Annotated in this window: 24 protein-coding genes; 8 read left to right on the top strand and 16 right to left on the bottom strand. The window is 63.9% G+C overall.

Annotated elements, in window-relative coordinates; all coding sequences use genetic code 11:
- Positions 1–426: 426 nt before the first annotated feature.
- On the bottom strand, positions 427–2,904 hold the full coding sequence (locus IB249_RS29400) for a TonB-dependent siderophore receptor (RefSeq protein WP_192309892.1): 2,478 nt from the start codon (positions 2,902–2,904) through the stop codon (positions 427–429).
- A gap of 669 nt (positions 2,905–3,573) precedes the next feature.
- Between IB249_RS29400 and IB249_RS29405 the strand changes: the two genes are divergently transcribed.
- Positions 3,574–3,879, top strand: coding sequence for a DUF3077 domain-containing protein (locus tag IB249_RS29405; protein WP_192309894.1), 306 nt, complete (start codon positions 3,574–3,576; stop codon positions 3,877–3,879).
- Between the two features lie 477 nt (positions 3,880–4,356).
- Here the strand turns inward: IB249_RS29405 and IB249_RS29410 are convergent, their stop codons facing one another.
- The 4 genes from IB249_RS29410 to IB249_RS29425 all read right to left on the bottom strand — a co-directional run bounded on the left by IB249_RS29410 (position 4,357) and on the right by IB249_RS29425 (position 34,396).
- Positions 4,357–7,581, bottom strand: coding sequence for a non-ribosomal peptide synthetase (locus IB249_RS29410; protein WP_192309896.1), 3,225 nt, complete (start codon positions 7,579–7,581; stop codon positions 4,357–4,359).
- A complete protein-coding gene (locus IB249_RS29415) occupies positions 7,578–21,065 on the bottom strand; it encodes a non-ribosomal peptide synthase/polyketide synthase (protein ID WP_192309899.1) in 13,488 nt (4,495 codons plus the stop codon). The genes IB249_RS29410 and IB249_RS29415 overlap by 4 nt, the downstream gene beginning before the upstream one ends.
- Positions 21,065–33,430, bottom strand: coding sequence for a non-ribosomal peptide synthetase (locus IB249_RS29420; protein ID WP_192309902.1), 12,366 nt, complete (start codon positions 33,428–33,430; stop codon positions 21,065–21,067). Before IB249_RS29420 ends, IB249_RS29415 begins: the two co-directional genes overlap by 1 nt.
- Positions 33,431–33,661: 231 nt before the next feature.
- Entirely contained in the window at positions 33,662–34,396 is a 735-nt protein-coding gene (locus IB249_RS29425; protein WP_192309904.1) for a thioesterase II family protein, read from the bottom strand.
- A 134-nt stretch (positions 34,397–34,530) separates the two neighbouring features.
- Here IB249_RS29425 and IB249_RS29430 point away from each other — a divergent pair, with 134 nt between their 5' ends.
- The 3 genes from IB249_RS29430 (at position 34,531) to IB249_RS29440 (ending at position 38,478) form a co-directional block, all read left to right on the top strand.
- Positions 34,531–35,664: a cupin-like domain-containing protein gene (locus IB249_RS29430; protein ID WP_192309906.1), complete on the top strand. Its 1,134-nt coding sequence runs from the start codon at positions 34,531–34,533 to the stop codon at positions 35,662–35,664.
- Positions 35,665–35,870: 206 nt separating this feature from the next.
- On the top strand, positions 35,871–36,659 hold the full coding sequence (locus IB249_RS29435; protein ID WP_192309908.1) for an SDR family oxidoreductase: 789 nt from the start codon (positions 35,871–35,873) through the stop codon (positions 36,657–36,659).
- On the top strand, positions 36,652–38,478 hold the full coding sequence (locus IB249_RS29440; RefSeq protein ID WP_192309909.1) for a glycoside hydrolase family 15 protein: 1,827 nt from the start codon (positions 36,652–36,654) through the stop codon (positions 38,476–38,478). Before IB249_RS29435 ends, IB249_RS29440 begins: the two co-directional genes overlap by 8 nt.
- 75 nt (positions 38,479–38,553) lie before the next feature.
- Here the strand turns inward: IB249_RS29440 and IB249_RS29445 are convergent, their stop codons facing one another.
- Complete coding sequence (locus IB249_RS29445) at positions 38,554–39,513, bottom strand: GlxA family transcriptional regulator (protein ID WP_192309910.1); 960 nt, start codon at positions 39,511–39,513, stop codon at positions 38,554–38,556.
- A 90-nt stretch (positions 39,514–39,603) separates the two neighbouring features.
- Between IB249_RS29445 and inhA the strand changes: the two genes are divergently transcribed.
- Positions 39,604–40,287 (top strand): isonitrile hydratase, encoded by a 684-nt coding sequence (gene inhA / locus IB249_RS29450; RefSeq protein WP_192309911.1) that lies wholly within the window; start codon positions 39,604–39,606, stop codon positions 40,285–40,287.
- Positions 40,288–40,619: 332 nt separating this feature from the next.
- Here inhA and IB249_RS29455 read toward each other — a convergent pair whose 3' ends face one another.
- Positions 40,620–41,108 (bottom strand): SRPBCC family protein, encoded by a 489-nt coding sequence (locus IB249_RS29455; protein ID WP_192309912.1) that lies wholly within the window; start codon positions 41,106–41,108, stop codon positions 40,620–40,622.
- Positions 41,109–41,302: 194 nt separating this feature from the next.
- Here IB249_RS29455 and IB249_RS29460 point away from each other — a divergent pair, with 194 nt between their 5' ends.
- Entirely contained in the window at positions 41,303–41,704 is a 402-nt protein-coding gene (locus tag IB249_RS29460) for a lysozyme inhibitor LprI family protein (protein WP_192309915.1), read from the top strand.
- Between the two features lie 96 nt (positions 41,705–41,800).
- Here IB249_RS29460 and peaD read toward each other — a convergent pair whose 3' ends face one another.
- The 4 genes from peaD to peaA form a co-directional block, all read right to left on the bottom strand.
- Positions 41,801–42,919, bottom strand: a complete 1,119-nt coding sequence (gene peaD, locus IB249_RS29465; RefSeq protein WP_192309918.1) for a quinohemoprotein amine dehydrogenase subunit beta — start codon at positions 42,917–42,919, stop codon at positions 41,801–41,803.
- A gap of 25 nt (positions 42,920–42,944) precedes the next feature.
- Positions 42,945–43,268, bottom strand: coding sequence for a quinohemoprotein amine dehydrogenase subunit gamma (gene qhpC / locus IB249_RS29470; protein ID WP_008016081.1), 324 nt, complete (start codon positions 43,266–43,268; stop codon positions 42,945–42,947).
- 1 nt (position 43,269) lies between these two features.
- Positions 43,270–44,700, bottom strand: coding sequence for a quinohemoprotein amine dehydrogenase maturation protein (gene peaB, locus IB249_RS29475; protein ID WP_192309920.1), 1,431 nt, complete (start codon positions 44,698–44,700; stop codon positions 43,270–43,272).
- A 78-nt stretch (positions 44,701–44,778) separates the two neighbouring features.
- The gene (peaA, locus tag IB249_RS29480; RefSeq protein ID WP_192309922.1) at positions 44,779–46,359 is read right to left on the bottom strand and encodes a quinohemoprotein amine dehydrogenase subunit alpha; all 1,581 of its coding nucleotides are present in this window, start codon (positions 46,357–46,359) and stop codon (positions 44,779–44,781) included.
- Positions 46,360–46,817: 458 nt separating this feature from the next.
- Here peaA and IB249_RS29485 point away from each other — a divergent pair, with 458 nt between their 5' ends.
- On the top strand, positions 46,818–48,308 hold the full coding sequence (locus tag IB249_RS29485; RefSeq protein WP_192309923.1) for an aldehyde dehydrogenase family protein: 1,491 nt from the start codon (positions 46,818–46,820) through the stop codon (positions 48,306–48,308).
- A 98-nt stretch (positions 48,309–48,406) separates the two neighbouring features.
- Here the strand turns inward: IB249_RS29485 and IB249_RS29490 are convergent, their stop codons facing one another.
- The 5 genes from IB249_RS29490 to mrdA form a co-directional block, all read right to left on the bottom strand.
- Entirely contained in the window at positions 48,407–49,696 is a 1,290-nt protein-coding gene (locus tag IB249_RS29490; RefSeq protein WP_192309924.1) for an NAD(P)/FAD-dependent oxidoreductase, read from the bottom strand.
- Positions 49,693–50,370: a S8 family serine peptidase gene (locus tag IB249_RS29495; protein ID WP_192309925.1), complete on the bottom strand. Its 678-nt coding sequence runs from the start codon at positions 50,368–50,370 to the stop codon at positions 49,693–49,695. The genes IB249_RS29490 and IB249_RS29495 overlap by 4 nt, the downstream gene beginning before the upstream one ends.
- Complete coding sequence (locus tag IB249_RS29500; protein WP_192309926.1) at positions 50,360–52,078, bottom strand: ABC transporter ATP-binding protein; 1,719 nt, start codon at positions 52,076–52,078, stop codon at positions 50,360–50,362. Before IB249_RS29500 ends, IB249_RS29495 begins: the two co-directional genes overlap by 11 nt.
- The gene (locus IB249_RS29505) at positions 52,078–53,982 is read right to left on the bottom strand and encodes a sigma-54-dependent Fis family transcriptional regulator (protein WP_192309927.1); all 1,905 of its coding nucleotides are present in this window, start codon (positions 53,980–53,982) and stop codon (positions 52,078–52,080) included. The genes IB249_RS29500 and IB249_RS29505 overlap by 1 nt, the downstream gene beginning before the upstream one ends.
- A gap of 146 nt (positions 53,983–54,128) precedes the next feature.
- Positions 54,129–56,021: a penicillin-binding protein 2 gene (gene mrdA, locus IB249_RS29510; protein ID WP_192309929.1), complete on the bottom strand. Its 1,893-nt coding sequence runs from the start codon at positions 56,019–56,021 to the stop codon at positions 54,129–54,131.
- Between the two features lie 272 nt (positions 56,022–56,293).
- On the opposite strand from mrdA, the gene IB249_RS29515 reads away from it, so the two are divergent.
- Positions 56,294–57,217, top strand: coding sequence for a TIGR03571 family LLM class oxidoreductase (locus tag IB249_RS29515; protein WP_192309931.1), 924 nt, complete (start codon positions 56,294–56,296; stop codon positions 57,215–57,217).
- Positions 57,218–57,408: the final 191 nt, after the last annotated feature.

Genomic DNA, 57,408 nt, shown 5'->3' on the forward strand with positions numbered 1-57,408 from the left:
CTTGCTCGCGTGGGTCGCCAACGATAACGCGGGCGGCCTGACACCCTGCAGGGGTCTCATGTCCATCGCGAGCAGGCTCGCTCCCACAGAAAAAACACACTCCCCTGTAGGAGCGAGCTTGCTCGCGAGGGTCGCCAACGATGACGCGGGCGGCCTGACACCCTGCAGCGGTCTCATGTCCATCGCGAGCAGGCTCGCTCCCACAGAAAAACACGATCCCCTGTAGGAGCGAGCTTGCTCGCGAGGGTCGCCAACGATGACGCGGGCGGCCTGACACCCTGCAGCGGTCTCATGTCCATCGCGAGCAGGCTCGCTCCCACAGAAAAACACGCTCCTACAGAAAAGCGATCTTCCCTATGGGGTCCACAAAAAAAAACGCAGAAGCCTGGGCTTCTGCGTTTTTGTTTTCAGCGGCGTGTCAGTGAATCAAAACTCCGGGGTGTATTTCACGCTGAACATCACGTTGCGTGGATCGCCGTAGTTGTTGTTGCCGTCAAACTGGTTGTAGCCGGCAGTGAAGTACGTCTTGTCGAACAGGTTGTTGGCGTTCATCGCCAGCTCGACTTCCGGCGTCAGCTGGTAACCGACACGGGCGTTCCATACGGTGTAACCCGGTACGTTGACGTCGTGATCGAAGCCCACGGTGTGGGTCTGAGCGGTGAAGCCCAGGCCGGTGCTCACGCGGTTCCAGTCGCCGCCCCACTGGTAGTTACCCCAAACGCGAACCATGTGCTTGGGCGTCCACCAGCTGAAGATCTTGCCTTCGTTGGTTGGGTCGTCCAGGTACTTGGTGGTGTTGTAGGTGTAACCGGCAAACAATTGCAGACCGTCCAGCACTTCGCCGCTGATTTCGGCGTCGATGCCCTGGCTGCGCACTTTGCCCGATGCCTTCGAGCAGTACCAGCCGTCACAGATTTGCGGACCGTCCGTATCGAGCGTGGCGCGGTTTTCCTGGTCGTAACGGAATACGGCCAGGGACGTGTTGACCCTACCATCCATCAGTTCGCCCTTGAGGCCGATCTCATAGTTGGTGCCGATGATCGGCTTGATCACCGAGCCCCCCGTGTCGCGTTCGGTCTGCGGCGTGAACACGTCGGTGTAGCTGGCATAAACCGCCCACTCGCGGCTCAAGTCGTAGACGACACCGGCGTACGGCGTGACCTCGCCGGTTTCGTTGGAGGTGCTGTCAGGGTTGGCCGTCAGGCTGGTTGCATCCTGGCTCCAGGATTTGTAGCTGTAGTCATACCAGCTGACCCGCGAACCGACGACAAAGGTCAGATCATCGACCGGCTTGATGCGCCAGCTGCCATACAGGCCTTTCTGGCGAATGTCATATTTGCTTGGTGTGCCGAAACCGCCGGACTCGAGCAGGCCCTCGTAGCTGATTTCCGGACGGTTGTGATCGATATCAAAAATGTTGCCGGTACCGCCATCGAACGTACGGGCGTATTTATCGTTGGAGGTGTACTTGGAGTAGTTGCCCCCGAGCATGACTTCCTGCTGCATGGAAAAGGCTTCGAATTTGCCGGTGATGTTCGTATCGATGCCGAGCTTGGTGGAGTCGGTGTCCGTCACGAAGTCCGCATACTGCAAACCACCGCCATCGGGATCAAGACCGTTACCGAAGGCTTGCGCCCGCTGGTTTTTCGCCTTGTTGGTTTCGCTCATGCGCACGGCGCCGATCTTGAACGCCCAGTCTTCGTTGAAGCGGTGTTCCAGATCGGTGTAGAGCGTGGTGACGTCGATGTCCGTGTGGTTCCACTTCGCGCCCGTGTAAGTCTTGCGCGGCAGGTCGACCGGCTTGCCGTCCGCATAGCGCGGGAAACCACGAACGTTGCTGCGCGAGGTGCCATCGGAATTACTGACGGCAAAGCCCAGGGTGGTGTCTTCGCTCAGGTCGAAGTCCAATGCGCCATACAGCGAAGTGGTCTTGTACCACTCGGAATCGATGAACGAATGACTGTTGTCCTGATCGGCCACGAATCGACCGCGAATGGTACCGGTCTGGTTCAGCGGACCGCCCGCATCCAGCTGCAGACCGTAGTGATCCCAAGAACCGGCCTTGGCGGTAATCGCCACGGTCGGCGCAATCTGGCCACGCTTGCGCACCATGTTCACCGCACCGCCGGGGCTGCCCGTACCTTGCAACAAACCGGAGGCGCCGCGCAGAATTTCCATGCGATCGAAGAAGATCAGGTCTTGCGTGGCCCAGTTGCCCAGCGCATAGGTGTTGCGCGGGATCGGCACACCGTCGTACTGCCAGTCATCGATCTGAAAACCCCGCGAGCTGAGGATCATGCCCCGGCCCACACCCTGGGCGCCGACCAGACCGGTAGTCTTGTTGGCTGCGTCCTTGAGGTCGACGATGTCCTGATCGTCCAGCTGCTTGCGGGTCATCACCGTGACCGACTGCGGAATTTCCTTCAGTGTGTGGGTCCCTTTGCCGATGGTCACAGCATTGGAGGTGTAAGAGTTGGAACCTTCGGTAGTGGCCTCGACCCGTTGCCCATTGATGGTGGTGGCGCCCAGTTCCAGACTTTCGCCCGTGGCGCCGCGCACCAGCATCAGCGTGTTGCCTTCGAAGCTGTAGCGCACGCCGGTGCCCTTGAGCAACTCGGCGATCGCCGCTTCCGGGCTGAGCTTGCCGCTGACGCGATTGCTGCGCAGGTCCGCCATCTCGCTGGCGTCGTACACCACCTGCCGGTTGGTCTGGTTGCCAAAAGCCTTCAAGGCCTGCGGCAAGGACTGCGCCGGAATGTTGATCGCGAACTCTTCAGCCATCACCTGCGCACTCAATGGCAACAGGCAAGCCATGCCCAACCCGGCCAGCGCGTGACGTGGACGAAAGCTTCGGGAAATGACCAAAGCCTTGAACAGAGGTTTCAACTCGAAAATTGCTGACATCGTGCTCTCTATTATTGGTAGAAGGATTAGACGGCCAACCGCTGCCAAGACCTCGTCACCACTGCCAATGCGCGCTTCAGCGGCACATCAGCCAACGGCCTGACCGGACCCCTCCCCGGGTAGCGGTCGTCTGGACAACGGAAAAATTCTTGTAGCGCCGCACAAATCGGACACCTGAGGGCAACCTCGCCCCTCCGGATTTGCGTGCTCACAGAAGTGAGACGCAGCACCGGGGAAAAACCGGAATGAGTTTATTTATCATTTGTAGAAAATTATTAAAAAGAAACCCAGAGGGGCGTGGGACTCTGTTTAATTTCGTTGACTTGAGAGGACGAAATATCGGATGACGCCTACAACCCTTTGTAGGCAAACTCCGAATCTTGCGGTTGGGCATTTTGATGTCTTGTTGCGCGTTTCTTCGGCGGGATAGTCTCCGGTCGTCGCTGACCATTCAGCGATCGGGTGTGGTAACCCGCCGAAACGAGCGCAACAGTGCACTAGTCATGAACACAGGCAGTTTTTATTGCCTGTGTTTTTGATATGGCGGCTGTGCGTGGGACGCCCTCGGGCGTGCCGGTTTCCTCGGTTCCCGGTTTACCACCCTGCGTACAGCTGCCACCCTTTCGTGTGGTAACGAAAAGGCAGCTCCTCGAACCCAGGAGTTAACCCATGAAGAATCCATCCGCCCCACCAGAACTGAAGACCATCGGCCTCACGCCCCTCATCTATTGCTCGAACCAACCCCTGTTCCACGTCACCCGCGATGTGCCCCTCAGCGATGCGCTGGCCATGGCTTCCGATTTCCTGTTTCTCGCCAAGGGGCTGACCCAGGATGCGGCCTACGCCCGCGACTCCGACCGGCATGCCTGGGCGGCGCACTACCTGACGCAGATGGGCAAGGCGTTGGTTGATGATGTGGTGAAAGTGCTGGAGCCTTCGCCCGCCCGGACCAAGGCCGATTCCAAAAAAGCTTGAGCCCCCTTGTGGGAGCGAGCCTGCTCGCGAAAAACCGGAGACCGCCGCTGGGTGTCAGACAACCCGCGTCATCGTTCACGGCCATCGCGAGCAGGCTCGCTCCCACAGGTTGCTGCCTGTTTCATTTCGTTGACTTGAGAGGCGCCCGCCCGGACCAAGGCCGATTGCAAAAAAGCTTGAGCCCCCGTTGTGGGAGCGAGCCTGCTCGCGAAAAACCAGAGACCGCCGCTGGGTGTCAGACAACCCGCGTCATCGTTCACGGCCATCGCGAGCAGGCTCGCTCCCACAGGTTGCTGCCTGTTTCATTTCGTTGACTTGAGAGGCGCCCGCCCGGACCAGGGCCGATTGCAAAAAAGCTTGAGCCCCCCTTGTGGGAGCGAGCCTGCTCGCGAAAAACCGGAGACCGCCGCTGGGTGTCAGACAACCCGCGGCGCCTTCCAGTCCATCGCGAGCAAGGACTAGGTGTCCCTCTCGCGCCTACAGGGTTTGTGCGGCTTTGGCTTGTTGCAGCTGCCGGGCTTTCTCGGTCAGCAACGCTTTCTCTTCCGGGCTCATGGTGTCCAGGCGCAAGCGGGCCTGGGCGATTTTTTCCAGTTGACCGGGGCTGCTTTCGCCGGCGCGTAGCGCCTGGGCCAGTCCGGCCACGGTCGGGTGATCGAACACCAGGCCTGGCTGGATCTCGCACTGCAGCAACTTGCGAATGCCGGCCACCAGTTTGATCACCAGCAACGAATGGCCACCGGCGGCGAAGAAGTCGCGGTCGATGCCCAGGCGTGGCAAGTCGAGCAGTTGTGCCATGCGCGCGGCGAGCAGTTGCTCGAGGGCATCGCGGGGAGCCAGACCAACGTCCGCGGCGGAGGTTGCACCGAGCTGCTGCAACGCCTTGCGGTCGATCTTGCCGTTGGCCAGGCGCGGGAAGCTGTCAACCGCCTGGATCTGCTGCGGCAGCATCACGCTGGGCAGGCGCAGGGCCAGTTCTTCGCGCAGGTGCTCAAGCCAGTCGGCCGCAGGCGTCTGCCGGGGCACGACGAAGGCCAGCAGGCCCTCTTGCGCCGTAGAGCCCGGCAGTACCAGGGCTTGCGCGACCTGTGGCAGGCGCAGCAATTGGGCTTCAATCTCGGCCAGCTCGATGCGGAAACCCCGCACCTTGACCTGCTGATCGCGCCGCCCCTGCAACTGGATCGACAGGTCCGGACGGTAGCGCGCCAGATCCCCGGTGCGATACAGCCGCTGCGAGGCGTCGAAGGGGCTCTGGATAAACGCCTGCGCATCCGCGTCGGCGTTGAGGTAGCCCCGACACAGCTGCGCGCCGCCCAGGTACAACTCGCCCGGCACACCGACCGGCGCCAGTTGCAGCGCTTCATCGAGCACGTACACCTGATTGTTGCCCAGCACCTGACTGAGCGCGGCCGTGTCCGGGGTATTTAGCGCCAGCGGATGGACCAGCACCCCCACCGTCGCTTCGGTCGGACCGTAGTGATTGAACACCCGGCAATCGCTGCGCAGGTCAGCGATACGCGTGATCAAGGCTGGAGCAATCGGTTCGCCGCCGAGAATCAGCGTGTGCGGCAGTTGCGCGTGCTCACTGTCGAGCAGCGCAGCGAGATGCGACGGCACGATCTTCAGGCAATCGATGGCCTGCTGTTGCAGGAACGCGCCGAACAGCGCGCCGTCCTGCATCTGCTCGTCCGTGGCCACGTGCAGCGTGGCGCCGTTGAACAGCGCACCGAACAATGCGGTGTTGCCCAGGTCCGCCGCCACGGTGGAGGTGAAGCCCACGTGCCGGCACTGGTCCAGCCCCAGCGCCACGCTGACCTGCGCGGTGTAGTTGAGCAATTGGCGATGTTCGATGACCACGCCTTTGGGGATACCGGTGGAGCCCGAGGTGAACAGCACGTAGGCGGCCTCCTCACCCTGTGTCGCGGGCTCGCTTGTACGAGTGACCACCGGTGTCGCGTTCAGCAACTGCGTCAATGTACTCACGCGTAACCCGGCGCCCTGCCACTGCTCGAGCTGCGCGGCATCGACCAGCAACAGGTTGGCGGCGGCCTGCTCCAGCATCAGGGCCTGACGCGCCTGTGGCCATTGCGGGTCCAGCGGCAGATACGCCGCCCCCACCTGCCAGGCCGCCAGCATCGCCACCACCAGATCAGCCGAACGGGGCAGCGCCAGCGCGACGATCGCGCCACGCCCCACCCCTTGGGCATGCAGGGCATCCGCCAGGGTCGTCACCTGAGCCTGCAATTGCCCGTAGCTCAGGCGTTGCGTGGCGTCGGTCAGGGCAATCGCCTGCGGCGTGGCGCGGGCGTGTTCGGCAATGCGTTGCGGCAGGTAGCGAGCCTCCACGGCGTGCGGCGCCGGGTTGATTGCCAACAGGCGCCGCTGTTCGTCAGGGCCCAGCAACGACAAGCGGCCAAGTTCGGCCTCGGGCGTGGCGACGATGGCGGCAAGCAACACCTTGAACTGGGCGATCAAGCCATCCATCGCCTGTACGCTGTAGCGCGACGCGGCGAATTGCAGGTGCAACGCCAACGGGTTTTCGCCCTCGTCCAACTCGGTTTGCAGCAGCAATTCCACATTGGCTTGCGGCAGTGGACGCTGCACCGGCAGCCAGTGCAATGCGCTGGTCCCGGCACGCGGCGCACGCCACAGGGCGAAACCATACGCCGGCAGCGCCGCTGCCGGCGCCAGTTCGGGCGACCAGTATTCCTGCCAGGTGCGATGTTCATCCAGGCGGGTCGCCAGGTCTTTCAGCCAGCGGTCGAATGGCGTCGTCGCCGGCAGCGACAGGTTCAGCGGCAGGCTGCGCTCGAAAACGCCCACGGCGTCGGCGAAATACTCGTAATCCTCGCGGCTGTCATGGCACAGCCCCACCAGCATCTGCTCATGCCCGCTCAAACGGCCGAGCAATAACCACCAGGCCGCTTGCAGCAACAGGGCAGGCGGTTGTTGCAGCGCATCGGAGACCCGGCGCAAACCACTTTGCAATGAAGACCCCAGAGCGCTGCTCAGTAATGACGTGCCCGCCGCTGCTTCACCACTCGAATCGCGATAGGCCAGCCACGGGCTGGACAGCTCGACGTCTGCGCCTTGCAGGTGTTGCTGCCAATAGTGGCGCGCTCCGGCGGCGTCCTCGTCGAGCACCACTTCGCTGCGCCATTCCAGGTACTGGGTGAACTCGCCTGGCGCGTCGTCGTCCCCTGGCAACCCCTGTTCATAGGCCAGACGCAGCTGCTGATCAAGCCGCTGCAAGCCGTTTTCATCGGTGCTGTGCCGGGCAATACCGATCACCAGTTTCCACTGATCGTCCGCCAGACGGTAAAGCACCGCCTGAGCATTCTCCGACTCGCCCACCACAAACGAGCGCGCCGCCCACTCCGCGATTTGCGCCTGGATGCCAGCCTCGGTGTCGATGCGAGCCTGGACCGTCAACGGGAAGCGCCCGGGCGCCGCCGCGAACTGCCGAAGGCCATGCAGCCCCGCCACCCTGCCCAGGTGAGCGAGCAGCATCGGCTGTTGCGCCAGCACTGCATCCAGGGCGGTTTGCAGGCGCTGCGGGTCGAGTGCGCCATTGATCGCGATTTCCAGGAAATGCAGCGCATCGGCGCAGCGCGTCACCTTCGGCAATTGCTCCAGCACCCGTTGCTGCTCGGGTGTCAGGGCGTAACCCAGATCCTGCGGGTCCATCGATAGTGGGTTCATGCGCCGGTTTCCTCGGTGTTCGTTGCGCCCTGGGCGATTGTCGCCGAGGGCTGCGCATCCAGGGCGCTGTGGTCGTACATGTCGCCCATGGCGACAACGATTTTGCGGGGGCCTTCGTACGGATCACGGGCATGGGCCACCAGCATGTTGTCCAGCAGGATCGCGTCGCCCTTCTGCCAGTCGAAACGCACCGCGCATTCCTCGTACAGATCGCCGATGCGCTGCATGACGTCGTCTTCAATCGGCGTGCCGTCGCCGTAGAACACGTGGCGGGGCATGCGGTCCAGGCCGAACATCGACAGCAGGTCCTCGCGCACCTGCGGCTCCAGCCAGTAGATGTGATGCAACTGAACCTGGTTGAAGAACGACTTGGCGCCGGTCACCGGGTGACGAATGATCGCCGGGCCCGGCGTGCGGGTTTGCAGTTCATCGTTGTCGAGCCAGCGCCACTCGATGCCACCGGCGCGGCAACGGGCTTCGACTTCGGCGCGGTCTTCGGTCTTGAAGAAGTGCTGCCAGGACACGTCGAGTTTGTCGGTGAAGGTGCGCACGTACAGCAGGCCCTTGTCCTCGAACTTGTCGCGCAGATCCGCCGGCAGCTTTTCGTACATCAACCGGCAATCGACCACCGGGGTTGCGCCGCCGGACAGCGACGGCTGCTCGCAATAGAACATCTGCTTGCGCGGCCAGCGGTCCTGATGGGAGCTCTCGTTGTGGAACAGGATCATCTTGCGCTCCGGGTACGGCGTGGAGCGGTAGGTGTTCTTGCCACCCTCCTTCTTCGGCAGGTCACCGTACTGCCCGTAGAGGCCCGGCTGGATCGCCTCGGCGAAGGCTTCGAAACCCTGGATGCCGTCCAGCGCAAAACCACGGAACAGAATGCCGGCGTGCTCGGCGAGTTTCTGTTCGATCAACGGCCGGTTCTGCCTGATCCACTCGATCAGGTCCAGCTGCGGTTCGTTCGGCTCCATCAACAGCGGAAACGGCTGCGGCGCGGCCAGCAGCGATTCACGCACGGGCGCGGGGCGGATTTTGGCGACGGTGGTCGCCGAACGTTTGAGGAATTTGCCGAGTTTGTCGGCTTTCGGTCCCGGCGCAGCGGGCCTGGCGGCCACGGCTGAATGTTCGACTGGCATGCTGATAGCTCCCAATTGAATGTCCTGATCAGCGACGATCTGTTCCAACAGGGCTATCCAGGCCTTGACCAGGGACTGAATGCGCTCGTGTCCGAACAAGGTTGTGGCGAATTGCCAATTACCCAGCAATTGCCCTTCTTCATCGTCAACGAACAACGCCATGTCGAATTTAGAATGGGACTCCAGCACCGGCAGCGTTTCCACGCTCAAACCGCCGAGGGTCTGCACGCTGCCGGGCAGGTTGTTCATCACGAACAACACCTGCACCAGCGGGTTCATGCCTTTGTGTCGCGGCACCCCCGACGTGTCGACGATCATGTCGAAGGGCAGGTCCTGATGCTCCAGGGCGCCGAGCAGGGTTTGCTGGGTGCGGGCCAGGAAGCTGGAGAACGTGGAACCGGCGTCGAACCGCGAACGCAGGGGCAGGACGTTGACGAAGAAGCCGATCAGGCGTTCCAGTTCCGGCTGCCCGCGACCGGCGACATCGGCGCCGACCAGCACGTCCGCCGCGCCGCTGACCTGGTGCAACAGCACCTGGAAGGACGCCAGCAGCGTGCTGTACAAGGTCACGCCGGCCTGGGTGGAATGCTGGCGCAGGGCGCGGGTCAACCCGGCCTCCAGGCGGAACTGCACCGAGTCGCCCTCGAACGAGGGCACCAGGCCGCGAGGGTTGTCCGTCGGCAACGACAATTGGCCGCTGCAACCGGCCAGTTGCCCTTTCCAGTACGCCGCCTGCTGGCCGAGCACACCTCGCTGTTCCAGCGCCTGTTGCCACAGGGCGAAATCGGAATACTGCACGTCCAGCGCCGGCAATGGCGTGCGGTCGAGGCCCTCGCTCTGGTGGTAGATCCGCACCAGTTCGTTGACCAGCACCCCCATCGACCAACCGTCGGAAATGATGTGGTGCATGCCATACAGCATCACATGCTCGGTCGGTCCCAGGTGCAGGATTCGCCCACGCCACAGCGGCGCCTGCTCCAGGTCGATCGGCGTGCGCACGTTGTCCAGCGCCGCCTGGGCCACCTGTTCCTCCTGGGCACTGCGTGACAATCCGGACAAATCGGTCACCGGGAAGTCGACCGCCACCTGTTCGCTGATCAGCGCAATCGGGTCGCCCTCATCGTCCTGGACATACGCCGTGCGCAGCACTTCATGACGACGCACCACTTCGGCAAAACTGCTCACCAGGCGCTCGATGGACAACTCGCCGCGCAGGCGCAGGGCCATCGGCATGCCATAGGCCGAGGTGCCACCGGACAGCTGTTCGGCGATCCACAGGCGCCGTTGCACCAGCGACAGCGGCGCGACGGTTTTACGGCCGTGCGCCAGCAGCGGCGGCACCTCGACCAACGGCCTGTCCTGCGCCTGCATCCACATCGCCAGGTCCTGCAGCTGTGGATGGTTGAACAGGTCGCGCAGGCTCAACGGACAATCGGTGAGTTTGCGCAAGCGTGAGACCACCTGGGTCGCCAGCAGCGAATGCCCGCCCAGCTCGAAGAAGTGATCGGTGCGCCCGACCTGTTCCAGCTCCAGCACGTCCTGCCAGACCGTGGCGATCTGCTGTTCCAGCGGGCCGACGGGGGCGACAAAATCACCGCTGGCTGCGCTGGCATCGACCCCCGGCAAGGCTTTGCGGTCGATCTTGCCGTTGGGGCTCATCGGCAGGGTTTCGAGCAGCAGCACATGCGCCGGCACCATGTAATCCGGCAGGCTGGCGCGCAACCTCGCCTTGAGGTCCTCACGCAATTGCGCCTGCGCCGAGGCGTCGCCCCGTGCCAATGCCGGGTCATCGAACGCCACGTAGGCCACCAGTTGCTGACCGATGGCCGCCGGTTGCGCCACCACCAGCGCCTGACGCACCGAGGGCGCCTGGAGCAGGTGGGTCTCGATTTCACCCAGCTCGATGCGGAAGCCGCGAATCTTCACCTGATGGTCGAGACGCCCAGCGTAGTCGATCAACCCGTCGGGACGATAACGCGCCAGGTCGCCGGTGCGGTACAGGCGCCCGCCGCCCAGCGGGTCGAACGGGTCGGGAATGAACCGCTCGGCCGTCAGGTCCGGCCGGTTGAAGTAACCACGGGCCAGCAGATCGCCGCCGATCACCAGCTCGCCGACCACGCCGACCGGTGCCGGTTGGCCGTGGATGTCCAGCACATGCAGGCCGCGTCCCTGCAACGCATGGCCGATCGGCATGGTGGCCGGCAACGGCTTGAGGCCCGACGCATACTCGCTGCAATCAAGTTCGGTGGCACTGACCGTGGCTTCGGTCGGGCCGTAGGTGTTGAGCAACTGCACGTGGCCCAGGCCTGCCTTGGCCCAGGTGGCCACGCCTTCGGGCGGCATCGCTTCGCCGCCGACGCTGACCAGTCGCAGCACGCCATAGTCGCGGGGAGCGCTGGCTGCGAAATCCTTGACCAGCATGTTCCAGTAGGCCGTGGTCAGGTCGCTGACGGTGATCCGTTTGTCCAGCACCTCGCGGTGCCAGGTTTCGCTGTCCCAGATGTCCGGGCCGCGCAGGATCACCGTGGCCCCGCAGATCAGCGGTGGATAAAGCTGCTCGACGAAGGCATCGAAGTTGAAGGTAGCGAATTGCAGGCAGCGATCGGCGGCGCTGAGGCCATGGAAACCCACGGTCGTCTGGGCATGCCGCGACAACGCCGAATGGTCGATGGCCACGCCTTTGGGGCGCCCGGTGGAACCGGAGGTGAACATCACATAGGCGAGGTTCTGCGCGCCGCATCGCACCGGCAGGTTGTCGTTCTGCGCTGGCAACTCGAGTTGATCGAGGCTGAGCACGCTGACGTTTTGCACCGCCGGCAGTGCACCCAGCAAATGACGCTGGGTCAGCAACACGCGCAGGCCGCTGTCTTCGATCATTGCCCCGAGGCGTTCGGCCGGGTATTCCGGGTCCAGCGGCACGTAGGCGCCACCGGCCTTGAGCACCGCCAGCAGGCTGACAATCATCTGCACCGAACGCTCGACCGCGATCCCCACCAGCACATCCGGGCCGACGCCCTGCTGCACCAGCACATGCGCCAGCTGGTTGGCCTGGGCGTTGAGCGCGGTGTAGCTCAGGCGCTGCTCGTTGTAGATCAACGCGATTGCCTCCGGGGTCCTGGCCACCTGCTGCTCGAACATCTGCTGCACGCGGTGCTCATCGCCCGGTTGCACCAGGACTTCGCGCAGCGCCACCGGCACCAGGGTCAGCTCACCCAGGCAACGCTCGGCCGGGGCCTGGACCATCTGCTGCAAGAGCTGGTCGAGGCAGGCTGCCAGTTGCTCGATCACCGCGCCATCGAACTGTTGACGGTTGTAGCTGAACTGCATCGACAACTGCTCGCCGAGCATGACCGACAGCGTCAGCGGGTAGTTGGTCTGTTCGAAGTTCGCCACCTCGCCAAAGCGCAGGTCCTGCGACCCGCCCTGTTGCAAGGCGTCGGCAATCGGGTAGTTCTCGAACACCAGGATGTTGTCGAACAGCGCTTCACCGCCCTGCCCGGCCCAACGCTGGATGTCGAACAGCGGCGTGTGTTCCTGCTCGCGCAGCAGCAGGTTCTGCCCCTGCACCTGTTGCAGCCATTGCTGCAACGGTTGCTCGGCGCGCGGGCTGGCAATGACCGGCAAGGTGTTGATGAACAGGCCGATCTGCTGTTCGACGCCGCTCAGTTGCGCCGGACGCCCGGACACCGTGGCGCCGAAACACACCGTGTCCTGACCGGTGCAGCGCTGCAACAGCAACAGCCACGCGGCCTGCACCAGGGTGTTGGCGGTGATCTTGTGCGCTCGCGAAAATTGCTGGAGGTCGGTGGTGCGCCGGGTGTCGAGGTCGAGGAAGTACTCGCCTTGGCCCGCGCCTTTGCGGCCACGGTGAATCAATGCCTTGGCCAGGCAGGTCGGCTCCTCGAATTCAGTCAGTTGTGCCTTCCAGAAGGTTTCGCTGACCTGCCCGTCCTGACGCGCCAGCCATTCGATGTAGTCGCGATAACGCCCACCACCGAGCGACGGAGCCTGCCCGTTGTAGCGCTGCAAGACGTCGCCCAGCAATTGCGAATTGCTCCAGCCGTCCATCAGGATGTGGTGGCTGGTGTAGATCAGGTGATAACGCCCGTCACCCACCTGCACCAGCACCAGACGCAACAGCGGCGCGGCATGCAGGTCGAAGCCCTGCCGCCGTTGCTCGCTCGCCAGTTCCGCCAGCGCCTGCGGCAGGTCGCTGCGCTCGCGCCAGTCCAGTACGCTGAACGGCACCGCCAGGTCCTTGTGGATCACTTGCAGCGGACGCTGCACATCGCCGTCCCAGACAAAGCTGCTGCGCAGCACATCGTGGACGTCCATCGCCGCCTGCCAGGCTTCGCGGAAGCGTTCGACGTGCAGACCGTCCACGTCCACGCACAGCTGATTGATGTAATCGCCCGCCTGTTGTTCGTAGAGGGTGTGGAACAGCATGCCTTGCTGCATCGGCGACAGCGGGTAGATGTCTTCGACCCGGCGCGGGGTGAGCGCCAGCGCGTCGAGTTGCGCCTGGGTCAACCCAGCCAGCGGGAAGTCGGACGGTGTCAGCCCCTGGTGCTGCGGCTGGCAGCAATGCTCGATCACACGCTCCAGCTCGCGGCCATAGGCCTGGGCCAGGCGCGAGAGAGTCGATTCATCGAACATCTGCCCGCTGAAGGTCCAGTCAATGTGCAATTCGCCGCCATACACCCGGCCATTCAGGGTCAGCCAGTTGTCCAGCGTGGCCAGCGGACTCTGGGGGGCGCCCGCCGACTCGGTGGCCGGGGTGAACAAGGCGCCGGCGTCTTCGGCGAAGCCGGCGTCGAACTGGCCCAGGTAGTTGAAGGTGATGCGCGGCACCGGCAGTGCCTTGAGGGCCTGCCGGGTGGCGTCGTTGCCCAGGTAGCGCAATGCGCCAAACCCCAGGCCCTTGTCGGGGATGGCACGCAGTTGTTCCTTGATGGCCTTGATCGACGCACCGGTTTCGGTGGTCGGGGTCAGGCGCACCGGGAACAGGCTGGTGAACCAGCCGACACTGCGGCTCAGGTCGAGCTCGTCGAACAACGCTTCGCGGCCATGGCCTTCAAGCTGGATCAGGGTCGATGTCTCGCCCGTCCACTCGCCGATCACCCGCGCCAGCGCGGTCAGCAGCAGATCGTTGATCTGTGTACGGTAGGCGGCTGGCGCCTGCTGCAACAGGTGGCGCGTCTGCACCGGGTCGAGCCGGGTCTGTACGTGCCGGGCATGCCGATTGTGCAACTCGCCCTGTGGCCGTTCACATGGCAGGTCTGCCCGCGCCCCTTGCAGTTGCGCGCGCCAGAAACCGAGCTGGGCCTGCATCGCCGGACTGTCGGCATGGGCCTGAAGACGACGGGCCCAGGCCTGGGTGGAATTGGTCTTGGGCGGCAGCTGGAGAACCTGGCCGGCCTGCAACTGCTCATAAGCCTGTTGCAGGTCTTCCAGCAGAATGCGCCAGGACACGCCATCCACCACCAGGTGATGAATCACCAGCAGCAAGCGCTGGCTGCCATCGGCCAGGTTCGCCAGCACCGCACGCACCAGCGGACCGTTGGCCAGGTCGAGGCTGCGCTGGGCTTGCTCGGCCCATTGCTCGAGGGCCGCTGCATCGGCCACGTCCGCTTGCCACAGCAACGACGCCGGTTGCCCGGACAGGGAACGATGGGTGGCGAGCGGTTGGGCGTGTTCGGTGCTGAACGCCAGGCGCAACGCATCGTGATGCGCGACCAGCGCCTGCAACGCCTGCTCCAGGTGCCCGGCGTGGAGCGGTCGGGCCGTCTTGAGCAGCACGGACTGGTTCCAATGGTGCGGTTCGGCGAGGTCGCGTTCGAAGAACAGGTGCTGGAACGGCAGCAGCGGCGTCGGGCCGGTGACCGGCCCCTGATCGATGCTCAACGCCCCCTCGCCCGTCGTTGCCACCATCGCCAGGCTTTGCACGGTCTGGTGCAGGAACAGGTCTTTGGGGCTGAAATGAATCCCCGCCTGACGGGCGCGACTGACCACTTGAATGGAAATGATCGAGTCACCGCCCAGCTCGAAGAAGTTGTCACCGGTACCCACGGGCGCACGCCCCAGCACGCTTTGCCAGATTTCCACCAGCGCCTGTTCGATGGCCGTGGTTGGCGCACTGTAGGCGTCGTGGCTGACCTGAGTATCGGCTTTCGGCAGCGCTTTGCGTTCAAGCTTGCCGTTCGGGCTGACCGGCATTTTTTCCAGCCACAGCCAGTGCTGCGGCACCATGTACTCCGGCAGGCTTTGGCTCAGGTGCACTTTCAACACTTGCGCCAGTGCGCGACGCGTCGCGTCATCGGCGTGCAGCAGCGCCGCATCGTGCGGCACCACGTAGGCCACCAGCAGCGTGTTGTCCTGGGCGATGACCACGGTTTCGCGGACGTCGGCGTGTTCAGCCAGGCGTGCTTCGATTTCGCCCAGCTCGATGCGCAAGCCACGGATCTTCACCTGATGGTCGATGCGCCCGGCGTATTCGATCACGCCATCGGCACGGTAGCGCGCCAGGTCGCCCGTGCGATACAGGCGAGCGCCGGCACCGAACGGGCTGGTGACGAAACGCTCGGCGGTCAGCGAGGGACGGCGGTGGTAACCACGGGCCAGGCCTTCGCCGCCCAGGTACAGCTCGCCGATCACCCCGACCGGCAGCGGTGCCAGTTCGGCGTCGAGGACGTAGGTCGACAGGTTGGCAATGGGCTGGCCGATCGGCACCACGTCGCGCCCTTCATCCACGCAGGTCCAGTGGGTGACGTCGATGGCCGCCTCGGTCGGGCCGTACAGGTTGTACAGGCCGGCGTTCGGCAACTGGGCGAATACCTGCTGCTGCGCATCCACTGGCAGGGCCTCGCCGCTGCAAACGATGCGGGTCAGGCTGGTGCAGGTGGCCACGGCCGGGTCCTGCACGAACGCCTGCAACATCGACGGCACGAAGTGCAGCGTGGTGATCCGCTGCGCGGTGATCAGCTCGATCAGTTGCGCCGGATCGCGGTGTGCGCCCGGGGCGGCGACCACCAGGGTAGAACCGGTCAGCAGCGGCCAGAAGAACTCCCAGACCGACACGTCAAAACTGAAGGGGGTCTTTTGCAGGACCTTGTCCGAGGCGTCGAGCCCGTAGGCCTGCTGCATCCAGCACAAGCGGTTCACCAACGCCGAGTGACGGTTGGCCGCGCCCTTGGGCTTGCCGGTGGAGCCGGAGGTGTAGATCACGTAGGCGAGGTTTTCGCCATTGAGCAGCGGCTGCGGGTTGGCGTCGCTGCGTCCGTCGAGCCAACCGTCATCCTGATCCAGCACCAGGCTGCGGATGCCCGCCGGAATCGGCAGTTGCTCCAGCAGGTGATGTTGCGTCAGCAGCAGTTCGATGCCGCTGTCGTCGAACATATAGGCCAGGCGTTCCGCCGGATACTCCGGGTCCAACGGCACATAGGCGCCACCGGCCTTGAGAATCGCCAGCAGACCAACGACCATTTCCACCGAGCGCTCGAGTGCGATGCCCACCAGCACATCCGGACCGACGCCCTGCTCGATCAACACCTGGGCCACCCGATTGGCTCGCGCATTGAGCGCGGCGTAGCTCAGGCGCTGCCCGGCGAATACCAGCGCGCAGGCGTGCGGCGTTCTCTGCACCTGATCCTCGATCAACCCCTGCACGGTGCGCTGCAATGGGTAGTCGGCGGCGGTGGCGTTCCAGGCAACGACATGCTGTTGCCGCTCGCGTTCATCCAGCAGCGCCAGTTGCGCCACCGGACGATTGACGTCAGCCACCAGGTCGCGCAACAGGTTCAGCCAGTGACGCCCCATGCGCTCGATGGTCGACGCCTCGAACAGGTCGGTGGCGTAGGTCAGCGCGGCGTGCAGCCCCTGGGGGTTGTCGCTGGTGTCCAGGGTCAGGTCGAATTGCGCGTTGCGGTGCTCCCAGGCGAGGGGGTCCAGCTCGATGCCCGGCAACGCGGCGGCCATGCCTGATTCGGCTTCGCTGCGATGGTTGAACATCGCCTGGAACAATGGGCTGTGGCTGAGGTTGCGCTGCACCTGCAAGGCATCGACCAGTTGCTCGAACGGCAGGTCCTGGTGCATCTGCGCCGCCATCGCCGTCTGCTTGACCTGTTGCAGCAATTGCGCCGCCGTCAGGTGTTCATCGAACGCCGCGCGCAACACCTGGGTGTTGACGAAGAAGCCGATCAGGCGCTCGGTTTCCAGGCGATTGCGGTTGGCAATCGGCACGCCGACGCGAATGTCGCTCTGGCCGCTGTAGCGGTGCAACAAGGCCTGGAACGAACCGAGCAACAGCATGAACAGGGTGACGTTTTCGCGACGGGCCAGGGCTTTCAGGTCCAGGGCCAGGGCGTCGTCGATCGGGATGGACCAGCGCGCACCGCGAAAACTCTGCTGCGCCGGGCGCGCATGATCGGTCGGCAGTTCCAGCAGCGGTTGTTCGCTGCCCAGTTGCCCGGTCCAGTACGCCAGTTGGCGCTCCCGCTCACCGGCCGCCATCCACTGGCGCTGCCACACCGCGTAATCGGCATATTGCACGGGCAATGCCGGCAGTTCGACGGCCGAATACAGGGCCAGCAAGTCATCGACCAGCACCTGCAACGACCAGGCGTCGGCGACGACATGGTGCAGCGTCAGCACCAGCACATGGTCCCGCTCGCCCACCTGCAGCAGCACGCAGCGCACCAGCGCACCGTCGAGCAGATCGAACGGGCGTTGTGTCTCGTGCTCGACAAAGGCCTTGATGCCCGCCTCGTCAGCGTCTGCCAGACGCTGCTCGGTGAAGCTGACGCGCCCCTGCGCCTGGATCACCTGCGAGGTGTGCCCATCTTGCTCGATGAACGCCGTGCGCAGGCTTTCATGGCGCTCGACCAGCGCCCGGAAGCTGCGTTGCAGGGCGTCCTTGTCCAGCGTGCCACGCAGGCGCAAGGCCGTGGGGAGGTTGTAGGCGGCACTGTGCGGGTCCATTTTCCACAGGAACCATTGGCGTTCCTGGGCGAAGGACAACGGCAGCGGCTGCTCGCGCGGCACAGGGTTGATCGCCGGGGCCCGGTTACCCTGCCCGGCGCCCAGCGACTGCACGAAATCCTCCAGTACGCTGTGCTCGAACAGGCTGCGCAACGGCACCTGAATGTCCAGCACCCGGCGTACCCGCGATACCACCTGCGTGACCAGCAGCGAGTGGCCGCCGAGCTCGAAGAAGTGGTCGCTCAAACCCACGCGATCGAGCTTGAGCACGTCCTGCCAGATAGCGGCGACCTGCTGCTCGCGCTCGCTGCGGGGCGCCCGATAGTGCGTCTGCAACTGGCTGACGTCCGCCGCCGGCAGGGCCTTGCGATTGAGTTTGCCGTTGGGCGTCAGGGGCAGACGCGCCAGGAACAGCAGGTGCGCAGGCACCATGAATTCCGGCAGGCACGCCTTGAGCGCGGCCTTGAGTTCATCGCGCAGACGCTGCTGCTCGTCGGCCGCGTCGAGATCCAGCGGCGAGGCGACCACGTAGGCCACCAGTTGCTGACTGCCCAACGCATCCTGGGCCAGCACCGCCACTTCCCGCACGCGGGGCTGTTCGAGCAGGCGCGCTTCGATTTCACCCAGTTCGATGCGGAAGCCGCGAATCTTCACCTGATGGTCGATCCGCCCCATGTATTCGAGCACGCCGTCGTGCCGGTGGCGCGCCAGGTCGCCGGTGCGGTACAGCCGCGTGCCGTTACCGAATGGATCGGGCAGGAAACGCTCGGCGGTCAGCGCCGGACGATCGTGATAACCACGGGCCAGGCCGTCGCCGCCAATCAGCAGTTCACCGATGGCGCCCGCCGGGTTCGGCGCCAGCTCGTCACCGAGGATGTACAGCGTGGTGTTGGCAATCGGTTGGCCAAGGTACGGCCGACGGTGTTCCTCGGTCAGTTGCCAGGCCGCCGACCAGATGGTGGTTTCGGTCGGGCCATAGAGGTTCCACACCTGCCCCGCCAGGCCGAGCATGCGCTGGGCCAGGTCGTCGGCCAGTGCTTCACCGCCACAGAGAAACGTGCAGCCGCGCAGGGCCGACGCCTGCTCGTGGTCGAGCAGCATGCGCCAGGTGGATGGCGTGGCCTGCACGACGCTGACCTGTTGCTCGGCGATCATGTCCAGCAGCGCTTGCGGGTCCTGGGCGGTCTGCTTGTCGACCAGCACCACACTCGCGCCGCAGAGCAAGGGGCCGTAGATCTCCAGGCCGAAAATATCGAACGAAAAGGTGGTCAGCGACAGCATGCGGTCGCGGGCGTCCAGCCCGGGCTCGCGCAGCATGCTGGTGACGAAGTTCACCAGCGCCTGATGACGGACCATCACGCCCTTGGGCTTGCCGGTGGAACCTGAGGTGTAGATCGCGTAGGCGAGGTTCTCGCCATCGAGGGTCACCTGCGGATCGGCGTCGCTGTAGCCTCGGGCGTGCTCGCCCTGCGGGTCGAGCAGCAGGGTCCGCACACCGTCGGGAATCGGCAACTGTTCGAGCAGGTGGGCCTGGGTCAGCAGCAATTGCAGGCCGCTGTCCTCGATCATGTGTGCCAGGCGGTCCGGCGGGTACTGCGGGTCGAGCGGCACGTAGGCACCGCCGGCCTTGAGAATCGCCAACAGGCCGACCAGCATTTCCAGGCTGCGATCGATCGCGATGCCGACCAGTCGATCCGGGCCGACACCGAGTTCGATCAGCCGGTGCGCCAGTTGATTGGCCTGGCGGTTGAGCTGCGCGTAATCCAGCGCCTGCCCTTCGAACACCAGGGCCGTAGCCTCTGGCGTGCGCAGGGCCTGGGCTTCGATCAATTGATGAATGCAGCGATCACGAGGGTAATCCGCGCCGCTGTGGTTCCAGTCCACCAGCACCTGGCGTTGCTCGTCCGCGTCCAGCAGCGCCAGCTCGCCGACCCGTTGCTGCGGGTCGGCGACAAGGCTGTTCAACAGGTTCTGCCAATGCCGGGCCAGACGCTCGATGGTCTCGCGCTCGAACAGATCGGTGGCGTAGGTCAACTGCGCGCCGAGCCCTTGCGCCTCGTCGAAGGTTTCCAGGGTCAGGTCGAATTGCGCGGTGCGCGCAGGCTGGTGCAGGTGGCGAATGGTCAGCGCCGATGGATCGGCGGCCTGGGCATTGCGGGTCGCGCCGCTGCTCTGGTGGTTGTACATGACCTGGAACAGCGGGCTGTAGCTCAGGCTGCGTTCCGGTTGCAGCGCCTCGACCAACTGCTCGAACGGCAGGTCCTGATGGGCCTGGGCGGCCATCACCGAGTGTTTGACCTGGGCCAGCAGCGTGCTGAAGCGCGCCTGTGGATCGAACTCACTGCGCAACACCTGGGTGTTGACGAAAAAGCCGACCAGTCGCTCGGTTTCGACGCGGTTGCGGTTGGCCGTCGGTACGCCGACGCGGATGTCGGCCTGACCGCTGTAACGGTGCAGCAAGGTCTGGAACGATGCCAGCAACATCATGAACAGCGTGACGTCCTGCGCCTTGGCCAGCGCCCTGAGCCGGTCGGTCAGCGCCGCCGGCAAGGCCAGTTCAACCCGCGCACCGCGCAGGCTCTGCACCGCCGGGCGCGGATGGTCGGCCGGCAGTTCCAGCACCGGGTGTTCGTTGCCCAACTGGGCCTGCCAGTAAGCCAACTGACGCTCGCGCTCGCCGGCCTCCATCCAGTGCCGCTGCCAGATGCCGTAATCGGCGTACTGGATCGACAGTGGCGGCAGCGTTGGCGCCTGGCCCTGACGGTAAGCGTCATACAGGTGCAGCAACTCCTCGACCATGATCCGCATCGACCCGCCATCCGAGGCGATGTGGTGCTGGGTCAAGGTCAGGACATGTTCCCGGGCGCCAAGGCGCAGCAGGCTGACGCGCAACAGCGGGCCGTTGATCAGGTCGAAGGGCCGTGCGGTCTGTTCAGCGACGAACGCGTCGATCCGCGCTTCGCTCGGTAGCGCTTGATCCGCATCCTGCACGTCGATGGTCATGGCCATGTGCGGATGGATCACCTGCACCGCCCGGTCATCCTGTTGCTGGAAGGTGGTGCGCAGGCTCTGATGGCGCTCGATCAGGGTATTGAAGGCGCGTTCGAGCGCCGCCACGTCGAGCTCGCCCTGCAACTGCAGGGCACTGGGGATGTTGTAGGCGGCGCTGTCCGGGTCCATTTGCCAGAGGAACCACTGGCGCTCCTGGGCGAAGGACAACGGCACCGGATCGAACTGCGACTGGGTTTGCGGGATCGGCAGGTTGGCCGGCGACACCCCTTCCTCGAGCATCTTCTGCAGATACACCCTGCGCTTGTCGAGCGGCAAAGTAATGAAGCGCCGCGCAATCTTCAAAGCGACATTGGTATCCATCAAGCTTCCTCCATTTCGTCAAGCAGGGCGTCCAGCTTGCTCAGTTTCAACGTGTCGACCTGCTCACCGGCAGCGGCCAGACGGCTGACGAAATCTGTCAGTACGGGGTATTGAAAAAGCAGTTGCGGGGTCAGTTTCAGCCCCAGTTCCAGTTGCAGCCGCGACACCACATTCACCGCCAGCAGCGAGTGACCGCCGAGTTCGAAGAAGTGGTCGTCGAGACCCACACGATCCAGGTCCAGCACGTGCTGCCAGATCGCCGCGACTTGCTGTTCCAGCTCGCTGCGCGGCGCCACATAGCTGGCCTGCGACTGGCTGGCGTCCACCGCCGGCAGTGCCTTGCGATCGAGCTTGCCGTTGGGGGTCAGCGGCAACCGGGCGATGAACAGCAGGTGGGCCGGCACCATGTACTCGGGCAGGCTGTCCTTGAGTCGCGCCTTGAGTGCCTCACGCAGGCTGCGTTGCGCCTCGGCATCGTCGAGCACCTGATGCCCGGCCACCACGTAGGCCACCAGTTGCTGACCACCGAGACCGTACTGCGCCAGCACCGCCACGTCGTCGACGCCGGGTTGTTGCAGCAGGCGGGCTTCGATTTCACTCAGCTCGATGCGGAAACCGCGGATCTTCACTTGATGGTCGATACGCCCGCGGTACTCGATCACACCGTCGACCTGATAACGCACCAGGTCACCGGTGCGGTACAGGCGCTCGCCATTTCGGGCGAACGGGTTCGGCACGTACTTCTCGGCGGTCATCGCCGCACGTCCCAGGTAGCCACGGGTGATGCCCGCGCCGGCCAGGTACAGCTCGGCCGAGACGCCTTGCGGCACTGGTTGCAGGTCGGCATCCAGCACGTAGCTGGCGGTGTGGTGCAGCGGCCGGCCGATGTTCGCCGCGCCCCCGGCGCTGCGGCGGGTCCAGGTGGAATAGGTGGTGTCTTCCGAGGGGCCGTACAGGTCGTAGACGTGCTCGACCGTTGACTGTTCGTAAAGCGCGTCCACCAGCGTTTGCTTCAGTGGTTCACCGGCCAGGTTGATGATGCGCACGCCCGGCGGAATCTGCCCGGCGGCGTGCAGCGCATTGATGGCCGACGGCACGGTGTTGATCAGGCGCACCTGATCCCGCGCCGGCAGTTGCGGCAATTCCAGCGCATTGCGAGCGATGATCAGCGAACCGCCGTTGGCCAGGGTGACGAACAGCTCCCACACCGACAGGTCGAAGCACACCGAGGTCGAGGCCAGCACGCCCTGGATGTCGTCGCGGCGGTACACCGACTGCGACCAGTCGATCAGCGCCGACACGTTGCGGTGGGCGATGGCCACGCCTTTCGGTTGGCCGGTGGAACCGGAGGTGTAGATCACATAGGCCAGGTTGTCCGGGGTCACGCGGCTCAGCGGCGCGTGCTGTGGATAACTCGCCCAGGCATCGGCGGCGTCCATCAGCAGCACCTGGGTGTCGCTGGCCACGTTCAGGTTCTGCGCCACCGCCGACTCGGTCAGCAGCACCCGCGCGCGGCTGTCGTCGAGCATGTAGGCCACGCGCTCGGCTGGGTAGTCCGGGTCCAGCGGCACATAGGCGCCACCGGCCTTGAGCACCGCCAGCAGTGCCACCAGCAGTTGCTCGGAACGCGGCATCGCCACGCCGACCCGCACTTCCGGGCCGACACCCCGTTCGATCAGTTGATGCGCCAAGCGGTTGGCCTGGGCATCGAGTTCGGCGTAGCTCAGGTGCCGCGTGCCGAAGGTCACCGCCAATGCCTCGGGGGTCGCCGCAACTTGTCGGGCGATCATTTCATGGATGCACAGGGGGTCGGCAAACCCCTCGCCCGGCAGGTTCCACGCGTGGACGATGCGTTGATGCTCCGCAGCGTCCAGCAGCAACAGGTCGGCGAGACAACGTTGACCGCCTCCTGTCATCTGGCTCAGCAGGTGTTGCAGCTGGTTCGCCAGTTGCGCCAGGGTCTGCTCGGCAAACGCAGTGCGCTGATAACTGAAATGCAGCGTCAGCTCGCGTTCCAGGCTCACCAGCAACGTCAGCGGATAGTGAGTCTGTTCGCGGCCGGCCACCGGACCGAAGCGCAGTCCTGACGGCGCGCCCTGCTCCAGTGCCTCGGCGATCGGGTAGTTCTCGAACACCATCAGGGTGTCGAACAGCGCTTCACCGCCCTGGCCGGCCCAGCGCTGGATGTCGAACAACGGCGTGTGCTCGAACTCGCGCAAGGCCAGGTTCTGCGCTTGCACCGCCTGCAGCCAGCTGTCGAGCGACTGCCCGGCACGCGGGGTGGCGATCACCGGCAAGGTGTTGATGAACAGGCCGATCTGCTGCTCCACCCCCGGCAAGTCCGCCGGGCGCCCGGCGACCGTGGCGCCGAATGCCACGGTGTCCTTGCCACTGTAGCGTTGCAACAGCAACAGCCACGCCGCTTGCACCAGGGTGTTGACCGTGACTTTCGAAGACCGGGCGAATTCGCCAAGGCGGGCCGTCAGTTCGGCGTCCAGCACCTGGAAATGATCGCCATATCCTTCGCCGCCCTCTGCCGCAGGCGCAACCGTCTGGGCAAGCCGCGTCGGTTCCTCCAGTTCGTGCAATGCCGGGGTCCAGAACGCTTCGCTGGCCGCTGCATCCTGGCGTTGCAGCCAGCCGATGTAGTCGCGATAACGCCCGCCGTTCGTCGCGACGAACTGACCGCTGTAACGTTGCAGGACTTCACCGAGCAACTGCGAATTGCTCCAGCCATCCATCAGGATGTGGTGGTTGGTGTAGATCAGGTGATGGCGCTGCTCGTCGAGACGCACGATCACCAGGCGCAACAGGCTTGCATCGCTCAGGTGCAGGTTCTGCCGTTCGCTGTCGGCCAATGCCTGCAAGGCCTGGTCGGGCTGCGGGTGGGTGCGCAGGTCGTGCAGGCTGTAAGGCATCGGCGCGTGTTTGCTGACCACCTGCACCGGGTGCGGCAACTCCCCCTGCCAGACGAAGCGCGTGCGCAGGATGTCATGGGCCTCGACCGCCGCTTGCCAGGCCTGGTGGAAGCGCTCGGGGTCAAGGCCTTCGACGTCCAGACGCATCTGGTTGATGTAGTCGCCCGAGGTCTCCTGGTACACCGCGTGAAACAGCATGCCCTGCTGCATCGGCGACAGTGGGTAAAGGTCCTCGATCAGCGCTGCCGGCAACGGCAGGCGGTCCAGTTGCGCCTGGCTCAGACGGGCCAGCGGGAAGTCCGACGGTGTGACGCCGTGGTGACCGGCCTGGCAGCAATGACCGATCAGCGCTTGCAGTTCCTGCGCGTAGTCGTCGGCCAGGCGCTGGATGGTCGCCTCATGGAACATCTCGCGGCTGAAGGTCCAGCCCAGGTTCAGCTCGCCGCCATACACCTGGCCGTTGAGCGCCAACAGGTTGGCCAGTGGCGCTTCGGCATCCAGCTCATCCCCGGCCGCCTCGGCGGACGGCACGAACAGAGCGCCGTCGGCCTCGGCAAAGCTGCCATCGAACTGGCCCAGGTAGTTGAAGGTCAGGCGCGGCACGGGCAACCGGGCCATGGCCTCACGTGCAGCCGTGTCGCCCAGGCGGGCCAGTGCGCCGAAACCGATGCCCTTGTTGGGGATCGCGCGCAGTTGTTCCTTGATCTGTTTCAGCGACTCGCCGAGGTCGGCCACCGGAGTCAGTCGGGCCGGATACAGGCTGGTGAACCAGCCGACCGTGCGTGTCAGGTCGACGTCGTCGAACAACGCTTCACGACCATGACCTTCAAGCTGCACCAACGCACTGTCGGAACCGGTCCAGCGCACCATGACCCTGGCCAGCGCCGTCAACAGCAGGTCATTGACCTGTGTGCGATAAGCCGCCGGAGCGTCTTGCAGCAATTGACGGGTCAGGTCCCGGTTCAGTTGCGTACGCACCGTCACCGCGTGTTTGTGTTGCAGCCCGCCCTCGGGGTTATCCAGCGGCAACCTTGCATCGGCAGCGTGCAGTCGTTGTTGCCAGCCGGCCAGTTCGGCCTGCAACGGCGCACTGCAGGCATAGCTGTGCAGGTGCTGCGCCCAGGTCTGGGCCGCCGTGGTTTTTGCCGGCAGTCGCAGCGGTTCGCTTCGGACCAGTTGACCGTAGGCGGTTTGCAGGTCGTCGAACAGGATCCGCCACGACACGCCGTCCACCACCAGGTGATGGATCGCCAGCAGCAGCCGCTGGCTGCCATCGCCCAGGTGAGCCAGCAGTGCTCGCAGCAGCGGCCCCTGTTGCAGATTCAGGCTGCGTTGCGCGCTGTTGGCGGCGGCTTCCAGCTCTGCGGCGCCGGCAACGTCCACCGACCACACCAGTGCTTCGCTTAGGCTGCCCGGCGCTTGATAGCGGGCGTGCCAGCCGTCGGCCTGTTCGACGAAGCTCAGGCGTAAGCCGTCGTGATGCTCCACCAACGCAGCCAGGGCCTGCTCCAGCACATCGGCGCGCAGGGGTTGCGTGGGTTTGAGCATCACGGCCTGATTCCAGTGCTGACGCTCGGGGATGGCCTGCTCGAAGAACAGCTGCTGCACCGGCAACAGCGGGAGTTCACCGGTGACCGGTCCCTGATCGATCCGTTGTGCCGCCTCACCGACCTGCGCGACCTGAGCCAGTGCCTGGAGCGTCTGGTGCTGGAACAGGTCTTTGGGGGTAAAGCGAATCCCGGCCTGACGGGCACGGCTGACCACTTGAATGGAGATGATCGAATCGCCGCCGAGCTCGAAGAAGTTATCGCTCAGCCCGACCTGCTCAAGTTTCAGCACGTCCTGCCAGATCGTCGCCAACTGCTGCTCCAGCGCGCTGTGTGGCGCCACGTAGGCTTGCTGCAACTGGCTGACGTCAGGCTTGGGCAGGTTCTTGCGATCCAGTTTGCCGTTGGGCGTCAGCGGCAGACGTTCCAGAACCAGCAGATAGGCTGGAACCATGTGCGCGGGCAACGTGGTCTTCAACTGCTCGCGCAGGGCTTCGGCAAAATCGCTGCGCGCGGCGTTCAGCGCGTCGGCCACCACATAGGCCACCAGGCGCTTGCCGCTGCCGAAGCTGCCTTCCTGGGCCACCACCACCGCTTCGCGCACCCCGGCCAGGGCTTGCAGGCTGGCTTCGATTTCCCCCAGCTCGATACGGAAGCCGCGGATCTTCACCTGGTTGTCGATGCGATCCAGGTAATCGAAGGTGCCGTCGGCCCGTTGCCGCACCAGGTCCCCGGTGCGGTACAGCAAGCCTCCGTGGGTGCTGAACGGATCGGCGACAAAGCGTTCGGCCGTCAGGCCGGGACGATTCAGGTAGCCCCGCGCCAACCCCGTGCCACCCAGGTACAACTCACCCGCCATGCCTTGCGGCAACAGGTTGAGGTCGGCGTCGAGCACGTAGACACTGCGGTCGCCGATGCGGCTGCCGATCGGTGCATACGCAGCGCCGCACGTCACGTCGCGCCCGGCCTTCCAGATCAGCGGCGTGACCACGGTTTCGGTCGGGCCGTAGCCGTTGATGATGTAGTCCGGATCGAGGGCGCGCTTGACCCGCTCGAAACTGGCGGCCGGCACGGCGTCGCCGCCGAAGCAGTAGATCCGCACTGTCGGCGGATGACCTTCACGCTCGGCATGTTCGGCCAGTTGTTGCAGGTACACCGGCGGGAACGCCACCACGGTCACGCCGTGTTCGCGCATCGCGTTGTAGGTCTGCTCCGGCGTCCACAGGCTGTCATCGCGAATCAGCAGCGAGGCACCGTGGGTCAGGCTGGTCAGCCAGCGTTCGTGGGCGCCGTCGAAAGCGAAGGACATGAAATGGAATTCGCAGTCGCTGTCACGCATTTCGTAGCGCTCGCCGATGGCCTGGCAATGCATCGCCAGCGGACCGTGGGCGACGCTGACACCCTTGGGATTGCCGGTGGAACCCGAGGTGTAGATGACGTAAGCGAGGTTCTGCGGATCGATTGCCACCTGCGGCGCACGGGTGGGCTGGTCGTCGAGGTCGAGGCGATCCAGTTCCAGCCGCTCCACCGCGCCGTGCACCGGCAACTGCGCGGCCACCGAAGAGTCGGTCAGCAACAATGCCAGGCCCGAGTCTTTAATCAGATAGGCCAGCCGCTCACGCGGGTAACGGGTGTCCAGCGGCACGTAGGCGCCTCCGGCCTTGAGCACCGCCAACAACGCGACGATGACCCCTTCACTGCGCGGCAAGGCCACGCCGACCCGAGTTTCCGGGCCGACACCCCGGGCGATCAAGGCATGGGCCAGGCGGTTGGCCCGCTGATCGAGGGTGCCGTAGCTGAAGTGCTGGCCGGCGAAGATCACCGCCGTCCGCTCGGGACGCTGCGCCGCCCATTCGGCAATGCGCTGATGCACCGCCACGTTGACCGGATACGGTTGCGGATGATTGTCCGCTTGCTGCTGCGCCCGTTCGGCAGCATTGGTCAGGGCGATTTCACCCAGGCGACGCTCGGCAGACTCGGCGAACTGCTGCAGCAGGTGCAACAAGTGCGCGCTGATGCGCTCGATGGCCGCCGCCGGGAACAGCGACCGGTCATAGCTGAAGTGCAGGGCCAATGCCTGCCCGAGCGTCACGGCAATGCTCAGCGGGTAATGGGTCTGTTCCAGGTTGGCCACGTCGCCGAACACCACGCCTGGCTCGGCGCCTTGTTGCAGCGCCTGGGCAATCGGGTAGTTCTCGAACACCAGGATGTTGTCGAACAGCGCCTCGCCACTCTGCCCGGCCCAACGCTGCACGTCCGCCAACGGCGTGTGCTCGAACTCGCGCAGGCTGAGGTTTTGCGCCTGTACGGCTTGCAGCCAGGCCGCGACGGTCTGGTCCGGACGCGGCGTACCGATCACCGGCAAGGTGTTGATGAACAGACCGACCTGTTGCTCGATGCCGGGCAGATCGGCCGGGCGACCGGCGACCGTGGCGCCGAAGGCCACGCTCTCATGACCGGTGTAGCGTTGCAGCAACAGCAGCCAGGCGGCTTGCACCAGGGTGTTGACGGTGACTTTCTGCTGGCGGGAAAACGCTTCCAGGCCCAGCGTATTCGCAGGCGTCAGGTTCAGGTAATGATCGCCATGGCCGCTGAGGCTGTCGTTGCCCGCCACCACCTGGGCCAGGCGCGTCGGCTCCTGCAGCGACGCCAGCTGTTCGCCCCAGTAAGCCTCGCTCGCCTGGGCGTCCTGACGCTGCAGCCAACCGATGTAATCGCCATAACGCCCACCCGTCGCCGGTGGCGTTTGACCGCGGTAGCGTTGCAGGACTTCGCCGAGCAGCTGCGAATTGCTCCAGCCATCCATCAGGATGTGGTGATGGGTGTAGATCAGATGCCAGCCATCGGCAGCGGTTTGCACCAGCACCAGACGCAGTAACGGCGCCTGGGTGAGATCGAAGCCCTGCTGGCGCTGGTCATCCGCCAGGTCGTCCAGCGCCACGGCCAGATCGCCGTGCTCACGCCAATCGAGCACGCTGAACGGCAATTGCACCTGTTTGTGGACGATCTGGACCGGCTGCTCCAGCTCGCCCTGCCAGACAAACCCGGTGCGCAGAATGTCCTGCGCCTCGACGGTCGCTTGCCAGGCGGCGCGGAAGCGCTGCGGATCGAGGCCCTGAACGTCGACCCGCAGCTGATTGATGTACTCGCCCGCCGCCTGTTCATACAGGGTGTGGAACAACAGACCCTGTTGCATCGGCGACAAGGGATAGAGGTCGTCCAACTGGCCGGCCGCCACCGGCAAGCCGTCGAGTTGCGCCTGGGTCAGGCGCGCCAGCGGGAAGTCCGATGGCGTGGGCTGCGGGAGGTCGAGGGTGCAGCAATGTTCGATCAGTGCGTCGAGTTCGGCCACATAATGGCCGGCCAGTTGCTCGATGGTGCGGCGGTCGAACATCTCGCTGCTGAAACCCCAGCTCATCGCCAGCTCGCCGCCATACACCTGGCCCTCCACCGTCAGCCAGTTGGCCAAAGGCGCGCCGGGATCCTGCGCTGCGCCGCTGCCTTCGCTCGAGGGTAGGAACAGCGCCGCGTCGTCGAACTGGCGATCGAACTGCCCCAGGTAGTTGAAGGTGATGCGCGGTGCGGGCAGGGCTGCCAGCACTGCGCCGATCGCAGGTTCGGCCAGGTAACGCAGCGCGCCGTAGCCCAGGCCCTTGTCCGGCACGGCTCGCAGTTGTTCCTTGATGGTCTTGATCGATACGCCGACCTCGGCGTCAGGCGTCAGCTTGACCGGGAACAGGCTGGTGAACCAGCCGACGGTGCGGCTCAGGTCGATGTCGTCGAACAGGTCTTCGCGACCATGGCCTTCGAGCTGGATCAGCGTGCTGCCCTGCCCGGTCCAGCGACACACCACACGCGCCAGCGCCGTCAGCAGCAGGTCGTTGACCTGGGTGCGATAGGCTGCGGGCGCCCCTTGCAGCAGCTTGCGGGTCTGTTCGGCGTCGAGTCTGATCTCGACTTTCTGCTCGAAACGATTCTCCAGGGCGCCGTTGGCGCGATCGCAAGGCAAGTCGCCCTGCACGTCGCGCAGTTGCGCCTGCCAGTGATCGAGGCTGTGGAGGAACACCGGCAGGTGCGCTTGCAGGCGCGCCGCCCAGTGCTGATAGGCGCTGGTCTTGGCGACAGGCCGCATGGCCGTTCCGTCCCGGGCCTCGCGGTAAAACTGCTGCAGATCTTCCAGCAGGACGCGCCACGACACCCCGTCCACCACCAGGTGATGGATCACCAGCAGCAAACGCTGGCTGCCATCGTGCATGTCCACCCGCAGCGCTCGCAGCAGCGGGCCCTGTTGCAGGTCGAGGCTGCGCTGCGCCTCTTCGCAGAGGTCCAGCAAGGCTTGCGCCGAATCGGCCCGGCGCTGCCACAGCACCGAATCCGCCGTCGGCCCCGTATAGGCCTGCTGCCACCCCGCGGCGCTGTTCTGGTAACGCAGGCGCAAGCCGTCGTGGTGCCTGAGCAATTGCCCCAGGGCCTGCTCCAGCGCCTCGCCATCCAACGGCTCACGCGGGATCAGCAGCAGCGACTGGTTCCAGTGCTGGCGCTCGGGGATAGGTTGCTCGAAGAACCAGTGCTGCACCGGCGTCAGGGCCACTGCGCCGACCGCGAGCCCCTGGTCGATGGTGCTCTGCGCAGCCTGACGCGCCACTTGCGCCAGGCTGCGGATGGTCTGGTGCTGGAACAGGTCCTTGGGACTCAACACGATGTCGGCCTGACGCGCACGGCTGACCACTTGCATCGAGACGATGGAGTCACCGCCCAATTCAAAGAAATTGTCTTCCAGGCCCACCGAGTCGATGGCCAGGACGTCTTGCCAGATCGCCGCCAGGGCTTTTTCCAGGGCGCTGTGCGGCGCGACGTGTTCACGCTGCTGCCAGGAGCCATCGACTGCTGGCAAGGCCTTGCGGTCGAGTTTGCCATTGGGGGTCAACGGCAGCGCATCGAGGAACAACAGGTAGGTCGGAACCATGTAATCCGGCAAATGCTCACGCAGCGCGGCCTTGAGGGTTTCCCGCAGGCCGGCCTGAACCCCGGCATCGCCCGCCACGACCGCCGCATCGCTCGGCACGATGTAGGCCACCAGCTGCTGACCGTTGGCGCTGTCCTGAGCCAGCACCGCCAGCTCGCGTACCGCGTCCTGTTGCAACAGGCGGGTTTCGATTTCACCGAGCTCGATACGGAAACCACGCACCTTGACCTGATGATCGATGCGTCCGACGTATTGCAGCGCACCCTCCGACTGGTAACGCACCAGGTCACCGGTGCGGTACAGGCGCTCGCCATTTCGGGCGAACGGGTTCGGCACGTACTTCTCGGCGGTCATCGCCGCACGCCCCAGGTAGCCACGGGTGATGCCCGCGCCGGCCAGGTACAGCTCGGCCGAGACGCCTTGCGGCACCGGTTGCAGGTCGGCATCCAGCACGTAGCTGGCGGTGTGGTGCAGCGGCCGGCCGATGTTCGCCGTGCCCCCGGCGCTGCGGCGGGTCCAGGTGGAATAGGTGGTGTCTTCCGAGGGGCCGTACAGGTCGTAGACGTGCTCGACCGTTGACTGCTCGTAGAGCGCGTCCACCAGCGTTTGCTTCAGTGGTTCACCGGCCAGGTTGATGATGCGCACGCTCGGCGGTATCTGCCCGGCGGCGTGCAGCGCATTGATGGCCGACGGCACGGTGTTGATCAGGCGCACCTGATCCCGCGCCGGCAGTTGCGGCAACTCCAGCGCATTGCGAGCGATGATCAGCGAACCGCCGTTGGCCAGGGTGACGAACAGCTCCCACACCGACAGGTCGAAGCACACCGAGGTCGAGGCCAGCACGCCCTGGATGTCGTCGCGGCTGTACACCGACTGCGACCAGTCGATCAGCGCCGACACGTTGCGGTGGGCGATGGCCACGCCTTTCGGTTGGCCGGTGGAACCGGAGGTGTAGATCACATAGGCCAGGTTGTCCGGGGTCACGCGGCTCAGCGGCGCGTGCTGTGGATAACTCGCCCAGGCATCGGCGGTGTCCATCAGCAGCACCTGGGTGTCGCTGGTCACGTTCAGGTTCTGCGCCACCGCCGACTCGGTCAGCAGCACCCGCGCGCGGCTGTCGTCGAGCATGTAGGCCACGCGCTCGGCCGGGTAGTCCGGGTCCAGCGGCACATAGGCGCCACCGGCCTTGAGCACCGCCAGCAGTGCCACCAGCAGTTGCTCGGAACGCGGCATCGCCACGCCGACCCGCACTTCCGGGCCGACACCCCGTTCGATCAGCTGATGCGCCAGGCGGTTGGCCTGGGCATCGAGTTCGGCGTAGCTCAGGTGCCGCGTGCCGAAGGTCACCGCCAATGCCTCGGGGGTCGCCGCGACTTGTCGGGCGATCATTTCATGGATGCACAGGTGGTCGGCAAACCCTTCGCCCGGCAGGTTCCAGTCGTGGACGATGCACTGGTATTCCGCGCTCTCCAGCATCTGCAGGTCGCCGATGCGTTGCGAGTCGTCGCCGACCATGCCCTGCAGCAGGCGGGTCCAGTGTTTCGCCATGCGCTCGATGGTGACGGCGTCGAACAGGTCGTTGGCGTAGGTCAGCGCCGCGTGCAACGTGCCGGCCTTTTCATAGGTGTCCAGCGTCAGGTCGAACTGGGTGGTGCGCCCTTCCCACTCGATGGCGCCCAGCTCCAGGCCCGACGCGGTGGTCACCGTGGAAATGTCCGCGACCTGCGGCTGGTGGTTGTACATCACCTGAAACAACGGGGTATGGCTCAGGCTGCGTTCCAGCTTCAAGGCCTCGACCAGACGCTCGAACGGCAGGTCCTGATGGGCCTGGGCGCCGAGGGCGGTCTCCTTGATGGCGCCGAGCAGATCCGCCACGCGGGTCTGGCCGTCCAGTTGGGTGCGCAGCACCTGGGTGTTGACGAAGAAGCCGATCAAGCCTTCGGTTTCACCGCGGTTGCGGTTGGCGATCGGCACACCGATGCGCAGGTCGGTCTGCCCGGTGTAACGGTGCAGCAGCACATTGAACGCGCCGAGCAGCAACATGAACAAGGTGACGTTGTGCTTCTGGGCGGTGGCGCGCAGCTGTTCGGCCAACCGGCTGTCGACACCGAATTCATGGCGCGTGCCGCGATAGCTCGGCATGGCCGGGCGCGGGTAATCGGTGGGCAGCTCCAGCACCGGGTGTTGATCACCCAACCGGGCCTGCCAGTAGTCCAGTTGCCGAGCCTGTTCGCCGGCCTCCAGCCAGCGGCGTTGCCACAGGGCGTAGTCGCTGTATTGAATCGGCAGCGCGGCCAGCTGCGGCTGCACGCCGGCATCATGGGCGTCGTAGCAACGGATGAATTCGTCGATCAGCACGTTCATCGACCAGCCATCGGAAACGATGTGGTGCAGAGTCAGCAGCAGCACGTGCTCCTGCTCGGCCAGCTTCAGCAATTGCACCCGCAACAGCGGGCCGACCGCCAGATCGAACGGCAGCAGCGATTGCTGCTGGGCGGCGCGGGCCACTGCCTGCTCGCGCTCCTGTACCGGCAACGCGCTGAAATCGACGTCCTCGACCTGCAAGACTGCGGTGGCCGGCACCTGCAACAGCGTCTCGTCGGCCTGACGCTGGAACACCGTGCGCAAGGTCTCGTGACGCGCCACCAGACTGGCAAACGCCTGCTCCAGCGCCGAGCGGTTCAGGCGGCCTTTGAGCCGCACGGCACCCGGCAGGTTGTAAGCGCCGCTGTGCGGGTCCAGTTGCCAGAGAAACCACATGCGTTGCTGTGCGTAGGACAGCGCTTGCCGGTCTTCGGCCTCGACGCCCTGGGGAATCGGAAAACGGGCGAAATCCACGCCCTCCTTGTTCAGGGCCGCAAGGAACATCTGGCGCTTTTCCACGGGCAACCCGATAAACCGGCGAGCAAGTTTCAAGGAGTCTTCAGCATTCATTTCTCAGCATCCGGTTCAGTAGGCAGGAAGCACAAAGGCACGTCGTCCCTATAAAACGAATGCAGTCCGGAAAAATTAGCGGGTGAGAACAACTATCAGAGGGGTGGCAGCACATCGATCAATGCGAGAGCGGGCTTGCCCGCTAAGACGGTGCGTGAGTCACCTGTGCACGGGATGACACACGGCTTTGGCGAGCAAGCCCGCGACCACAGGGAAAGGGAATAGAGGGTCTCAGGCGCTGGCCGCCATGGCGTGCCGGCGATGATGAACCTCCAGTTGGTCCCTGATCACCCGCAGTACCCTGGCCTCGTGCTCGTGGATGAAAAAATGCCCACCGGCCAGCATGTCCAGGGAGAAACTGCCGTGGGTCTCCTTGCTCCAGCCGATCAACTGTTCGGTGCTGGCCTTGTCGGCCGTGCCACCGAGCACATGCACCGGGCACTTGAGCAAGGGGCGCTGCAGGGGCTGGAAGCGCCCGCACAGAAGAAAATCCGCGCGCAGGATCGGCAGCGTCAGGCTCATCAATTCTTCGTTGGCCAGCACCTCTTCGCTGGTGCCGTTGAGCGTGCGCAACTGATCGATCAACTGCGCATCGGTTTTCGGTTCGGCAAAACCACGGTCATAGTCGGCACGCAGGGTCGGCGCCGCCGTGCCCGAGGCGAACAGCGCCACCGGCTCCGGACAGCCCAGGGCACGCAACGCATGGGCCATTTCGCAGGCGAGCAAAGCGCCGAGGCTATGCCCGAACAAGGCATAGGGTGCTGCCAGCCTGGCGCCCTGCTCCTTGGCCAGTTGCAGCGCCAAGGCGCGCATATCGGTCTGCAAGGGTTCGGCGTAGCGGGCACCACGGCCTGGCAGCTCCACCGGTTGCACATCCAGCCACTGCGGCACCTTGCGCCGCCAACGGCTGTAAACCATCGCACTGGCACCGGAGTACGGCAGGCACAGCAGGGTCAGCTTGGTCACCGCGTTCACCTTGAAAAGAGGGGTCTCTCACCATGAACGCGCAGATGCGGGCGCAAATTAGTCCGTCGCCTGGATAAATTTGCACGACACGGGTTCGTTCCCTGTTCAGACCGAAACCAAGAAGAGTGATCGTCGTGGACCTGCAAATCATCCTGGGCAAACTGTTCGCCAACGCCGGCGCAGTCGGTATCGAAGGTGTTTTCCAATTCGTGTTCGGGCCGCACCAGGCGTACTGGTCCGAGGTCAGGTCCAGCAGCCGCACCGAAGCCGGGCGCCACACCAGCCCCGACGTCACCATCGAGGTCGCGGAAAAGGACTTTCTGGGCATCATGGGCGGCCTGGCCAATGTCGAGGAGCTGTTCGCCAGCGGTCGCCTGAAGATCGGCGGCAACATGGGCCTGGCCACGATGCTGCCGCAGATCATCGACCATGCGCGCCACGGCGGCGGCGTGGTGGAAAAGGTCGACATGAACAAGCGTTACCCGACCCCGCCGCGTTTCAGTGAAAAACTGACCGCCAGCCTGCCGACCCAGCGCACGGTGGAGCGTCGGCCGCGCCGCGAATTGTCGGTGCAGGAATTCGAAAGCCGCTACCTGCCCAACGGCGTGCCGGTGATCATCAGCGACGCCTTGCAGGACTGGCCGCTGTTCAAACTCAGCCGCGAAGAATCGCTGGTGCACTTCGCCGAGTTGCAAGGCATCACCCGCCATGGCGACTACGTGAAGAAAACGTTCTCCACGGAGCGGGACTTTCGTTCCACCTCGATGGCCGACTTCATCGCCTCACTCGATTCCCCGGCGGTCAAGGGCGCCGATGGCGAGCCACCGGCCTATATGGGCAACAACATCCTTCCCGCTCAGCTGATGGAACAGATCAAGTACCCACCCTACTTCGATCCCTCGCTGTTCATCCCGCCACGGATCTGGATCGGCCCCAAAGGCACCCTGACCCCGTTGCACCGGGACGACACCGACAACCTGTTCGCCCAGGTCTGGGGTCAGAAAACCTTCACCCTCGCCGCCCCGCACCATCGCCAGGCGTTGGGCACCTGGTCCACGGCGCCCCAGGGCGGGCTGGACGGTTGCGATTTCAACCCGGATGCGCCCGACTACCAGCGTTTCCCGAGCGCGGCGCAGGTGACGTTTCTGCGGGTGACCCTGGAGGCTGGTGACCTGTTGTTTCTGCCGGAGGGCTGGTTTCATCAGGTGGAGTCGGTTTCCACCTCACTGTCGGTGAATTTCTGGGTCAACTCTGGACGCGGCTGGTAACAAGGTTCCCTGTGGGAGCGAGCCTGCTCGCGATGAAGGCCTTGCAGCTCGCCTGATTTCTGCGGGTTTACGCGATTACGTGTGGGAGCCTGTTCTTGAAGAGGCGGGCATCCTCAGCAGCCTGACAAAACTTTCATGCTTGAACCTGAACTCTCGCCAGCCCCCGTCAGTCAGCAGATAAGGCCCTCAACCCCAGGCTGATGTGCATGCAGATTTCTCTCAAGCAACAAGTGGCGCTGGTGACCGGCGCCAGTTCCGGCATCGGTGCCGGCGCCGCCAAGGCGCTGGCCGCCGCTGGTGCCGCCGTGGTGATCAACTACCACTCGCAGCCCGAACCCGCCGAACGACTGGCCCGGCAGATCAAAGCGCAGGGCGGTCGTGCCCTCGCCATCGGTGCGGATGTGGCACAGGAACAGGACGTCGAACGGCTGTTCGCGCAGAGCCTCGACGCGTTCGGCACGCTGGACATTCTGGTGGCCAACTCAGGCCTGCAGAAAGACGCGCCCGCCGTGGACATGAGCCTCGCCGACTGGAACCAGGTGATCGGCGTCAACCTCACCGGTCAGTTCCTCTGTGCCCGTGCCGCGCTGCGGATCTTCAATCGCCAGGGCATTCGTGAAGGCGTGTCCCGCGCGGCCGGCAAGATCATCCACATGAGTTCGGTGCACCAGCGCATTCCCTGGGCCGGCCACGTCAATTACGCGGCGTCCAAGGGCGGCATCGATCAGTTGATGCAGACCCTCGCCCAGGAAGTCAGCCACCAGCGCATCCGCATCAACGGCATCGCACCGGGGGCGATCCGAACGCAAATCAACCGGGATGTCAGTGAAGCCGATTTGCTCAAACTCATTCCCTACGGGCGGGTCGGCGACGTCGAGGACATTGCCAACGCGGTGGTATTTCTCGCCTCCGATGCCTCCGACTACATCGTTGGCACCACCCTGTTCATCGACGGCGGCATGAGCCTCTATCCGGAGTTTCGCGGCAATGGCTGATCATCTTTTCGAGCGACAAAGCGCCATCGACGCCCACGGCATCATTGGCGACATGCGCAGTGCCGCGCTGGTCAACGACAAGGGCAGCGTGGATTTTTTCTGCTGGCCGGAGTTCGACAGCCCGTCGATCTTCTGCTCGCTGCTGGACAGCCCCGAGGCCGGGATTTTCCAGTTATCGCCCGACCTGCCCGACGCCCGCCGCGAGCAGATCTACCTGCCCGACACCAACGTGCTGCAGACCCGATGGCTCAGCGAGCAGGCGGTGGTCGAAGTGACCGACCTGCTGCCGATCGGCGACAGCGAGGACGACCTGCCGGTACTGATGCGCCGGGTTCGGGTGGTCAGCGGTCGCGCGACCTTTCACCTGCGTTGCGCCGTGCGCCACGACTACGCCCGGGCCAGCACCCGTGCCCGCCTGGATGAACAGGATGTGGTGTTCGAGGCGAGCGGCCAGCCGGCGATGCGCCTGACATCGGATCAACCGTTACGGGTCGAGGGTCACGCCGCGTTCGCCGAATTCACCCTGGAGCAGGACCAGAGCGCACAGTTCCTGCTCGGCGGTGTCGACGATCCGCGTCTCAAGGAAGGCGCCGCCGAGCTGTGCCTGGAGCGCACCCTGAAGTTCTGGCGCGACTGGAGCGGTCAGTCCAACTACCGAGGCCGCTGGCGGGAAATGGTCAACCGCTCGGCCCTTGCCCTGAAGCTGCTGACCTCGCGCAAACACGGAGCGATCCTCGCCGCCGCGACCTTTGGCCTGCCGGAAACCCCCGGCGGTGAACGCAACTGGGACTACCGCTACACCTGGATCCGCGACGCCTCGTTTACCGTGTATGCCTTCATGCGCCTGGGGTTTGTCCAGGAAGCCAACGACTACATGCGCTGGCTGCGCGGCCGGGTCAGCGACTGCCACGGCCAACCGATGAAAATCAACATCCTCTACGGCATCGATGGCCGCCAGGAACTGCCGGAAACCGAACTCTCGCACCTGTCCGGCCATGGTGGCGCGCAACCCGTGCGTATTGGCAATGACGCCTACGATCAGGTCCAACTCGACATCTTCGGCGAGTTGATGGATGCGGTGTACCTGGTCAACAAGTACGGTGACGCCATCTCCCACGAAGGCTGGAAACACGCGGTGAACGTGGTCGACCAGGTGTGCGAGACCTGGCAGCAGAAAGACGTCGGCATCTGGGAAATGCGCGGCGAGCAGCATCACTTCCTGCACTCGCGACTGATGTGCTGGGTCGCCGTGGACCGGGCCATTCGCTTGGCCTCCAAGCGCTCGTTGCCGGCGCCCTTCGCCCGGTGGGACCAGACCCGTCAGGCGATCTATGCCGACATCTGGGACAACTTCTGGAACGAGGAACGCGGGCATTTCGTCCAGCACATCGGCGGCACCGCCCTCGACGGTTCGATGCTGCTGATGCCCTTGGTCCGTTTTGTCAGCGCCAAGGACCCGCGCTGGCTCTCGACCCTGCAAGCCATCGAGAAAAGCCTGGTGCGCGACGGCATGGTCTATCGCTATCGCAACGACGACACCCGGATCGATGGCCTCGACGGCACCGAAGGCGCGTTCGCCGCCTGTTCGTTCTGGTACGTCGAATGCCTGGCCCGGGCAGGCCAGGTGGAAAAGGCGCATCTGGAGTTCGAGCAACTGCTGCGGTACGCCAACCCGCTGGGATTGTACGCCGAGGAGTTCGACAGCCATGCCCGGCACCTGGGCAATACCCCGCAAGCACTGACGCACCTGGCGCTGATCAGCGCGGCCGTGTTCCTGGACCGGAAATTGAGTGGAGAGAAGAGTTTCTGGCAGCCTTGAGCGTGTGTCGTCGGCCATCGCTCCAAAAAAATGTGGGAGCGAGCCTGCTCGCGATGGGGCCGGCAAGGCCCCCTTTCACTGTACCGAAAACCGTTCCCGATAAGCCTGCGGCGTCACGCCCATGGCTCGCAGGAAACTGCGGCGCAGGGTCTCTTCGCTGCCAAACCCGCATTGCACCGCCAGCCGTTTGATCGGCACGCCGGTATCGCTGAGCAGACGCCGGGCGGTCTCGACGCGGATCAGTTCAATGGCACGCGCGGGGGTCTGGCCCGTATCGGCTCGGTAGTGGCGCACGAAGCTGCGCTCGCTCATGCCCGCCTGCAGGGCCAGGGTGGGAATGCCCAGGTCCATGGTGAGATTTTCGCTGATCCAGGCGTGAAGCTCGTCGAAACGGCTGCCTTCCTTCTGCAGTGACAGGGTGACGCTGAACTGTGACTGCCCGCCGGGGCGCTTGAGAAACACAACCAACTGCTGCGCCACTTCCAGCGCCATGGTGCGGCCAAGGTCGGCTTCGACCATGGCCAGTGCAAGGTCGATGCCGGCCGTGACCCCGGCCGAGGTCCACACCGGGCCGTCCTTGATGAAAATCGGATTGGGTTCAACCCGTAACTGCGGATGCTGTTGCGCCAATTGTTCGCAACGGGTCCAGTGCGTCACCACCCGTCGACCATCCAGCCAGCCGCTGGCCGCCAGCAGGAACGCCCCGGTGCACACCGATGACACACGCCGGCACATGGCCGCGTGTCCGCGCACCCAGGCCACCAGCGCCGCGTCCTGCGCCGCCGCATACACGCCCCAGCCGCCGGCGATGATCAAGGTGTCGCTGCCTTGCACGGGCAGCGGTTCGGCCAACAGCGCCAACCCCGCCGACGACGTCACCGCCCCGCCACCGCTGGCAATCACCGTGGGGGCGTACGGCGCGGGCAGGCCCTTCTGACGGGCAATGTCGTTGGCCGAGGCGAACACCTGCAAGGGCCCGGTGACATCGAGCAGTTGCACATTGGCAAAGGCGAGCACATGGATGGTCTTGGGCATGTTTGGCGTAATTCGTGGGGTAATTGGCGTATGCGCCAAATCCTACGAGCCTAGAGTGAAGTCGTCCACCCACCTCACGAGAAAAACACCATGACGTTGCAGATCGGTTTTCTGTTGTTCCCGCAGGTCCAGCAACTGGACCTGACCGGCCCTTACGACGTGCTGGCCTCGCTGCCGAACGTGAAGGTGCACCTGATCTGGAAGGACCTGCAGGCGGTCACCGCAAGTACCGGCCTGGTGCTCCACCCTACCGCCACTTTCGCCGATTGCCCGGCGCTGGATGTGATCTGCATTCCCGGTGGCAGCGGTGTCGGGCCGTTGATGGAGGATGAAGAGACGCTGGCGTTCATCAAGGCTCAGGCGGCCCAGGCGCGGTATGTCACGTCGGTGTGCACCGGCTCACTGGTGCTCGGCGCGGCAGGCCTGCTCAAGGGCAAGCGCGCCACCACTCACTGGGCTTATCACGAACTGCTCGCCCCCCTGGGGGCAATCGCGGTGAAGGATCGGGTGGTGCGCGATGGCAATCTGTTGACCGGTGGCGGCATCACCGCTGGCATCGATTTCGCGTTGACACTGGCGGCGGAGTTGTTCGACGAGGACACCGCGCAGCTGGTGCAGTTGCAACTGGAGTACGCGCCGGCGCCGCCATTCGACTCGGGCAGCCCGCAGACGGCGCCCGCCTCCGTTCTGGAGGAAGCCAACCGACGCACGGCGCAGTCACGCCAGCAGCGGGCGCAGATCACTGACCGGGTGGCCGCAAGGCTCGCGGTCTGATTGAGCCCCCCCGCATCCGTGGGAGCGAGCCTGCTCGCGCCCACAGAGGGGGCAGTGGCCCGCTTTTCGACAGGCGAAAAAAAACCCGCCAGAGGCGGGTTTTTCCCAAGACCATGTCGACTCCCTGTCGATAGCGAGTCCTTGCTGATGGTCGATCATCCATGATCCCGAAGCACTCCCTGTGCTTCAGTTGATGGGGCTAGATTACGCATCGGATCCAATCTGCAACAGACGACATAGCTACCATCGCGTGTAGGACATTCGCCATAGTCCCCTTCCGAAAACCCTTAGACACCTCAGGTGCCAGGCCCGAAAGCCGCGGTTTTCCGGGGTTACTCCTCCTGACGTTCATGCGCCTTGAGGTTGATCTTGAGAAACTCTTCGATGTTGTTCATCTGCTCATCCCAACCCCGGCTGTCCATGCGGAATGCCTTGAGACGGCGCGCCTGGGGGATGTGATCGAAGCCTGACTCGGACACCTTGAGCAAGGTGCCCCCGTCCATGTCTTCGAGCTCGAAGCGCACCAGTGTGGTGGGTTCCTGGGTGTAATCGTATTGCTGCTCCACGGCATATGGGTGCCAGCGGAAGGAAAATACCCGCTCCGGTTCGACGCGCTCCACCAGCACGTTCCACAGCAAGTGCTCATAGCCAGGGTAGGTAATCTGCCCCTGGGTCCACTCGCCGGCGACAAAACGCTTGCCTTCCAGGGCTACGCCAAACCACTGCCCAAACGCTTCGGCGTTCGCCAGCACGCGCCAGACCTGCGAGCGCGGCGCCTTGAGCAGGATCTTCCTTTCGATGCGATCTGATGCTGGGTTCATAAATCACCTCCTGTATTGAACAGTAGGCCTGTAAGACCACTTGTCCAACCTTAAAGTTGTATCTCGATCCACCTGCCTGACCTATTCGGCCGCACATTCGGGTCAAAGTTCGGGTTGAACGCCACAGGGGCAAGCCTGGCCATCGACGCTTCGCTACACTGCCCAGGTCTTTTCCCGACTCAGCGAGAACCTCAATGACTCCACGCGTGCTCCTGGCGCTGACGCCACTGCTGCTCAGCCCCCTTGCCCATGCCGTCGATTGCGACAACGCCAGCGACCAGGCGACGATGAACCAGTGCGCAGCACAACAGCACAAAGCGGCGGACAAGGAACTGAATGCGCTTTACCAACAGATCAGCGCGCGTTTGAAGGCCAGCCCTGACAGCAAGAAGCTGTTGGTCGGCGCCCAGCGGGCCTGGATCGGCTTTCGCGATGCCGAGTGCAAGTTCTCTGCATCGGCCGTGACGGGCGGGAGTGTGTACCCGTTGATCTACAGTAATTGCATCACCGAGTTGACCAAGGCGCGGTCACAGACCTTCAAGAACTACTTGAAGTGCCAGGAGGGGGATTTGAGTTGCCCGGTGCCGGGGCAGTGATATCACAGACTCATCGCGAGCAGGCTCGCTCCCACAGTGATAAACGGTGGGAGCGAGGCCACTTGCTGGCGATAGCGTCAACTCAGGGGCCAACATTCACCGGACAAAAATCTGCGCCGTGGTGATCGCCATATCCCCTCCCGGCAACTTGATGGTGCCCACCTGTTTCAGGCTGTCGGCATCGAAGATCGCCACATCGTTGAACGTCCCCGCCAGGTAGATCTTGCTCCCCTCCTTGTTGAAGGAGATGCAGTAGTAGGAGTGATCCAGCGTCGCAGCCTGGAGCATCTTCTTCTCCTTGATGTCGTACTTGGCCAGGCGATTGAGCACGCCAAACATCAGGTTAGGGTCTTTCGGTGAACGCATGCCGCTGAAGTAGATTTCCGTCAACGGGCCGAAGTCGGTGGTTTCGGTCTTGCCGGTCTTCAGGTCGACGCTGAACAGCCCATACAGGTATTCGGCAGTCGCCGGATCCTGTTTCTTGTCCTTGAATTTCGCCGTGGTGTAGAGCAGCGAGAAGTCGTGGCGATAGGTTTGCTGGTTCCACACGTAGAGCACGTCAGGCGCGCTGTAGTTCGCCCGTTTCCAGTGACGACTGGAGATCAGCACGTCGAACTTGCCGGTTTTCACATCGACCTTGTAGATGTCGGCCCCGGCTACGTACAGCGTGCCATCATCGCCACTCTGCATGATGGTCAACTGCCGCGGCGCCGGGAAGCTGCGCACCGGCCTGGCGTCCATGCCGGCGTCGGTGGCGTACACATCGAGCCGCGGCTGCTGCACTTCGTAACGGTCGTTGAGCATCAAGGTCGGGTTGGCGATGGCGAACAGTTCCTTGCCGTCATGGCTGAGGGTAAAGGCGAACATCGACTTCGCCTTCTCCCCCGGCTTCTGGGTGATGCTGGCGTGGAACACCTGCTTGCAGCTGTCCAGTTCGACGCCATAGATGTCCGCGTAATGGTTGTTCAGCACGTAGGCGGTCTTGCGATCCGGCGACAGCTGCACGGTGCCGGGGCCAAAGGCATCCGGCATCTTGCAGGTCTTGAACAGGCTGTCGGTCGCCAGGTCGATGACGTGCAGGTTGTTCGGGTAATTGGTGGTCAACATGTACTCGTGACCGTCTTGCAAAACGGTGTTTTCATCGGCCAGAACGTTGAATGCACAGGCACTCAGAACGGCAAATGCGGTCAGGCCGCAGGCTTTGATGCTAGGCATGCTGGAATCCTTCTTCTGTATCCGATCACTTGTCTTTTGGGAAGACAGTGCCAAGGTTGCGCCAGTTGTCGTTGGACGCCTGGGCATCCTTGTTCCAGTCCGGGTAGGTGCTCATCATGTCGGGCACCTGGGCCGGCCACCAGCACGGGTCGGAGCAGCCATAAAGGTCGGCTTCCATCGGCTGGCACAAGGACGACACACCGCCGAACGCGTCAATCTCCCAGCCCGGGTCGGTGGTCGAGGCGCAGCCCGCCACGGAACTCATCGCCACCACTTCTTCGATGCGGTTTTCATCCGCGGCCTGATCCAGCTTCAACGCTTTGTTATTGATTGCCTTGAGATGTTTCATATCAGTGAGCCTTGCGCGGAGTGATATAACTGCTGATGAACGCAGGGTTGTTGGCCATGATCCGGGTGTAGACCTCGATGCCGAAGTCGACCCAGTCACGCATCAGTTCGCAGTAGTGATAGGTCGGGTGGGTCGGGTCGCCGTAACGGGCGTAGCTCTCGTGGTAGCAGCCGCCGGAGCAGAGGTTGCGGATCTGGCAATCTTCGCAACCGGTATTGCTGCGGTCCAGGCGCTGGGACAGGAAGTCGTTCAGCTCCACCTGTTTCACGCCGCTGTGCACGTTGCCGAAGGTCGGCAGGGAGGAACCGGTAAAACGGTGGCACAGGTTCAGCTCGCCCTTGTGATCCACCGCCAGCATCTTCAGGCCCGCGCCGCACGGCAGGGCTTTCTTGTGGCCCTCGTGGATGTCGGTGATCAACTGGTGCAGGTTGGAGAAACCGATGTTGCGATGCGCCAGGGCCGCTTCCAGATAACGCCGGCCGAGGGCCTTCATGTTGGCGAACACCTGCACCAGTTCTTCGCTGGTGAGGTTGAAGCTGCTGATGTCGCCGGAGGTCACCGGGGCGAAACCGACTTCGGCAAAGCCCAGTTCATTGAACAGGTGATCCCAGATGGTCTCGACATCGGTGACGCCGGTGGTCAACGTCACCCGCGCGCCCACCGGACGGCTGTTGTAGCGCGACAGCAACATTTCGGCCTTGCGCCGCACGACGTCATAGGTGCCCTGCCCGCCCACGGTGATCCGGTTGCGGTCGTGCACGGTTTTCGGCCCGTCGATGCTTACCGACAGCCCGAAACGGTGGGCGTTGAGGTAGTCCACGGTCTCCTCGGTGAGCAGCGTGGCATTGGTGGTCATGACGAACTCGACGAACTTGCCCGCTTCGGCAAACCGTTTCTCACAATAGTCGACCATGTACTCGATCAGTTTGCGATTGCTCAACGGCTCGCCACCGAAGAACACCACGGTAAAACGCTCTTCGTCCGGGGATTCGCGCAGCAGCATTTCCACCGAGGCGATGGCGGTCTCGACGTCCATCTTCTTGCCCGCGGACGGCTTGTCGAGGTCTTCCTTGTAGCAGTAAGTGCAGCTCAAATTGCAGCCGGTATTGACGTTGAGCACCACGGTATTGATCGCCGTGCGCTCGACCCGCCTGGTGGCGATGTCCGGGGTCAGCGGCGAGCCGTCGCTGACCAGCTCCAGGGACATCAACTCCCGCAGGGTCTCGGTGACTTCTTCACTGTTGAAACGCGCCGCCAGGCGCTGGATCAACTCTTCCGACGAGCAGCCGGGACCGCGCAGGGAATCGATGATGGTGCCCGTCAGTTCATCGCTGGCGAACAGCGAACTGCTGGGAATGTGAAACAGCATGCGGTCGGCGTCGACCTGCACTTCATGCAGGTTACGTTCAACCAGATTCAAGATAGCGCCCATTGCAACCTCCTGTGCAGGCCCTGCCGTGCAGGGCTTGCGGTCATTCCGAAAAGTGTCTGGAACCGGGTCGGATCCGCCTTATGGAATGGGTGGATTGTTCCAGCGTTGCACGGTCACGATCATGTGGCCCTCACCGGTCAGGGATTTCCCTGCGTCGTCGACGGCGGCAATGACCTTGAGGTTGCCGGCATTGTTGGTGGACATCTTGCGTTGCGGGTTCGGCCCGGCATCGCCCGGTGTGAACACACCGCTGTCGGCCTGCATGGTGCCGGCGTATTTGACGTCTTCGTCTTCCTTGGCGCGATCATCGAACGCTTCGACCGACCACTGCGCCGGGACGATGCCGATGCGATACGGCTTGCCGTCCGCGCCCTTGCCCCAGGCTTCAGCATCGAAACGTCCCTGGACTTTCGGCGTCGAACCTCCGCCCTCACCGATCCGCGCGACCGAGAATTCCGGCACCACCTTGACCTCGGCGATCTTGCTGTAGACCGACAGGCTCGGGCCCTTGAGCGTACCGACGGTGACGGTGCGCAAGCCCGGCTGGGCATTGGCGGCCGCCTTGAGCTTGACCTTGATCTGCTGCGGGCTCTGGGAAACGATCTCGACCACCTCCACGCCCTTGCCAAAGTTCGGCTTGCCATTCAGGCCGCTGCCGACCAGGGTCACTTCGGTTTCGCCACCGGCCTTGAGGTAACCCGGTTGCACCGCCAGCAAACGGCTGCTGCCCTGCTTGGCGGCGACGAAGTCCAGGCCGCGCTCGTCGTGCTCGGCCTCGAACATCCGGCCTTGCATCGCATTGCCCTGGGCCGCGAACACCTGGCGCAGGGTCACACCGTCGATGGTGACGTTGCCGCGCCATTCGTAACCGGTGTAGAGAATCGCGCTGCCGTCGCCGTTGAACGGCGTGCCGTCGGCGTATTGGCCTTTGACGTTGACCTTGAAGGTGTCCGCGCCCTCGGCGGTCACGCTCATCACCCCGGCCAGTTCGCCCTTGCCCGACAGGTGGCCGCTGAAACTCCAGTCGCCCACCAGCGCCTCGGCTTTCGGCGCGCTGGCGAGCCATTTTTTCCAGGCCGGGTTGTCCAGCGGATACCGCTTGGCCAGCAGCGGCACCATGTCTTTGCGAGCCAGATCGAACCAGTCGCGGTCGCGTGACAGTGCCTGATACTCGAGCGACGGCCACTGACCAAGGTGGAAATTCACCAGGCGTTCCCATTCCTGGGCCGGCCGCCGTTGCAAGGCCACCCGGGCGCCGGAGTGGCACCGGCCACACATCTGACTGGTCTGGTCGTCGAACTGCTCGACGGTATTGAGCCGGCGTTCCAGCGCGTAACGCACGCCGTCGGTCTCGCTGGGTGCCAGGCCCTGGGTGTCGGCCAGGTACTTGACCAGGGTGCGACGGTCTTCGTCGCTGATCTGCAGACCGTGCATGGTCTGCATCCGAGCGATGCTCATCAGCCAGCCTTCCGGTGTCTTGCGCTGGTGGCTGATGCGACTCAGGGCGTTATCGGCCTCGGGGGTGTGACAGCCCTGACAGGTTTCCTTGAGGATGGTCTGGGCGTCGCGAGCTGCCAGGCTGTCCGGCGAATGCAGCGCTACACAGGCGGCCACGGCCAGCAGGCTGACACTCAGGCCTGATCGGAGTTTTCTCTTCATCAACGTCGAACCTCGCACGGTGCTTTCTTATTTTTGTGGCTTATCGTTTTTATGGTTTCTGCCGTCGGCTTTGATCTGCCGACGGAGGCAAGAGAAACGTCTGCGATGAGCAATACACGGAGCGTGCCAGCTTGTGAATATCTCGACTAATCAATGGCTTGCCAGTAATCGAACAGGGTTTTCACGGGCCTGTCATCGGCGTGGCACGTTCTATTTCGCGACAGGTGTTGCAACCTGAGACAAGCATAGTCCCGTTCCCTGCCGCACCATCGCTCCTACCGATGGCCTGCCAGGTGTTTCGAGATTCTCACACCGTCGCAATTTGCGACGTTTGCCCAGGCTCCGGCCATTCGAAAAAAACACCGCAAGCCCGCCAGTTCGGGCTCCGACCACGCAAATCCACATCTGGCACAGCCATTGCGAAAGACCTCGGCACACGAACAAGACGAGGTTTCAACATGTCGCTTCCCAACCTGCTTCCCGCTACCACGGCTTTCGTCCAGCGCGCCCCGCGCATGCTGATCGGCGGCGACTGGGTCGAGGCCGCCGACGGCCAGACCATGGCGCTGCACAACCCGGCCACCGGCGAGGTGCTGTGCGTGGTGCCAAGGGCCACGCCTGAAGATGTCGACCGCGCAGTGCTCGCTGCACGCCGGACCTTCGATGATTCGGCCTGGACCCGCACCCGCCCCCGCGAACGGCAGAACCTGTTGTGGAAGCTCGCCGACCTGATGCAGCGTGACGCAGAACTGCTGGCGCAACTGGAATGCCTGAACAACGGCAAAAGCGCGGCCGTGGCGCAGGCCATGGATGTGCAACTGGCCATCGACTTCCTGCGCTACATGGCGGGATGGGCGACCAAGATCGAAGGCTCCACGGTCGATGTGTCGGCGCCGCTGATGCCCAACGAGCAGTTCCACAGTTTCATCCGCCGCGAAGCGGTGGGCGTGGTCGGCGCCATCGTTGCCTGGAATTTCCCGCTGTTGCTGGCCTGCTGGAAACTCGGCCCGGCCCTGGCCACCGGCTGCACCGTGGTGCTCAAACCCGCCGACGAGACCCCGCTGACCGCCCTGAAACTGGCTGAACTGGTGCTGGAAGCCGGTTACCCCGAGGGGGTCTTCAACGTGGTCACCGGCACCGGCATCACCGCCGGTTCCGCACTGACTCACAACCCGCTGGTGGACAAGCTGACCTTCACCGGTTCCACCGCCGTGGGCAAGCAGATCGGCAAGATCGCCATGGACTCGATGACCCGGGTCACGCTGGAACTGGGCGGCAAGTCGCCGACCATCGTCATGGCCGACGCCGACCTGCCCAGCGCTGCGGCCGGCGCCGCCAGTGCGATTTTCTTCAACCAGGGCCAGGTGTGCTGTGCCGGCTCGCGCCTGTACGTGCAACGCAAGCATTTCGACAATGTGGTGGCGGACATCGCCGGTATCGCCAACGCGATGAAGCTTGGCAACGGCCTGGACCCGAGCGTGGAAATGGGCCCGCTGATCTCGGCACGGCAGCAGGAACGGGTGTATGGCTACATCGAAAAGGGCCGGGAAAGCGGTGCGACCATCGCCTGTGGCGGCGAGCAGTTCGGGCCGGGATTCTTCGTCAAACCGACGGTCATCGTCGATGTCGATCAACAGCATTCGCTGGTCCAGGAAGAAATCTTCGGTCCGGTGCTGGTGGCGATCCCATTCGACGACGAGGCCGATGCCTTGCGCCTGGCCAATGACAGCCCTTATGGGTTGGGGGCGAGCATCTGGTCGAACGACCTGGCCGCGGTGCACCGGATGATCCCGCGGATCAAGTCCGGCTCGGTATGGGTCAATTGCCACAGCGCGCTGGACCCGGCCCTGCCGTTTGGCGGCTACAAGATGTCCGGGGTCGGGCGGGAGATGGGGTATGCGGCGATCGAGCACTACACCGAGTTGAAGTCGGTGTTGATCAAGCTCTGACCTGTGGCGCCCTCGCGAGCCGGCTCGCTCTCCCCTGGTAAGTGCACCTCTGTGGGAGCGAGACGGCTCGCGAAAAGGCCGATGCGGTCAACCCGAGATCAAGGTTTGAAACCTTGGGCCAACAACCAACTTTTGACCATCCTGCCCTGCTCCACCGTCAACTCCGCCAACACCTGTCCCACCGGCTCGGCCCGCAACCGGCGCACCAAGGGCGCCAGTTCCACGCCCTGTACATGCCAGATCCCCAGTGGCTGGTCCGCCGTGATTACCACTTCGGCTTCATCGACAAACCCCTCTTTCAGCACGGGCGCGCATTCAATCCTCAGCGCCGCAAAATCCACCTCGGCATGTGCCACTTCAGCATCCGGCCATTGCCGTCGCGCGCGCCAGAACGGTTGCTCCCGCCAGCGCTGCTCGTCGGCGTAAAAATCCCGGCCGATGCGCGCAAAGCGCAAGAACAGTTGCTCCACCCGTTGCTGGTGAAAACGTTGGGCCAGGGCCGCGCGTTCGGGTTTGCGCAACAGCGTGTTGATCACCGTCGGCGCCTGCAACGCCGAAGACAAGGACTGGAAAATCCCATTGCCCGACAGCGGGTCCACCGCCATTGCCGCGTCGCCGACGCGGATCCAGCGTTCGCCACACACTTGAGGGCAGAGAATCGCCGTGCTGCTGCGCGCCTGCAGTTGCAGATCGACTTCAGGAGCGGCGCCGAAGAACTCGCGCGCCAATGCCGACGCCTGGCGCCGCTGGCGACAGTAGTCGAGTAACTGCGCCTTGCTCGGCAATTGGGCACTGGCCACGTCGAGCGTCCACTGCCAATAACATTGTCCGTCCGCCCGCCGCGCCATCCATGCCCAGCCGTCCTCAAGGCTCTCCACGGCGCTGGCAGTGTCGCCCGCCGCTCCTTGCCAGCGATTGAGCAGGCTGACCGTCTCCGGGCCGCGCAGGCCCTTGCCCGGCGTGGGGGCGTGACGTCCGCGGGCCTCCACCACAAAATCGGCAATCAGCGCATCGTGCCCCTCGATTTCAACCCGGTGCCCGGTGGGCAACGGCTGAACGCTCGACACCCGAGATTCAATCAGATCAACGCCCGCCAGGCGCAAGTCCTCGCGCAAGCCACGGTCAAAGTCGGGACGGTCCAGCAGGTATTCAATGTTCTGCGCATGCTGCTGGTCATTCCACGACACCTGGCGCTGGGACGGCAGCGTCGCCTGCGCCAGCGCGTGTTGCAGACCGGCGCCGCGCAAGGCCTCCAGCACCCGGATGGACACCCCCTCCAGCGCCGCGAAACGGCGCCACTCGCAAACCAGCGTTACGTCATGGCCGAGCCGGCGCAACCCCAGGGCCACCGCCGCACCCGCAGGCCCCGCGCCGAGAATCGCGATCATGGCCCGACACGCCGTTCAGGGCCACGATAGCGGGCGTTGGCCTGCAGCCAGTCGATGATCTGTTGACGGCTCGCATCGGGGTGCGTCAGCAGAAAGCCAGCGATGTGCCCGCTCAACGCTGCGCAGCCGAGGCTCGCCCCGGATTGCCCCGGATAAGTGCCCCGCACGCACGCGGCAAAATCCGCCTGGGCGCTGTCGAGCCACGACCATTGCTGCTCGGTGCAACGCGCGTCGCCCGTGACCCGCAGCACTTGTGGATAACTCGCCGGATACACGCCCTCGCCCTGGGCCGGACTGGAAGCACACAGCACAATCCCGCGCGCTACTGCGGCTGCACAGGCGGTTCGCAACAGAGGGCGGTCCTGCCGCAGGCCGAGGCTCAGGTTGATCAAGCTCACGTCCTGCGCGATCAGCCAGTCGATGGCCGTGGCGATCTGCAAGGCACTGGTGACGCCACGCTGATCGAACACCTGGGCCACACAGAACACCGCCGACGGTGCCCGCTGGGCAATGGCTTCGATCACCGCGCTGCCATGCCCCAGTGGATCGTCCAGCAAAGCGCCTTCGGCCAGGCCATCCTCGATCAGCGCAAACCGCCGTCCGGCGACCACTTGCACCCGCTGCGCCGCCGAATGGCCGCTGTCGACGACGCCGATGCGCAGTTCAGGCTTCATGCGGCACCGTCCTGGACGTGAGCACGCCGTCGAGCAACTCGAAACGCAGGTCGGCGTCGGCCAGGGTGGAAGGGCGATGGCTGATCAGGATCCGCGTACGCCCGGCGAACAATCGGTCGATGGCCTCGATCACTTCACGCTCGGTGGCTTCGTCCACTGCCGAGGTCGCTTCATCCAGTACCAGGATCAAAGGGTCCTGCAACAGCGCGCGGGCAATCGCGATGCGCTGCTTCTGCCCTCCGGACAACTGCTGGCCGCGTTCGCCCAGCGGGCTGTCGAGGCCTTCGGGCAATGAGGCAATCAGGCTGTCGAGTTGTGCCAGCCGCGCGACTTCGGCAATCGCCTCACGGCTGGCGTCGGGCATGGCGTAGGCCAGGTTGTCCGCGAGGCTGCCGCGAAACAGCACGATGTCCTGGCTGACCACCGCAATCTGCCTGCGCAACTGGAACAGGTCCAGTTCACGCACGTCGACTTCGCCCAGCAACACTCGTCCGGACTGTGGATCGTGATGTCGCTGCAACAAGTCGATCAGCGTCGACTTGCCGACCCCGGAGCCACCGCTCAGGGCAACTTTCAAACCGTAGGGAATCCGCGCTTCGATCCCGCGCAAGGTGGTCGGGCGCCCCGGGTGACTGAAGTGCACATCGTCAAAGCGCAAGTCGCCGGACGCCGGCATCGGCTTGGGTTCAACCGGCGTCAGCACGCTCGGCTGTTCGCCGCGCAACTCCATGACGCGACCCAGGCTGACGGTCATCCGCTGAATCGCCACGTAAAGCCCCAGCAGGCTCTGGACCGGCCCGACCGCCATGCCCAGATAGGTCGAGAACGCGATCAGCGCCCCCAGTTGCCAGGTGCCCTGCACCACCCAGTAACCGCCAATCAGAAACGCACAGGCCCTGGACAATGAGGTCAACGTGCCCGGCACCGCCTGGGTGAAAAACTCGGTGACCTGCAGGCGCAGCAATTGGCTCATGTAGCCTTGCCCCAGCAGTTCCAGGCGCCGTGACTCCCGTTGCTGCTGACCCGCCGATTGAATGAATTTCATCACCGGCAGCGTCTCGACCATGAACGACGACATGTCCGCCGAACGTTCGCGTAACTGCCGCACATCGCGCTCGACCTTGCGCCGCATCCAGCGCAGCCAGAGAACGTCGAGAGGAATCAGCACCAGGGCGAGCAACGAGAGTTGCCACGACAGGGTCACCAGCATCGCCACGGCGACGACCAGGCCGATCACGCTCGACACTGCGGAAAACAGCGAGTCCACGGCAAATCGCTGGATTTCCGCGACATCGCCATCCAGGCGCGACATCAGATCGCCGATGCGCCGCTGGCCGTAGAAACCCGGCGACAGCGTTTGCAGGTGCCGATAGAGATCGTCGCGCAGCGAAAACAGGATCCGTCCGGACAGCCGCGTGTGCAGGTAACGATTGATTCCCGACAACGCCGTGCCGAGCAGGCCGGCGACAATCATCAGTCCTGCGATCAACACCAGCATGGAGAAGTCGCGGGCCAGCAGGCCATCGTCGATCAGCAACTTGGTCAGCCAGGGTTGCACCAGCACCAACAGTGAAGCGCAGGCCGACAACCCCAGCAGCCCGGCAATCGCCAGGCGGTGCGGCCGGACAAAACCATACAACCAGCGCAACGCCGCTTGCAGGGCTTCGGGGTTCTGGCTGTCGATCAGCCGAACGATCAGACGCTGCATCACGAACGCAACTGTTTTAGCTTGCGATACAGCGTCGCGCGGCTGATGCCCAGCGCGTCGGCGGCGGCGGAGACATTGCCCTGATGGCTGTCCAGGGACTGGCGGATCAACTCCAGCTCGTTTTCGCGAATGCTGCCGGACGGGGGACGCTCACTGGCGTGCAGTTCGTCGAGCATGCTGTCGGGCAGGTGGTCGAGGGTGAGCACGGTCTCTCCCGGCTCGCGCATGGCCAGCGCGGTGCGCAAGACCATTTCCAGTTGGCGGATGTTGCCCGGCCAGTGATAACCCGCGAGCAAGCGGCTGAGGTCGTCGTGCAGGACCACGGTCGGGGCCTCCAGTCGGCTCAGTAAGCGGCCGACCAGCGCGGCAAAATCGTCGCGCTCACGCAGCGCCGGCAGCATCACGCTGATCCCGTTGACGCGGTAGAACAGGTCTTCGCGGAACTGTTTGTCTTCGACCAATCGCTTGAGGTCGCGGTGGGTGGCGCAGATCAGTGCGACATCGATGTCCTGTTCCTCGCCCGCGCCCAGTGGCGCTACCTTGCGGTCCTGCAGCACCCGCAGCAGACGCGCCTGCAAGGCCAGCGGCATGTCGCCGATTTCATCCAGGAACAGCGTGCCGCCGTGGGCCTGTTGCAGGCGGCCGATCATGCCGCCACGCCGGGAGCCGGTGAATGCGCCTTCGCGGTAGCCGAACAGTTCCGACTCGATCAGGCCCTCAGGAATCGCCGCGCAATTGACCGCGACAAAAGGTTTGTCGCAACGGCTGCCCGCCAGGTGCAAGGCGCGGGCAATGACTTCCTTGCCGGTGCCGGTTTCGCCGAGCAGCAGCACCGGCAGTTCGTTGGCCAGGCCCTGGCGGGCCATGCGCAAGGCTCGGGCGTAACGGAGATTACTGCCGGCCAGGGATTCAAGGTCCGGGGGTGTCTTGGCGGTCTTGGCGGTGCTGCGCGGTGGAGTGCTGACAGTGATCGAACGTTGTGGGGCGCGCAGGGTTTTGTAGAAAAACTCGCCTTTGGCGGTCTGCAGGCTGCCGGTGCCGCCCTGATGCAGGCGCGACAGCAATTGCAGGCCATCGACGCCGAGAAACTCTTCGCAACGCCGCCCCACCAGTGCCGAACGTTCGGCGTGGAGCAACTGGCAGGCCTGGGCGCTGACCGCCAGAATCTGTCCGCCCAGGCTCACCGCCAACAAGCCTTGCCATGGCGATTCAAGGTATTGCCGACGGCTATGGAACGCCAGCACGATCTGCTCTGGAAAACTGGCGTTGAACACCCGGCTTTCGATCTGGCTGACCGCCATGGCCAGCAGCGCGGTGCTGTCGTGAACGCGGCCGAGCGGACCTTCACGGGTCAGGTCGAGGACGCCGAGGATGTCGCCTTGCGGGCAGTAGATGGGGACGGAGGTGCAGGAGAAATCGGTCAGCCGGTCCAGGTAGTGCTCGCCGCAATCGATCAGGGTCGGCCGGGCTTCGACCAGGGCGGTGCCCAGTGCGTTGGTGCCGCGAGCGGCTTCGCTCCAGCAGGCCCCCAGGGCGATGTCTTGCAGGCCACTGCCCTTGAGGCGATCGGCTCGGCCTTCGACGGCCAGGATGGTCGCATCGGAATTGGCGAGGATGATCAGCCCTTCCTTGCCCTGGCGTTCGGCCAGGTAATCGATGGCCGGCAATGCCGCGTCGATCAGCAGGCGGTTGTTCGCCAGCAGCCCATCGAGGCTCGCACTCGAGTCCAGCGTCAGTTCGTGTTTGCCGTTGAAATGCACGCCATGACTGAGGCTGCGCCGCCACGACGCATCGATCTCGGCCCGCAACACGCCATCAGGGACTTCGCCCTCGAGGTGGAGCTTTTCCCGTGCCAACCGGGCTTCGCGGTGCAGTTTGGGGGAAGTTGTTTTTATTAGCGTCATCAAGCGCTCCGGATCGGTCCGCCCTGCGCTTTTTCAGTTTCAGCGCCCTGTCGCAATCTTTACGTTAACGTCAGGGCAATGGCAAGTGCCTTACGGCGTTTGTGTTTCCTCGCGCTTCGCGGGCACGCCCGCGAAGTCGGGGCCGATTACACGTGAGGGTCGCCAGGCGCTTTGCTCGGCGTGGCGTATTGAGGCTTGAGGTGACCGTCCTGGTCGAGCAGCCAGGCATCCATGATCTGCCGCACCACAGGGCCGGCGACACGCCCACCGGCCTCACCGTTTTCGATCATCACCGAGATCACGATTTTCGGGTGTTCGGCCGGCGCGAAACCGACAAACAAGGCGTTGTCGCGGTGACGCTCCAGGGTTTTCTCACGGTTGTAGCGCTCGCCCTGCTTGATCGCCACCACCTGCGCCGTGCCGCTCTTGCCGGCGATACGGTACTGGGCACCCTGCGCCGCTGCCCGGGCGATCCCGCGCGCATCGTGCATGACCATTTGCATGCCATGGTTGACCTGTTCCCAATCGCGCGGGTCTTTCAGCAGGATGTTGGGCATCGGGTGCTCATCCACAGGCGCCACACCATCCACGGTCCTGGCCAGGTGCGGCCGGTTCCAGACGCCCTTGTTGGCGATCAGCGCGGTGGCTTGGGCCAGTTGCAGCGGTGTGACCTGCATGTAGCCCTGACCGATGCCGAGAATCACCGTCTCGCCCGGGAACCACGCCTGACGGCGCGTGGCGCGCTTCCAGGCCTGGGACGGCATCAAACCGGCGGACTCTTCGTTCATGTCCAGCGAGACCTTCTCACCGAGGCCGAACATGGCCATGTAGTCGTGCAGACGATCGATGCCCAGCTTGTGCGCCAGGTCGTAGAAATAAGTGTCGTTGGAGCGCATGATCGCCGCGTCCATGTCCACCCAGCCGTCGCCGCTGTGGTTCCAGTTGCGATACTTGTGATCGTAGTCCGGGAGCTGGTAATAGCCGGGGTCGAAGACACGGGTCTGCGGCGTGACCACGCCGGCATCCAGGCCGGCAATCGCCACCTCGGGCTTGATCGTCGAGCCGGGGGCATAGAGCCCCCGTAGCACGCGGTTGAACAGCGGGCGGTCGATGGAGTCATGCAGCGCCGCGTATTCCTTGAAGCTGATGCCGGTGACGAACAGGTTGGGATCGAAACTTGGCTTGCTGACCATGGCCAGCACTTCGCCGGTCGACGGATCGAGCGCGACCACGGAACCCCGGCGGTCACCAAGGGCCTGTTCCGCGGCTTCCTGAAGCTTGACGTCGAGGCTCAGGACGATGTTTTTCCCGGGAACCGGATCGGTGTGTTTGAGCACCCGCAGTACCCGGCCCTGGGCGTTGGTTTCAACTTCTTCATAACCCACATGGCCGTGCAACTCCGACTCGTAGAACTTCTCGATCCCGGTCTTGCCGATAGACTGGGTACCACGGTACTCGACCGTATCCAGCGCCTTGGATTCCTTTTCGTTGATACGACCGACATAGCCAATCGAATGCGCGAAATGCTCGCCCATCGGGTAGTGACGCACGAATTGCGGCTCGACATCGATCCCGGGCAGACGGAACTCGTTGACGGCGAGCACGGCGATCTGTTCTTCGCTCAGTTCGTAGAACAGGGTGACCGGCACAAAGGGATGACGCGCCTGCTTCATCGCCTTGTCGAACAGCGCCCGATCTTCAACGGGCAGGTGCAGCAGGTCGACCACCTCGTCCAGCTCTTGCTTGACGTCAGAGGCACGTTCGCGGGTGATCGTCAGGTTGAAACTGGGACGGTTATCGGCAAGGACCACGCCGTTGCGGTCATAGATCAGACCCCGGGTCGGGGTGATCGGCAAAACATGGACACGATTGTTCTCGGAGATCGTCGAGTGGTAGTCGAACTCCATCACTTGCAGCACATACATTCGCCCTACCAGCGTGCACATGATGGCGACGACGAACAAGGCGCAAGCCATCAGTCTTTTGTTGACCAGGCGCGTCTCTTTTTCGTGATCCTTGATCGGTATCGGTTCGGGCATTTCTGCAGCGGCTCTTCGACTGAAAATGAAGCACCGATCCTTGGGCGGGCAATCAGTCCGTGAAAAAAGAGCTGCACCATACCAAAAACCGGTGGGTCGCTTTATTACGATTTCCTCGAACGGTTGTCCTTGAAGGCCAAATCGACCGTCGGCTTACCTTAGACTCGTGCATTTTTCACAAGATTGATGTTTCGATTCGTGCATTTTTCTCGTCGAAGGGCCTGTGGATACTGGGTGCATGTCATTCCTTTTTCGCGTCTGGGAGTCTTTTCATGCATTCACGATTTCAACGATTACTCGGCTCGAACGGGTTTTCCATAGGCCTGGAACTGCCGCTGGACAACGACTGGTCCAGCGACGGTCAGAATCGGCGGATAGCCGAAGGCCGGCCCTTTGGTGTTCCGGACCTGAGGCAGCATGCAGCGATGGCACGCCTGGCCGACAAGGCCGGGTTCAAAGCCCTGTGGGTTCGCGATGTGCCCGTTTACGACCCGAACTTCGGTGATGCCGCACAGGTGTTCGAGACCTTTTCCTATCTGGGATACCTGGCCGGGATCACCGACAACATCATGCTGGGTACGGCGGCAGTTGTGCTGCCATTGCGTCAGCCCTGGCTCACGCTGAAGGCCGCCAACAGCATCGATGAGTTGAGCGACGGTCGCCTGTTGCTGGGTGTGGCCAGTGGCGATCGACCCATGGAATACCCGTTGTTCGGGGTGGATTACGATCAGCGCGCAGAGGTGTTCCGCGATACGGTGGAACTGTTGCGTAGCCAGGGTGAAGGTCGTCTGCCTGAAGGTGCGCAATTGCTTCCGCAGCGGGATCAAGCCGTCCCCCTGTTGGTAGCGGGGCTGGGCCAGCAGTCACCGGCCTGGATTGGCGAACACATGGATGGCTGGCTGGCCTATCCTGGGACACCGGATGAACATCGTCGTCGGGTGGGCCTCTGGCGCGAGGTGGGTGGGGACAAGCCTTACATCAGCTTCGTCCATCTGGACCTGGCGGCCAATCCTCATACCCCGATGCGTCGTGTGCGTTTCGGCGGCACTTGCGGGCGGTTGGCATTGATTGATGAGCTTCAGGCCTTGCGTGAAGCCGGTGTCCAGCACGTAGGCCTGCATGTGCGTCGCAGCGAACGGCCGGTTGCCGAGGTCATCGAGGAGATCGCTGAGCACGTTCTGCCGAAGTTTCACTGACCCTGCTGCGTGTGCGAGGGCAGCCGAGAGGCTGTCCTTTGTGTGCGTGGTTTTTCTCGCGCGCAAAACAAAACCCCTACCTGCATACGCAGATAGGGGTTTCGGAATTTAATCTTGACGATGACCTACTCTCACATGGGGAAACCCCACACTACCATCGGCGATGCATCGTTTCACTGCTGAGTTCGGGA

It is taken from the genome of Pseudomonas sp. PDM04, assembly GCF_014851765.1.
GTDB lineage: Bacteria > Pseudomonadota > Gammaproteobacteria > Pseudomonadales > Pseudomonadaceae > Aquipseudomonas.

What these genes read in the sequence shown, in the direction of transcription:
- IB249_RS29400 (WP_192309892.1), bottom strand. Translation starts at nt 2,904, where the DNA reads ATGTCAGCAATTTTCGAGTTGAAACCTCTGTTCAAGGCTTTGGTCATT.
- IB249_RS29405 (WP_192309894.1), top strand. Translation starts at nt 3,574, where the DNA reads ATGAAGAATCCATCCGCCCCACCAGAACTGAAGACCATCGGCCTCACG.
- IB249_RS29410 (WP_192309896.1), bottom strand. Translation starts at nt 7,581, where the DNA reads ATGAACCCACTATCGATGGACCCGCAGGATCTGGGTTACGCCCTGACA.
- IB249_RS29415 (WP_192309899.1), bottom strand. Translation starts at nt 21,065, where the DNA reads ATGGATACCAATGTCGCTTTGAAGATTGCGCGGCGCTTCATTACTTTG.
- IB249_RS29420 (WP_192309902.1), bottom strand. Translation starts at nt 33,430, where the DNA reads ATGAATGCTGAAGACTCCTTGAAACTTGCTCGCCGGTTTATCGGGTTG.
- IB249_RS29435 (WP_192309908.1), top strand. Translation starts at nt 35,871, where the DNA reads ATGCAGATTTCTCTCAAGCAACAAGTGGCGCTGGTGACCGGCGCCAGT.
- IB249_RS29440 (WP_192309909.1), top strand. Translation starts at nt 36,652, where the DNA reads ATGGCTGATCATCTTTTCGAGCGACAAAGCGCCATCGACGCCCACGGC.
- IB249_RS29445 (WP_192309910.1), bottom strand. Translation starts at nt 39,513, where the DNA reads ATGCCCAAGACCATCCATGTGCTCGCCTTTGCCAATGTGCAACTGCTC.
- inhA (WP_192309911.1), top strand. Translation starts at nt 39,604, where the DNA reads ATGACGTTGCAGATCGGTTTTCTGTTGTTCCCGCAGGTCCAGCAACTG.
- IB249_RS29455 (WP_192309912.1), bottom strand. Translation starts at nt 41,108, where the DNA reads ATGAACCCAGCATCAGATCGCATCGAAAGGAAGATCCTGCTCAAGGCG.
- IB249_RS29460 (WP_192309915.1), top strand. Translation starts at nt 41,303, where the DNA reads ATGACTCCACGCGTGCTCCTGGCGCTGACGCCACTGCTGCTCAGCCCC.
- peaD (WP_192309918.1), bottom strand. Translation starts at nt 42,919, where the DNA reads ATGCCTAGCATCAAAGCCTGCGGCCTGACCGCATTTGCCGTTCTGAGT.
- qhpC (WP_008016081.1), bottom strand. Translation starts at nt 43,268, where the DNA reads ATGAAACATCTCAAGGCAATCAATAACAAAGCGTTGAAGCTGGATCAG.
- peaB (WP_192309920.1), bottom strand. Translation starts at nt 44,700, where the DNA reads ATGGGCGCTATCTTGAATCTGGTTGAACGTAACCTGCATGAAGTGCAG.
- peaA (WP_192309922.1), bottom strand. Translation starts at nt 46,359, where the DNA reads ATGAAGAGAAAACTCCGATCAGGCCTGAGTGTCAGCCTGCTGGCCGTG.
- IB249_RS29485 (WP_192309923.1), top strand. Translation starts at nt 46,818, where the DNA reads ATGTCGCTTCCCAACCTGCTTCCCGCTACCACGGCTTTCGTCCAGCGC.
- IB249_RS29490 (WP_192309924.1), bottom strand. Translation starts at nt 49,696, where the DNA reads ATGATCGCGATTCTCGGCGCGGGGCCTGCGGGTGCGGCGGTGGCCCTG.
- IB249_RS29495 (WP_192309925.1), bottom strand. Translation starts at nt 50,370, where the DNA reads ATGAAGCCTGAACTGCGCATCGGCGTCGTCGACAGCGGCCATTCGGCG.
- IB249_RS29500 (WP_192309926.1), bottom strand. Translation starts at nt 52,078, where the DNA reads ATGCAGCGTCTGATCGTTCGGCTGATCGACAGCCAGAACCCCGAAGCC.
- IB249_RS29505 (WP_192309927.1), bottom strand. Translation starts at nt 53,982, where the DNA reads ATGACGCTAATAAAAACAACTTCCCCCAAACTGCACCGCGAAGCCCGG.
- mrdA (WP_192309929.1), bottom strand. Translation starts at nt 56,021, where the DNA reads ATGCCCGAACCGATACCGATCAAGGATCACGAAAAAGAGACGCGCCTG.
- IB249_RS29515 (WP_192309931.1), top strand. Translation starts at nt 56,294, where the DNA reads ATGCATTCACGATTTCAACGATTACTCGGCTCGAACGGGTTTTCCATA.